Here is a 57,671-nt window from a genome sequence, read left to right as displayed (position 1 = left end):
TTGCAACCTATGGAACGGAAGGCGATACCCGCCCGCTGGCGGCACTGTGCCGCGCCCTGATGGACGCCGGCCACGAAACCCGGCTGCTCGCCGATGAAGCCACCCTGGGCACCGCCCGGTCCCTTGGCGTCCCGACAACCGCGCTGGCGGGAGACATCAAGGGAACCCTGCAGCCCGAGAACGCGATCGCCAGCGTCGTTGCCGGGAACAGCGGGCTCACCAGCACCGCGAGCGCGCTGGCGGGCATTGCCAATGCCAACGCCGAGGCCTGGCTGCGGGCGATCGTGGCGGCGGGCGAGGGCTGCGATGCCATCATCGTCTCGGCGCTGGCCGCCTTTGTCGGCTTGTCGGCGGCAGAACATCTCGGCGTAAAGGCCATCGGCACCGGGCTCATCCCGATCACGCCTACGGCGGCATTCGCTTCGCCCTTCCTGCCGCCGAACCGGGTGCCGGGCCTGCTCAACCGCGCGAGCCATCACTTCGTCAACGGGCTGCTGTGGCGCGCGTTCCGCAAGCAGACCAACGCGGCGCGCGCGGCCGTATGCGGGCTGCCGCCACGGCGGGAACTCTGGACCCGGCACCCGATGCTGTACGGGATATCGCCCAGCCTGCTGCCCCGCCCCGGCGACTGGCCCGGCAACACGCATGTCTGCGGGCAATGGATCCCGCCGTCGCCGGACTGGTCCGCGCCGCAGTCGTTACGCGACTTCCTCGCGGCCGGGGAGGCACCGATCTACATCGGCTTTGGCAGCATGGCGGGTTTTGACCGGCAGAAAACGCTGGAAGCGATGATCGCCGCCGCCGCGGGCCGCCGGGCGTTGTTCTATCCGGGCTGGAGTGGTGCGGACGCCACCGTGCTGCCGGCGAATTTTCATGTCATGGGCGACACACCCCATGACTGGCTGTTTCCCAGGACCTCGCTGGTCATCCATCATGGCGGCTCCGGCACAACCCATTCCGCGGCGCGGGCCGGCGTGCCATCGGTGGTGGTGCCGTTCGCGGGCGACCAGTTCTTCTGGGCCGACCGGCTCAGGCGCGCAGGCATTGCCGCCGGCGCCGTGAACGGAAAGCACCTGCAAGCCGCTGCGCTGGCGCGTGGCATCGCGTTTGCCGAGAGCACCGAAGCGCGTTCCCGTGCCCAGGCACTAGGTGCCAGCATGCGGGAGGAAAACGGCGTGGCCGGTGCGGTTTCCGCTATTGAGCACATCATGTCCCATTGAGCCGCGACCGCAGAATCAGAGCCCTCGGAAGCCCCAACATTCGATCTTCGAGGACCGCGAATAACAGCTGCCGCCCGAATGAGCTTCGGTGTAGCCGTGTGGAGCGCCCCCAAGGGCGGGCCACACCCCAGCGCGATGCGAAGCGAGCCGTACCCCGGTGTACCTTTTTTGCCTACTTTTTTGGCAAGACAAAAAAGTAGGTCGCCGCCCCGCAGGGGTGGTGAAACCGCCTTTGACTTTAAGCCTTTGAAGTTGACCTTGAAGTCAAACATCTCAGCATGCCGGCAGGCGCCGCGGATGTGAGAGTGCTCTCCATCAACTACAACCACGCGTGGTAGTGAGCCGACACCCTTTCTGTGAACACCAATAAGTTCATGGGCGAACTAGCAGGCATGCTCGACACATTCAGGCCTGATTTCAATATCGTGACGCCGTAATCCGCGCTGAATGACCAGGCCATGGCCAGGGCCCGGTCAGTTAGCCGGGCATGGCCTGCTCTTCCAGGGTGGCCGAAGTGGCACCGGGACGGTGGTGGCGCCACGCCGCCAGCTCGCCCGCCCCCAACGGCGCGGCGAACAGATAGCCTTGCGCCCAATGCACGCCGTGCTGTCGCAGGTAGGCGGCCTGCTCCTCGTTCTCGATCCCCTCGGCGGTCAGGTCCAGATGCAGCCGCTGGCCCAGGCTGATGATGGTGTCGAGCACCACGGCATTGACGGAGTCCGTCCCAATGCCCATGACGAACGAGCGATCGATCTTGAGGAAATCGGCGTGGAGCTGTTCAAGGTAGGACAGCGAACTCTGTCCCGTGCCGAAATCATCGAGCGCCCAGAGCACGCCCCGCGAACGCAGCCGCTCGATGTTGCGTTGCACCTGCTCGTCATTCGGCAGCGCTTCGCGTTCGGTGACTTCCAGGACCAGCAGCGGGCCGCCGGGGCCGAACTTGCCCAGGAGTCGCTGCACATCATCGACGAATCCGGGGGTCGCCAGGTGGGAAGCGCTGACGTTGACGCCGATGTGGTCGCGCGGTCCCAGTCCCAGGCGCGGCAAGTCGGCGGCCACCAGGTCGAAGATATGCCGCGTCAGGTCGCCGATGAGGCCATTGTCTTCCGCCAGCGGGATAAAGATGTCCGGCCGGATATGGCCCTGGCCCGGCCGGTGCCAGCGCACGAGGGCCTCGAGCCCGCTGCACTCTCCCGTGGCCAGCCGGATGACCGGCTGGTAGACCATGTGAAATTCGCGCTGTCGCATGCCGCGGTAGATCTCGTTGACCAGGGACAGCCGGCGCCGGCAGAACAGATGCGCCAGGTATCCTGAGAGCAGCGCCGCCAGTACCAGGAACGGTGCGTAGTGACGCCACAGCTCATGGCGGTAAGCGGTGATGAGCGCAGGGGCCACCGCGACGCGCACCTCGATGGGAAAGACGGCGGACCTGGCCAGTTTCATGCTGTTCCGGTAGCGCGGGCCGGTCGGCGTCGTCAACGGCGCGCCGGTCGGCAACTGGCGTAGCGAGTCGCTGAGCAGGATCTGGACCTGGAACTGGCCGCGGTACGAGGCGGCCGCCTGGATGTCCAGCAGGTACTGCCCGTCAATGACAGCCAGCACGCCCGAACCGTCGCCAATACCGTGCGAGACGATAACCGCGGGCCGGTCCGGGACCATGGAGGTGCCAGCGCTCGGGGTGATCCGCTGCCCTGGCGGCAAGCTGGTCATCGCGTCGAATGCCAGGGCGAGGGGGATGTCGTTGAGTTTGCCCAGGACCGGAGAGCAGTAGAGTTTCTCTTGATGGACCAGGATGAGCGAGCGGAAATACGGACTCAGGGTGCTCGTCCGCGTGAGTTCGCCGATCACCTCCTGGCATGGCTTGCCGAGCAGCGCCATGGATTTGTCGACATTGGCGGTGACCACCCTGAGGATGTTGTCCATCTGCTTCTGGATCGCCACCGCCGTGACCAACGCTTCGCCGTCGGCGCGTTGCCTTCCCTGCAAGAACACCAGCGGCACCATGACGAGCGCGGGAATCAGCATGGCTGCCAGCACGATTGCCAGGTGCCAGTATTGCTCACGCCGAGGCTTGATGATCTGCACGTCCGAGGCTCCTGCGCGTGACGTGCATCCGGGAGGCCAATTCCAGGGACCCCATGCCCGGTGACGTGTTCGCGCTACGGTGTTATTGATGTGTACTCGTCCAGGGCGGTTTCCTGATGTTTTTGCGCTTGCCGCGCGCGCTTTGCCCTTGCGGATTAGCGCAAAAGGAAGAAAGCCGAGTCATGTACTGCAGGCGTTCAACCCTCGCTGACCTTGCGCGAGCGCCAGTGCCCGTCGCTCTGCTTGCAGAACCAGCCGGTCCAGTTGTCTTCATGGTCGGCGCGTTTCAGCTGAACCCTCAACTGGCGGCAGGACTGGCCTTTGTCGGTCTTGGCGTTCATCGGAGTCAGATTACCCTCGATCGGCTTGCGCTTTCCCGACGCCGGGTAGGTCCATGGCACCGCCGCTCCGTCGGTGCCGTCGTTCAGCGTATTGCCAACAGCCTTGGATAGCGCGGCCGATTCCTTTTGGTTCATGCTCCCGATCACGGTGCCATTGATGAACGTGTCGAAATATGCAAGAGCCGGYGCGGCCGGAACAAGCGTGACCGCGCAGAGCAGCGTGCTTCGAAGAAAAAGACGGGGTGACATGAAAGCAATCCTTATGTGGGACGGTGGAAGAGCGGGGAGCATTGCGCTGCAAACGTCTGTCGACTGGAGCAAATCCCGCAACTGGCTATTTGCAGAACATGGAGAACGTTTCCATAGTAACGTAATAGCCACACATAATCGAGTGCACATCCCGGACGCTGATCTGCATCCCGGCACAATCAGTGCGAGCGCAAATAGCCGGTCTGGTACCGGGCATCGGGCATCGGGCTCCCACGTGGTGCAACAATCATCAAGCGACGGACCGTAGCCATCGCTCTATCACCCCATCAGGGAGCGCCACGTCCTCGGACTCCTCATCGCCCTTACGGGAGTCTAGCCCGTAGCCAGTCCCATCGGGTCGGCGGCAATGCTATGTGGCCCGAGCCATCGCTAGCGCCAACGTCATAGAYCACATCATCTTTTGACCGGAATACCCGCCGTGCTTCGGGGCTAAGGTATGTGCACTCCGCCAGCAATTCGCCGGTACGTGCATCATAGAGACGGAATAACGTTCCATAATCGCCCGTTAGAAGGCAGGTTTCACCAATATAGCCCCCTACGGAGTCACGCTCGCATTCGTGCGCTGCCGATCTGTTGATTGCATCGCAACTATACGGCACTGCAAATATCGCAACCAAAAAAATTAAAAATATTTTAATGAAAATTTTGACCCTTTTTATTATCGCTCCATGTAATATCATAAATCAAACTCCACAAAAATAGGCTTGACAAGCCTAACCTCGATTCTATCGGAATATAGAATCAAGTCACCGCCCTGCTTGTGGTTGATCTGCCAAGTGCGATAGTCAACGTTTCGCACCGGATAGTAAACATCATGCTCTGAAATCATTCCTCGCCGCGCAACCGGTCCCAGATGCCGACTACCGGTCGATACCTCTCCAATTGCCGTGGCACTTGGAACAATGATAAAACCATATTTATTCCAATGACCAAGATACTGAAAGCCGCGCCCTACCCCGAGACGCACCGGCGACTGGTCTCGCAGAGGCGGCGCCGGGCGCTCGGTAGAAATGTGGAACTCTTCTATATCCTCAACGGTGCAACCTTGCTGCTCACGCCTTAACGCCCACAACGGCTTGATAAATCTCGGTTCAAAAAACGGTATCCGCGTATCCAAATTTTCCACAAAATCTCTCCACCCATCAAAATATCGTTTTTAACAAATATACGGTGGCAGTGATATCGGACAAATCCGAATACGGGGCGGAGGCGGAAAATTCTTTAGCGAGATAGTCAGGGAAGCGCCACGTTCCCGTCCAGGATCGACGCCCTATCCACGGGCTGCAGCTCCCGTGGGAAGTACGCTCAAATAGCCTCTAACGATAGCGCCGTCCTGCGCCGCGATCCGGACTGCAGCCAACTTAAGCGGTATCGCATTCATAAGCGGCACTGGAATGCTCTGCTGCGGGTGCAACTCGCACAGGAGGCCGTCGAGATCAAGGCTGTATTGCACATGGCACACCAAGGCCAAGCTGAACAGCGCGCCCACCTCGACGAAGAACAGCAGCATTGGGCACGATCCCGAGATGCATTCAACGCGAAAGGGCAAGCAGTATGACTTCGGCATGAAGGCACGTGCTGGCATGGATGCGGATTCGGGGCAGGTGCGTACAGGGATCGGCGCAACCAAAGTGCGCTACCTAGGTGCGCTACCGAGCGGCGAGCGAGGAATCGGCGCTACTGAACACACCGGTTGCACTGAGCCATCTCTGGCTGGCTCGCAGAGCGCTGTTTGGGTACGGCGCGTGACGCCGGTTGAGGGGCGAATGGCCCCTCAACCGGCTAGAGAACGGGATTACTCAGCTGAGGTCCAAACCGTGCCAGCGGCGATGGTATTCCTGGGTCGCGAAACGGATTTTTCAGGCAAGACTCAAACATGGCCCCCTCTTTTCCGCTCTTTTCCCAGATCACGAAGCGCCCCATACGGCCTGGAACACCTTCACGGCTCGCTGCGCATGGCGGGGTGGTGTGGCCCGCCGAGGGCCACACACAAGAATCAACGGATTCAGCAGCCGTCATTGCAGGCGGCATTGGCCCACCGGCGGGCTCCGGCTGACGCCGGACAAACAACCCTTACGCAGCCGGTGCCAGCACGCTGGCAATAGCCCCCGCCACCTGCTTCACGTTGCCCTCGTTCAGGCCAGCCACGCACATCCGCCCCGAGCGCAGCAGGTACACGCCGTGCTCCGCGCGCAGGCGGTCCACCTGGTCGGCCGTCAGGCCGGTATAGGTGAACATGCCGCGCTGGGTCAGGTAGCGCGACAGCGCCTCGCCGCTGACATGGTCGCGCAGGCTGTCGTGGATCGCCGCGCGCATCCTGGCGATGCGATCGCACTTCTGCGCCAGCTCGCGCTCCCAGGTCACGCGCAGGGCCGGCGTGGTCAGTACCTTAGCCACCACCCGTGCGCCGTGGGTCGGCGGGTTGCTGTAGTTGGCGCGTACCGCGCCCGTCAGCTGGCCCAGGACCCGGCCGGTTTCTTCCGCGCTGTCGCAGACCACGCTCAGCCCGCCGCAGCGTTCGCCGTACAGCGAAAAATTCTTCGAGAACGAATTCGCCACCAGGCACGGCACGCCTTGCGCCACCAGCTCGCGCACCGCGAACGCATCGTCGTCCAGGCCGGCGCCGAAGCCCTGGTAGGCCATGTCGACGAAGGGCAGCAACTCGTTCGCCTTCAGCAGGGCAATGAGCTTGCGCCACTGGTCCTGGTTCAGGTCCACGCCGGTGGGGTTGTGGCAGCAGGCGTGCAGCAGCACGATGCTGCGCTTCGGGATCAGCCGCAGCGCGTCCATCATCGCATCGAACCTGAGGCCGCCGGTGGCGTCGTCGTAGTACGGATACGTGTTGACGGTGAAGCCGGTGCGCTCGAAGATCACGCGATGGTTTTCCCAGCTCGGGTCGCTGATCCAGACTTGCGCCTCCGGGAAATATCGCTTCAGGAAATCGGCGCCTACCCGCAGCGCGCCCGAACCGCCCAGGGTCTGCACGGTGGCGATGCGGCCTTCCGCGCGCGCCTTGCATTGCGCGCCGAAAACCAGCGCCTGCACGGCGTCACGGTAGGCCGCGAAGCCGGCCATGGGCAGGTAGGGACGCGGGCCCATGTCGGCCATCAGCGCGCCTTCGGCTTCCGCCACCGCCTGCATCACGGGCAGCTTGCCATCGCCGTCGAAGTAGATGCCGATGCTCAGGTTGACCTTGTCGGTCCTCGGATCTAGTTGAAAGCTTTCGTTGAGCGAAAGGATCGGGTCGCCGGGATAGGCATCGATATGTTCGAACATTGGATACTCTGGCTGGAATGGGTTGTGGCCGGCGGCCGGAGGGCCGCCAGGGTCATCATTATGCCGATACGCTCTGCTGCAGGGCCGGCGCCGCGTTCTTTTGCCGCAATCGGTAGCTCACGCCCAGCACGGCCATCCATGCCGGAATCAGGTACACCGAAATGCGCAGCCCCGGCGTGAGGTACATCACGTACAGGATACCCGCCAGGAAGACCAGGCACAGGTAGTTCGTGAACGGATAGCCCAGGCTCCTGAAGCGCGTCTCCTGCCCGGCGATGCGCTTGTCGCGGCGGAACTTGAGGTGAATGATGCTGATCATCGCCCAGTTGATGATGAGCGCCGAGACCACCAGGCCCATCAGCAGTTCGAAGGCTTCGCCCGGCATGAAGTAGTTGATCACAACGCAGGCGGCCGTGGCCAGTGCCGAAACTCCCAGCGCGGCCAGCGGAATCCCGCGCTTGTTGACCTTCAGCAGCGCTTGCGGCGCATTGCCCTGCTTGGCCAGGCCGTACAGCATGCGGCTGTTGCAGTACACGCCGCTGTTGTAGACGGACAGCGCGGCGGTCAGCACCACGGCATTCAGCACCGTGGCCACGATGTCACTGTTCATCGCATGGAAGATCAGCACGAACGGGCTGCCGCCGGTCACGACCTTTTCCCACGGGTAGAGCGAGAGCAGTACGCCCAGCGCGCCAACGTAGAAGATCAGGATGCGGTAGATCACCTGGTTGGTGGCCTTGGGGATGGTCTTTTCCGGCGCATCCGCCTCTGCCGCGGTAATGCCCACCAGTTCCAGGCCGCCGAACGAGAACATGATCACCGCCATGGCCATGACCAGGCCGCTGATGCCGTTCGGGAAGAAGCCGCCGTGCTGCCACAGGTTGGCCACGCTCGCTTGCGGGCCGGCCGTGCCGGACGCCAGCAGATAGCCGCCGAACACGATCATGCCGACGATGGCCAGGACCTTGACGATGGAGAACCAGAACTCCATCTCGCCGAAGGACTTGACGCTCGACAGGTTGATGGCGTTGATCAGCAGGAAGAACGCCAGCGCGGATACCCAGGTGGGAATGTGCGGCCACCAGTACTGGACATAGATGCCCACCGCCGACAGTTCCGCCATGCTGACCAGGATATAGAGCACCCAGTAGTTCCAGCCKGACATGAASCCGGCRAAGYKGCCGCARTACTTRTTGGCGAAGTGGCTGAAGGAGCCGGCGACGGGTTCGTCGACCACCATTTCGCCGAGTTGGCGCATGATGAAGAAGGCGATGATCCCGGCCACCGCGTAGCCGAGCAGGACCGAAGGGCCTGCCATCTTGATGGTCTGGGCAATGCCCAGGAACAGCCCGGTGCCGATGGCACCGCCCAGCGCGATCAGCTGGATATGCCGGTTTTTCAAGCCGCGCTGGAGTGTCTCTTCCGTGTTCTTGGAATTGGGAACCATATTGTGTCTCTACCCACTCTTTTGGAATGTGGGCCTGCGCCTCTCGCGTGTTGCGGGCGCTTTGGCCAGGCACCGCCGGCGCGCAGTCTTGCTGCGGGCGCCGGGCGGTGTTGTTGCAGTCCGCGGCTCGGTGCCCCGGTGTCTAGCTGCCTTATGGGCTTCAGACCTTGAGCGTGCCGCGYTCGATCTGGTCGCGCTCSAGCGATTCGAAGAGCGCCTTGAAGTTGCCTTCGCCGAAGCCTTCGTCGCCCTTGCGCTGGATGAACTCGAAGAACACCGGGCCGAGCGCGGTCTTGGAGAAGATCTGCAGCAGCAGGCGCGGCTTGCCGCCTTCGGTCGTGCCGTCCACCAGGATGCCGCGCGCCTTCAGCTGGTCCACCGGCAGGCCGTGGCCCGGCAGGCGCTTTTCCAGGCCTTCGTAGTAGTAATCGTTGGGCGCGGTCATCAGGGGCACGCCGGCCATCTGCAGGCTGTCGATGACTTCGATCAGGTTGTCCGTCAGGAAGGCGATGTGCTGGATGCCCTCGCCGTTGAAGGCCATCAGGAATTCCTCGATCTGGCCGGCACCCTTGGACGATTCCTCGTTCAGCGGGATGCGGATCTTGCCGTCGGGGGCGGTCATGGCCTTCGAGGTCAGGCCGGTGTATTCGCCCTGGATGTCGAAGTAGCGGATTTCACGGAAATTGAACAGCTTTTCATAGAAATTAGCCCAGTAAGCCATGCGGCCACGGTAGACGTTGTGCGTCAGGTGGTCGATCAGGCGCAGGCCATGGCCCACCGGGTGGCGGTCCACGCCTTCGATGAATTCGAAGTCGATGTCATAGATSGACTTGCCKTCCTCGAAGCGRTCGATCAGGTACAGCGGYGCGCCGCCGATGCCCTTGATCGCSGGCAGGCGCAGYTCCATCGGGCCGGTGGCGATTTCCACCGGCTGGGCGCCGAGTTCCAGGGCGCGCGCATAAGCCTTGTGCGAGTCCTTCACGCGGAATGCCATGCCGCAGGCGCTCGGGCCGTGCTCGGCCGCGAAGTACGCCGCCGGGCTGTTCGGCTCGCGGTTGACGATGAAGTTGACATCGCCCTGGCGGTACAGCACCACGTCCTTGGAGCGGTGGCGCGCGACCAGGCTGAAGCCCATCTGTTCGAACAGCGGCTCCAGGAGGTTGGGAGTGGGCGAGGCGAATTCCACGAATTCGAAGCCCATCAACTGCATCGGGTTTTCAAACAGATCGGCCATGGTGTGCTCAACAGGAAGTTGGGGGGACGAGAGAAATATTATTGCGGCAGCTGTGCGCCAACGCGTTGGTGCGCAGCGCCAGACACGTACGGCGTGGGCTCTCAACTCCCTGTCCGTACCGTCAATCTGGCAATGAGTTTATATTCCGCTCCGGTAAATAGGATTTCGTTATCCACGCAGGCAAACCCTAGATCATGAGATAAAATTTCATCATTGCAGGAACAAGGGAAACAAAAGTGCACAATCCTGAGCTTGATCGCATAGACCGCCGCTTGCTGGCGGCGCTGCAGGAAAATGGACGCGCCTCCAACCTCGAACTGGCCGAGGCTATCCGCCTGTCGCCGGCGCAGACACTGCGCCGGCACCGCCGGCTGGAAGAGGCCGGCATCATCAAGCGCTACGAAGCCCGGCTGGACTCCGCCAGCCTGGGCTTTGGCGTCGTCGCCTTTATCCATGTCACGATGGAGCGGGGCCACATCCGGGATCTGTCGAACTTCAAGGGACTTGTCGCCGAGCTGGCGCAGATCCAGGAATGCTTCTCCGTCACCGGGGATATCGACTACGTGCTGAAGGTGGTGGCGCGCGATCTCAAATCGCTTTCCGATTTCCTGCTCGACACGTTGATGCGCATCCCTGGCGTGAGCGGGGTCAAGTCCAGCGTTTGCCTGGATGAGATCAAGTGCACCAGCGCGATGCCGCTCGATGCCTGAACCCGGGCGCCGGATGGCGGCGGCGCGCTCGCTGACACTCACTAATATAGGAGAGACCCGCCACGGGCCGCCTATGCTTGGATGAGATCCCTGGCTCACCCTCCCCGTGCCCCCTGCCCCCGACGCCGGTTGCCCCGTCATCCTGTTTGGTGCCTTCGATCGCCATAACTTCGGCGATCTGCTGTTGCCCCATGTCCTCACCTGCCTGCTGAAAGACCAGCCGCTGCGCTATGCCGGGCTGGCGCGGCGCAACCTGCTGCCGCACGGCGGCCACCGGGTCGATTCCCTGCTGCATCTGGCGGCGCGGCCGGACCTGCAAGCGCCCGGCATCATCCACGTGGGTGGCGAGATTCTTTGCTGCGAAGCGTGGGAGGCGGCTGTGATGCTGCAGCCACCGGGCAAGGCAGACGTGCTGATCGCGCGGCTCGACGACCGGCAGCGGGAGCGCCAGGCATGGGCGCGCAGCGTGCTGGGCGTGGAGGACCGGGCGCCTTACGTGCTGCCGCAGGGCCTGTTTCCCCAGGCGCGGGCCGTGATCTACAACGCCGTGGGCGGCGTCGGCCTGGACCAGCGCGACCCTGCCATGCGGGCGGAAGTGCTGGGCAAGCTGAGGGCCGCGGCCCATGTCAGCGTGAGGGATGGCCGGACCAGGCAGATCCTGCGGGCCAACGGCATCGCGGCCAGCCTTGTCCCGGATCCCGCGGTGATGGTCGCGGCGCTGTTCGGCGAGCGCATCCGCCAGCGGGTCCGCCACGGTGAGCCGGCGCGCATGACCGACGCCTTCCCGCAGGGTTATCTTGCCGTGCAGTTCAGCGCGGACTTCGGCGACGACCAAACCCTCGGCGAGATCGCCAGCCAGCTCGACCGCGCCGCGCGGTCAACCGGATACGGCGTGGTGCTGTTCCGCGCCGGTGCCGCGCCCTGGCATGACGACCTGTCCTGCTACCGGCGGCTGGCGCAACGCATGGGCACGCCCGCGCCGGGCATCGTCCGGTCCCTCGATATCTGGGACATCTGCGCCGTGATCGCGCACAGCCGCGGCTTTGCCGGCAGCAGCCTCCACGGCCGCATCGTGGCCATGGCATTTGCCGTGCCGAGCGTGAACATCACACGGCCGGGGCTGGATCCGGGGACCAGCAAACAGGCCGCGTTCGCCGCCACCTGGGCGCCGCCGGAGGCCCCGTGCACTGTGGCGGTGCAAGCGCTTGCCGATGGCATTGGCCAGGCGCAGGCGCTTGAGCGCACACGGCGGGAACAGACGGCGCGCGAGCTGGTTGCGGCATGCCGCCAAGGCTTCGTGGCTGCCTGAAAAGCACAGGCCTGCGCCAACGCCATATGAAACACACCGCGATGCTGTATAACCGGCGGGGCCGGTTCGCAGGCGCAATAGGGCAAAATACGCACCTGAGAGGCCCGGCAGGGCCAAAAAACACAAGACGCTGACGCCCGGCTCGTGCCCAGGTGTCCGGAATCGCATGAGCCTCCGGGGCTTGTCCAGCGTCGCGAGGGGACAGCTCGTCCTTTAACAGAGCACACCAGGAGCATTTAATGACCGACTCGAACCTATCTTTCTTCGGCAGGGTCTCTCTTGCCGTCGGCACCTTCTTCACCATCCTGGGCGACCGCGATTTCGCCGCCGGCGTGCGCCGCCTGCGCAGCGGCGAAGGCGCTGCAGCCGCAGCCCCGGTGCCGCAAGCTGCCGCACCGGCGCCGCGGCCTGCCGCCCCCGCGCTGAAGGAAGCGAGCCCGGCCGCGGCACTCCAGTTGCTGGGACTGCTCCAGCGCGACGCGCGTTTCGTGGACTTTGTCGAGGAAGACATCGCGGCCTATTCCGACACGGAAATCGGTGCCGCCGCCCGCCTCGTGCACGATGGCTGCCGCGCGGTGCTGCGTGAACACTTCACCATCAAGCCGGTGCGCGAGGAAGCCGAGGGCAGCCGCGTGACGCTGGCCGACGGCTTCGACGCCACCGCCGTCCGGCTGACCGGCAACGTGGTAGGCAGCGCGCCGTTCAGCGGCAGCATCAGCCACCGCGGCTGGAAAGTCGCGGAAGTCCGCCTGCCCCGGCTGGCCGAACGCCATGACGCCACCGTGATCGCCCCGGCCGAGGTGGAACTATGAGCGCAGCACGCTATTCCATCGGCATCGACCTGGGCACCACGCATAGCGCCCTCTCCTACGTCGACCTTACCGCCAGCGACGGCGAGAAGACCAGCCAGGGTGTCCTGCCGGTCACGCAACTCACCGCGCCGGGTGCCATCGAAGACCTCGATCTGCTGCCCTCCTTCCTCTACCTGCCGCACCCGAGCGAACTCGCCCCGGGCGACCTGGGCTTGCCGTGGAACGCCACGCGCGACTTCGCGGTCGGCGAACTGGCGCGCACCCGCGGCGCAGCCACGCCGATCCGGCTGGTGTCGAGTGCGAAAAGCTGGCTGTGCCACCCCGGCGTGGATCGCCGGGCGGCGATCCTGCCGAACGACGCGCCGCCTGAAGTGACGCGCGTCTCGCCGCTCGAGACCTCCGTGCGCTATCTCACGCACCTGCGTGAGGCGTGGGATCACGCGCATCCCGAAGCCCCGTTCGGCGAGCAGGAAATCACCGTCACGATTCCCGCCTCGTTCGACCCCGCCGCGCGGGAGCTGACCGCCGAAGCGGCCGAAGCGGCCGGGTATGCACGCATGACCCTGCTGGAAGAGCCCCAGGCCGCGCTCTATAGCTGGATCCAGAAGAGCGACGGCCACTGGCGCAAGCAGGTAAGGGTCGGCGACATCATCCTCGTCGTGGACGTCGGCGGCGGCACCACCGACCTTTCGCTGATCGCCGTGGTCGAGCGCGATGGCAACCTGGAGCTGCACCGCGTTGCCGTGGGCGAGCACATCCTGCTCGGTGGCGACAATATGGATCTCGCGCTGGCCCATGTGGTGGCGCGCAAGCTGGCTGGCCAGGGCACGCAGGCCGATCCGTGGCAACTGCGCGCGCTCACCTATGCCTGCCGCTCGGCCAAGGAAACGCTGCTCACCGATCCGGCCACGGATGCCGTGCCGCTGGTCGTGCCGAGCCGGGGGTCCAAGCTGATCGGCGGCTCGATCCGCACGGAGCTGACCCGCGCCGAGCTCACCCAGACCATCCTGGAAGGCTTCTTCCCGCAAGTGGAGGGCTCGGCCCGCCCGGTAAGCCGGGCGCGCGGCGGGCTCACGCAACTCGGCCTGCCGTATGCGCAGGATGCGGCCATCACGCGGCATCTGGCCGCGTTCCTGGGCCGCCAGGTGGCGGCGCTCGCGGAACTCGAAGGCTTCCAGAGCGCGCAGCCGGAAGGCGCGACGTTCCTGCACCCCACCGCCGTCCTCTTCAATGGCGGCGTGTTCAAGTCGGGCTTGCTGGTGGAGCGCATCCTGCAGACGCTCAATGGCTGGCTTGCGGCGGAAGGCGCGGCGCCTGCGCGCCTGCTGGAAGGCGCCGACCTGGACCTGGCCGTGGCGCGCGGCGCTGCGTATTACGGCTACGTGCGGCGCGGCAAGGGCGTGCGCATCCGTGGCGGCACCGCGCGTGCCTACTATATCGCCGTGGAATCGTCGATGCCCGCCGTGCCTGGCTTCGAGCCGCCCATACAGGCGCTGTGCGTGGCGCCGTTCGGCATGGAAGAAGGGACCGAGGCCGCGTTGCCGCCGCAGGAATTCGGCCTGGTGGTGGGCGAGCCCGTCCACTTCCGCTTCTTCGGCTCGTCGGTGCGCCGCCAGGATCAGGTCGGCACCCTGCTCGACTCCTGGTCGCCCGAGGAACTGCAGGAACTCGATGAAATCCAGGCCACGCTGCCGCCCGAAGGGCGCACGCCCGGCGAAGTGGTCCCGGTGAAACTGCACGCGCGGGTCACCGAGGCCGGGACGCTGGAACTGGAAGCCGTGCCCCGCGGCGCCGGCGAGCGCTGGAAGGTCGAGTTCGACGTGCGCGGCAACCCCAATGCCTGACTGAGATGAAGCCGTACATCGTCGGCATTGACCTTGGCACCAGCAACACGGTCGTCGCCTATGCGGAGGCGGGGTCCGAGCAGATCCGCGTCTTCGATATCGATCAGCTGGTCAGCCTGGGAGAGGTCGCCGCGCGGCCTCTCCTGCCATCCGTGCGCTACCACGCGGCGCCCGGCGAACTCAACGGGGCCGACCTGCAGTTGCCGTGGCAACATGCCGCGAGCGCCGGAGCGCGCCGGACCGTGATCGGCCGCCTCGCGGCTACGCTGGGCGCGCAGGTGCCCGGCAGGCTCGTGGCCAGCGCGAAAAGCTGGCTGTCGCATGCCTCGGTCGACCGGACCGCGCCGATCCTGCCGTGGGGGGCGGACGAAGAGGTCGGCAAGATCTCGCCGGTGGCGGCCAGCGCCAGCTATCTGGCCTACGTGCGCGCGGCATGGAATCACCGTTTCCCGCAGGCTCCGCTCGAAGAACAGGACGTGGTGCTTACCGTGCCCGCCTCCTTCGACGAAGGCGCGCGCGCGCTGACGCTGGAAGCGGCGCGCATGGGCGGGCTGCCCGCCCTGCGCCTGCTCGAAGAGCCGCAGGCTGCGTTCTACGACTGGCTGTTCCATCATCGCCAGACACTGGAAGCGGACCTTGCGCAAACGCGCCTGGTGCTGATCTGCGACGTCGGCGGCGGCACCACCGACCTGACCCTCATCAAGGTGGAGATGCAGGACGGGCAGCCGCAACTGACCCGCATCGGCGTGGGCAATCACCTGATGCTCGGCGGCGACAATATGGACCTCGCCCTGGCGCATCTTGTCGAAGCGCGTCTCGCCACGGCGGAGACACGGCTGTCGGCGGCCAGCCTGTCGCAGCTCGTCGCGCGCTGCCGCGCCGCCAAGGAGCAGCTCCTCGGCGCGCAGCCGCCGGACTCGGTCACGGTGACGCTGCTGGGCGCGGGCTCCCGGCTGATCGGCGCGGCGCGCTCGGTGGAAGTGACGCGGCAGGAAATCCAACAGCTCATCGTCGATGGATTCTTCCCCGCAGTGTCGTCCAGTGAACGGCCCGGCCGCGCACGGGGCGCCATTGTCGAGTTTGGCCTGCCCTATGCGGCCGACCCGGCGGTCACGCGGCACGTTGCGGCCTTCCTGAGCCAGCACGCCGCGCAGTCGCAAACGGCACTGGGCGCGGCGCAGACGCTTGATGGTGCGCTGGCGATGCCCGATACCCTGCTGCTCAACGGCGGGGTGTTCCGCGCCGATGCGCTGGCGGGGCGCGTTGCCGGCACCCTGGGCACCTGGCGCGGTGCGCCCGTGCAGGTACTGCACAACGACAACCCCGACGTAGCCGTTGCCCGTGGCGCGGTAGCGTACGCGCGCGCCCGTACCGGCCAGGCGCCGCGCATCGGCGGGGGATCGCCGCGCAGCTACTTCCTCGTTCTCGACGATGGCGCGCAGGGGCAGCAAGGCATCTGCCTGTTGCCGCGAGGCACGGAAGAAGGCCACGAGATCCATCTGGAGGATCGCGCCTTCGCCCTGCGGCTCGGGCATCCGGTGCGCTTCCACCTGGTTTCCTCCGTCGCCGACACGGCCTATCGGCCGGGCGAGCTGACCGATCTGTCGAAGGGCGACTTCGTTCGCCTGCCGCCGATTGCCACCGTGGTGCAGCCGCGCGGCGCGAGCGGGCCCCGGGAAACGCCGGTGCAGCTCACCACGTCGCTGACCGAGGTCGGCACGCTGGAGGTGCACTGCATCGACATGGCGGATGCCTCGCAGCGATGGCTGCTCGAATTCCAGCTGCGCGCCAACGGCACGGCAGCGCCCACGCCCGCTGAAACGCCGGATATGCCAAACGCAGCCTTGCCGCAAGCGGTCGAAGCCATCGACCGTACCTTCGGCGCGCGCTCGCAAGACGTCGGCCCCAAGGAGGTCAAGCGGATGCGGGCGCAACTGGAACAACTCCTGGGCACGCGCGAGCGCTGGGACAGCGCCCTGCTTCGCGAACTGTTCGGCACGTTCTGGGAGCGCGTGCGGCGGCGGCGGCGCACGGCCGACCATGAACGCCTGTGGCTGAACCTGGCCGGCTACTGCGTGCGGCCGGGGTTCGGCTACCCGCTAGACGACTGGCGCGTCGAACAGCTCTGGTCGCTGTACGAGCAAGGGATCCAGTACGTCAACGAAAGCCAGATCTGGTCGGAGTGGTGGACACTCTGGCGGCGGGCGGCGGGCGGCCTGGACGAGAGCGCGCAACTGCGCTTGCTGGATGACATGGCCTTCTATCTGCAGCCGCCCGGCAGCACGCGATATAAACGGCCTGCCGGCCCCGCGAGGGCCGGCTACGCCGACATGGTGCGCCTTGCCGGGTCCCTTGAGCGCATCCCGGCCGAGCGCAAGATCGAACTCGCCGAATGGCTGCTGGCCCGGCTGCGCAAGCCCTCGGAAAACAGCCAGGGCTGGTGGGCCGTGGGCCGCATCGGGGCACGCCGGCCGTTCTATGGCAGCGCGCACAGCGTCGTGCCAGCCGAGGTCGCCGCGCAATGGCTGGAAGCGATTCTTGCGCTCGACTGGAAGAAGGTCGAGCCGGCCGCGTTCGCCGCCGTCCAGATCGCCCGCATGACGGGCGACCGCTCCAGGGACCTGTCCCCCGAGATCCGCGCGAGCGTGGTCCGGCGGCTGGAAGCCGCCCACGCACCGCAAAGCTGGATCGCCATGGTGCGCGAAACGGTGGAACTCGATGAGGCCGACGAGGGGCGCGTGTTTGGCGAGTCCCTGCCCGCCGGGTTGAAACTGATCGTGGGTTGATCCCCACCGGGAACGCCATGCCAGATCCGGGTGCCGCGTCTTGTCGACCACATCGCCGCCTGCCTGGCGAACGGGGGCGAGGGGCGCGGCGCGTTCCGTACGCGCGCCAGCCTGATATCCGCCCCGCTCTGACCCCGGTTATTCGGACTTCCCCGGCAGTTCGATGATGCCGCCGTCGTGGCCGTCCATCACCACCACCGCATCGCCTGCCCAGTGCACTTCCGCCACCGGCACGCCGGACGCAGGGGTCTCGCCGACCTGCATGCCATTGGCTGAATACACCCRGACATAGCCGTTCACATAGTAGAGCTTGTCCGATCCCTGCCCAGGGGTGGACATTGTCGGGATCAGGTTCATCCAACTGAACAGTTTGTACTTCTGATAGTAGAACGCCTGGTTCGGGCTATATACCCTGGCCCCATGAGGCACGCCGTAGTACAGGTAAAGATACGATGGATAAGCCAGGGCGGCGACCGCCACGGCGAAGCAAACAAGGCGAATCCGTTTTTTCATTGTTTTCCAGGCTCGCTTCGAACCGTGCCTCCGAAAGGATAGCCAGGGTCGGGTGAAATGCGTTTGCGCCGGCGCGCGGCTCAGCTTCTTTTCGGCGCCGGACTGAAGAGATACGGCACCACCGCCAGCGCTACCACCACCGCCGCGGTGAGGAAAATCGCGGCGTAGGTCTTCGAGACCGGCCAGCGCTGCAGGTCGCCCATCCGGGCAATCATGCCGAACCCCCACGAGGTCAGCGCCGAGCCGAGGAAGACGAACGTGTTGAGCACGCCGAGACCTCTCCCGCGCGAAGACGGCGGAACCAGGCCACGCCCCTGCGCCATGACCAGCGGATGCAGCATGCCGATGGTCGACAGCAACGCCATCAGGCCCACGCCGGAAACCATGCCGCTCGCAGGCCAGATGGTCAGCAAGATCGCACCCGTCATCGCGAAACAGGACCATGCCGCGATGGTCGTCTTGAGCGAGCTGCGCCGCACCAGCACAGGCAGGAAGAATGCGGTCAGGAACCCGCTGACGCTGAGCAAGGCCAGCGCGACGCCACGGGCGCCGGAGTCGAGGCCATACACATTGGCCAGATAGGGCCCGCTCCACGCATTGCGGAACGCCGTGCCCGCCGACATGGCGACGCACATCGGGATGAGGGTCCACAAGGGCGCGATGGCCAGCAGCTTCGCGCTCTGCGAGAGCATGGGCCACAGCGGAACATGGCGGGCCTCGGCGTGCCCTTCGTCCCRGACGAAACGCCAGACGCCGTAGCAGGCGACAACCATGCAAAGCGCCGCGAAGGACATGGCAACACGCCAGCCGAGCAGGTGCATGGCCCACCCGAGCGGCGCCGTTGCGCACAGTGCGCCAATCATGCCCGTGGCGTTGGACTGGCTGACAACCCTGGTGTAGTTCCTTTCGGAGAGCTGCTCGGAAGCGAAATGCAGCAGCCCCATGAAGACCGGTGCGCAGGCCAGTCCAAGCCCCGCCTGGGCAAGCATGGCGACCGTGCCGTTGGGCGCGGCCGTAAACAGCAAGGAAGACACCGCGCCGACGGCAAGAAGAAGGGCCGTGGGCTTGCCCACGCCATATCGGTCGAAGGCGATCCCGACGGGAATCTGCGCGACCGCGAATGCCAGGAAGAAGCAGGAGGACAAGCTGCCGAAACCCGCGGCGGTCAAGCCAAAGTCATGCTGGAGTTCGGGCGCCATCACGGCCAGGCAGCTGCGATAGAACTGGCTTAGCGCAAAGGCGAAGGTCAGCAGGACAATACCGCGCCGGGCACGCCGGGCCGCCGTACCGGCGCCATGCAATGCACTCTCCTCAGGCAACGCGGAGGAGAACCGGCGATTGCGCCAGTAACTGACCGGATTTTTCAACTTGAAATCTCTTGACGAAAACCATCAACCTTTGGCGGGGCCGACTCTTGAAAGTGCCTGCGCGCCCTGCGTGCCCGAAGCTTGCATGGCGGGCCGCCGTTCAGGTTGAAAGAGCGATATTCTACGCGGCCTCCCGATCATCTGCCGCCGGCATTGGTGTTGGCGGCTTGCAAAACAGGGCCGGACAGGCGTCCGGCGACGCGGGAACGGGCTGACAAGATAAGCGGCCCGCCCGTGGAGACTATGCGCCAGCGGTAAACAGCGCCATCGCGGCGATGCCGGCAATGATCAGGATAGGAACCGCCCAATACTGCATGGGGATCCAGAACAGCGTATGGCGCTTGCGAAGCTCGACGGGTTCCTGGGTCTTGGGATCGACCAGGATGCGCCCGGGGCGGGAGTTGAGGCGGCGCCCGAGATAGAAGACGGCCACGGCGGACAACATCAGTGCAACGACAATCGTCGCCACGTTGGAAAGATTCAGCACCGAGCCCAGCAGGCTCATGACAAGCATGACGGCAAGCGGAACGATGACAACGAGAAAACCTAAACCTTGCCAAATCAACAACATTAAATGCTCCAGCTCAATGGATATAAGAATGAAATGCCCCGGTCGGGCGGCATTGCCGGTGAATTATATCGATGAGACGGATTGAGCACAAACCAGGATTCCGATGAAATTGGAGAAGGTGGATCCTTTGTCCACCCCCTTCCATACCCTTGCTTGCAAGCTTCGAACGAGGCCCGGCACGCGTTGATCCGGACCACCTTCCGCTTCAGAAGCCGACGTTATTGCGCCCCTTCAGTTTCAGCAGCGACCGCGCTTCTTCCGGCGTGGCGACCTCGAGCGACAGCGCCTCGATCACACTGCGCGCCCGCAGTACCTGCGCGGCATTGCTGTGCGCGAGCCTGCCGGGGCCATCCCACAGGGAATCCTCCAGCCCGACGCGCACATTGCCGCCGACCGACGCGGAAATCGCCGCCAGCGGCATCTGATGCCGTCCGGCGCCCAGCACCGACCAGACGTAGTCACTGCCGAACAGCCGGTCCGCGGTACGGCGCATGTGCATCAGGTCCTCCACATGCGCACCGATGCCGCCCCGCAGCCCGAACACGGACTGAATCAGCAGCGGTGGCGTCAGGAGCGCGCGATCGAGGAAGTGGGCCGCCGTGTAGAGGTGCCCGATGTCGTAGCACTCGATCTCGAACCGCGTCTGGTTTTCACTGCAGGACTGGAGAATGTATGCGATGTCCTTGAACGTGTTCCTGAAGATGCCGTCGTAGCTTCGCTCCAGGTAGGGACGCTCCCACTCGTGCCTGAGGTCCTTGAAGCGGTCCAGCAATTCGTACAGGCCGAAGTTCATCGTGCCCATATTGAGGGACGCGAGTTCCGGCCGCAACTGCGGCGCGGGCTGCAGCCGCTCCTCGACGCTCATCGTCGGCGCGCCGCCCGTGGTCAGGTTGATCACCACATCCGAAGCCGCCTTGATGGCCGGTGCGAACCGGCGAAATAGCGCCGGGTCCTGCGAAGGACGTCCATCGCCGGGATCGCGCGCGTGGAGGTGAACGATGGCGGCGCCGGCCTGCGCGGCGCCAATCGCGCTCGCTGCAATGTCCTCAGGCGTGACAGGCAGATGGGGCGACATGGATGGCGTGTGGATGGACCCGGTAATGGCGCAGGTGATGATGACTTTGTTCAAGATGCTTCCTCGTCGGGAAATGGGTTCGAGCGGGCCTTGTCCCGCCTGGCGAAGCCGGACTGCGCCTGCCGTTCCCGGACATGCCCATACCCGCGCACGCTGGCGGGCCAGGCCAGCAGTTCCCGCAAGCGCTCGGCGGGCCATTGCACCGCCACCTGTTCAATCGCGTCGAGGTCTTCTTCGTAGGCATCGCGCACGCGGCGATTCAGTACCGCCTCCGCGCCGCGTGCGAACGGGTCGAGCCAGCTGCCACGCAGGAAGCGCACGCCGGCCAGCATGCGGAACATGGGACGTATCCAGCCGCCAACGCGTGTCTTGCCGACCTTTCCGGTAAGTTTGTCCAGCTTGCCGAAGGGGCCGCCCGCCAGATGGAAGCCAATCTTGAACTCGCCTTCGAACGCATCGCGCAGGGACTGCAGGAACTCGGGCCTGGCATACAAGCGCGCCACCTCGAACTCGTCCTTGACCGCAAGCACGCGAAAGTACTGCGTCGCCACCTGACGGACCAGGGCCTCGGCGTCGCTGCGGCCTGCCAGCGTGCGCTGGACCGCCGCGATCCGCTTGCGGTAGCGATCGGCAAGCGCCGTGTTCTGATAGCCGACAAGTCGCCGGGCCCGGTCCTCGATCAGCCCGGCCAGCGATCCGCCCGCCGTCATCTGCATCCGGACCACCTGCACGGGCGCCAGCAGCCGCAGTACCGCCGCGTTGTCATGCGCGAGCCACCGGCCTAGCGCGAACGCCTTCTGGTTGGTGGCGGCCGCCACCCCGTTGAGTTCGATGGCCTTCTCCATCGCGGGCCGCCGCACCGGGATCGCGCCCTTCTGCCAGGCGTAGCCAAGCAAAAGCATGTTCGAGAGAATGGCATCGCCAAGGAGTTGCCGCGCCAGCGCCGCCACGTCGATAAATTCGGTTCGCCCGCCCAGTGCCGCGGTCAGCCGCTGCCTGAGACCTGTCTCATTGGCCGACCAGTCCGGCTGGCTGGTGAAGTCACTGGTGGGAACGATCTCGGTATTGACGAAGGCGCGCGCCAGCCCCGGACGCAACCGCGACAGGGCGTCGGCGCCGGCCGCGACGATCAGGTCGCATCCCAGCAGGACATCGGCTTCGCCGCTGCCRATGCGCGCGGCGTGCAGCAGTTCCGCGCTGGGGGCAATCCGGATATGCGACCCGACCGCACCGTACTTCTGGGATAGTCCGGTGATGTCCAGTGAACTGCCGGCCTTGCCATCCAGGTGCGCCGCCATGGTCAGCACGGCGCCAATGGTCACGACGCCGGTGCCGCCGATGCCCGCCACCAGGATCGACGCCGGTTCGAAATCGCCCGGGATGGCGGGGTCCGGCAGCACGGGAATCTTCAGTTCGCCTGGCGTGCCGCCCTTGGCTTCAGGCCGGCGCGGCTTTGCCCCGTCGAGCGTCACGAAGCTCGGGCAAAAGCCGCGCACGCACGACATGTCCTTGTTGCACGACGACTGGTTGATCTGCCGCTTGCGGCCCAGCGCCGTCTCCAGCGGCTCGATGGCCAGGCATCCGGACTGGTCGCCGCAATCGCCGCAGCCCTCGCAGACTTCGGGGTCGATATAGGTCCGCACCGGCGGGTCGGGCAGCTTGCCGCGCTTGCGCAGCCGCCGCGCCTCCGTGGCGCAGGCCTGGTCGTAGATGAGCACCGACAGCCCGGCGTATTCGCGCAGCTCGCGCTGCACGGCCTCCAGCGCCGCGCGGTCGTATACCGGCACGTCCAGCGCTGCGCGGCGGCGCTRGTCGTAAGCCGTCACGTCATCCGTGACCACGACGAGCTTCCTGATCCCCTCCGCGCGCAACTGGGCGACAGCCTTGTCGACGCTCAGCTCACCGTCGACCGGCTGGCCGCCCGTCATGGAGACAAAGCCGTTGAACAACAGCTTATAGGTCATCCGCAGATTGGCTGCCAGCGCCTGGCGGATCGCCAGATAGCCGGAATGGAAGTAAGTCCCGTCGCCCATGTTGGCGAAGACATGGGGCTCGTTCGTGAACGGCGCCTGCCCCATCCACATCATCCCCTCGCCACCCATGTGCGAGACGGTGTGCGTCTTCTTCGGGTCGTTCAGCATGGCAATGGTGTGGCAGCCGATGCCTGCCAGCGCCCTGCTGCCGTCCGGCAGCCTACCCCGCAAGCCGAAGTCGATGATGTCCTGGACGTTCGCCGGGTACAGCACCGGAATGCCTGCCGCGATCAGCGAGAAGTCAGACTGGTGCGCGGTGGTCGACGACTTCGCGCTATGGTCGTCGCCCGCCAGGACCAGCACGCCGCCGGCGGCACTGGTGCCGGCCAGGTTGCCGTGCTTCAGCGGATCGCCGCTGCGATCGACGCCCGGCCCCTTGCCGTACCAGATGCCAAACACGCCTTCCACCGTGGCGCCGGGAAAAGTGCCGACGTATTGCGTGCCCCAGATGGCAGTGGCGGCCAGGTCCTCGTTGACGCCGGGCTGGAAGCGCACGTTCATTGCCTGCAGCAACGGCTGGATGCGCCACAGCTCCATGTCGAGCCGCCCCAGCGGCGATCCGCGGTAGCCGGAGATAAAGCCCCCGGTATTCTTGCCCAGGCGCGCATCGATGCGGCGCTGGTCCAGCGCGATGCGCAGGATCGCCTGGTTGCCGGTGAGGAAGACCTTGCCGGCGAGTTGCTCGAAGCGGTCGTCCAGCCGGGGCGACGGCAACGCCGTTGGCTCCGTGCGCGCGTTCATGGCTGACCGCCTGTGAGTACCCGGTTACCGCTGGCACGCGGAATAAGACAAGCCGTCATCGAAACGAACTCCGTGATGAATGATTAAGGTATCGATGGCAATCAGAAGCGCTGCGAGTACTGCACGCCGATGCTCTGCTGCCGCGTCGACAGGGTTTCCCGGCCGGCTACCGTGGGATTGCCTGAAAGTTGTGTGGCAACGGCCGAACCCAGTGCCGAGCTGCCGGTGGTGGTGTAGCCGGGAGACAAGGAGTAGAAGACCGACCATTTGCTGTTCGGCCCGGTCGCATAGCCAAGTCCGAGCGTGTAGTGCCGGCGGAACGTGGCAGGCGAGGTGACGTTGCTGGCCGTGTCCTCATCCGCGTAGGCCGCACTGTTTAGTGAAACGCCCCCCGACACGTGCAAGGCGGGGGTCACCTGGTAGCGCACACCGAGCTTGAAGACATTCATGTCCTTCCACCCATTGCCCGGGCCGCCGCCGCTGCCGCGCAAGGCGGTGCCGTCGAAGGGGCGATTGCCGAGCCCGGACGTTCCCGAATAGTTGATGCGCTGGTAGTCGAAGAGAAAGGACAGGTCGGGCGTGGGCGACCACTGCATGCCGGCCAGCATGTTCTCCGGAATATCCAGGCGGCCCTGGTCCGCCAGCAAGCCCTCATATTCCGTGAGCCGTCCCATCCGGATACGGGGCGAGTACGCCGCGCCGAAGCTGAGCGTATCGCTGGCACGCCAGTAGGAACCGATGCGCATCCCCACGCCGAACGAGGACGCCGTGCCCTGGTTGGTCAGGTGGTCCGGCGCCGCCGATTGCGGGGCCAGCGCCTGCAAACCCTCGGCACTGAACAACTGGGCCGCGATCAATAGCGAGAAGCCGACCGAGACCGTATCGGAAACCCGTGCGGATACCGTTGGCGCTATCGTCAACTGCTGGATGGTGGTGGTGGCCCTGCCGTTGCCGCATAGCACATTGCCACGGTAGGTGGCGCCGGGCGCCGCCGGCGGCGGTGCGAGGCAGGTTGTGGCGCTGCCCGTGAAGTAGGTGCCCGCGCCATTGCTATAGCCGACGAGGCTCAGCGACAGGTCGGGACCGATCATCTTGCTGACCGCCATGTCGGCAAGCGGCACCCAGCGGTTCGCGCTATCCGCGCGGGTGTCGAGCACGCCGGTCAATGGCGGCGGCAGGCCCGCCGAGCGGCTCATGCTGGTCCGGCCGTTGGTGGCGATCAGGTTGCCGTCGAAGCGGTTGCCGGCCCATACCGTGGTAGCGGGATTGCTGGCGCCACCAAACGCATCGCGCGTCGATGCGGCGGCGGCACCGGCCACGCCGCGCGCTTCGGCGCCGTAGCCAATCTGGAAGTAGCCGTTGTCGGCAAGCGCAAGCGCGGGGCACAGTGCTGCCGCGGACGTGACGATCCACTGTTTCGAATTCACTGCTGTCTCCATTGTCATTGTTATGGCCGCGGGAATGTCTCTGCCTCCTCGCGGGGGGGCTTGATGCGATCAGTGGCCGGTGATCAGATTGGTCAGGACGCCAAGTCCGGCGATTTCAACCTCGACCCGATCGCCGTCGTGCAGGAAGCGCCACTGCTCGATGCCRGCGCAGTTCGGCACGCATCCGGTGGCGAGCAGCTCGCCACCGTGCAGGGTCTCGTTGGACGATGCATAGCTGACGATGCGGTCGATGCGATGGGTCATCCCCGAGGTGCTGCCTTTGCCGCGCACCTCACCGTTGACGCGCACGATGACGTCGAGCGCATGCGGGTCGCCGATCTCATCCGCGGTGACGACCCAGGCGCCGAGACTGTTGCTGCCATCGAAGTCCTTGCCCTTGGCCGGGCCCGCGCTGGGCCGGGCGCGCATCTCCTTCATCAGCTGCGCGCGTTCGGAGAAGTCGTTGAAGATCACGTAGCCGAACACGTGCGACATCGCCGCCGCGCTGTCGATGTTCTTGCCCGGACGCCCGACGATGACCCCAAGCTCGGCCTCGTAGTCCAGCCTGGTGCCCGGCGCGGGCCGGCGCACCCTGTCCCCGTGACCGGAAAGATTGAGGCGCGCGCCTTTGTAGTACATGGGCGTCTCAAAGAAGGCCTTCGGGACTTTGCCCGCGCCCAGCATGCGCATCAGCAAACCTGTCAGCGGGCTGACGCCATGCGCCATGACCTGCCGGAATGCATTGCTGAGATGCTGCTCGTACACGCTGAAGCAACGGATCTGCGGGGGACGGTAAGGAACCTGGAGCCGGACCTCCCCCAGCGCATGGACCCCCGGCGCGCGGCCCGCCCCGGCGCCTTCCGCCGCCAGTTTCCGAATGGCCGGCAGCGTCTCATCCTGATGCTCGATCAGCGCCAGCAGGGAAGCGAAGCGCGCGTCCCCTGAAAAGGAAGCGGTCACGTCCAGCACGCGGCCGCCCGAAAGCGAGAGCCCCACATGGCTCGCCACGTCCGCCGAGGAAAACGTACACAGTCTCACGGCCTTGACTCCCTCAGCGCAACGTCAGGAACTGGCGGCTGGTCACCTCGCCGGGCCGCATCAGCAGGCTGTCGGGTTCGCCCGCCTTGTAGCGTTCGAGCAAATGCTCCGGATCGAACTCGACGCCGATCGAGTTTTCGGCGAAGGCGCCCGAGCGGAACCAGGCCTGCAGGTCTTCCGGCGCCGCGAAGTTGTCAACCTGGAGTTCAGCCTGTATGCCGTCGGGGTCGCGGTAGTACAGCGACGTGGTCGGCCCATGGTTGATGCACCATTCCGGCTTGAGGGCGTGCGCCTTCAGGCGTTCATAGGTGTGAAGCAGGTCGCCGAGCGAGCCGAAGGTGAATGCCACATGGTCCAGGCCCGTACTCTCGCGCCGCTTGGGCTCGAAATTCGCGGCGTTGATCAGCGCCAGGCGATGGTGCTCTTCGTCGTAGGACAGGAAGCAAAGCAAGGCATTGCGGAACATCACGCGCGCGCCCAGCACGATGCTCCACCAATGGATCGCCTCGTCAAAGCGCCGCGTGGTGAGCACGATATGGGCGAGCTTCGCCGGGGGACGCGCGTCCGGGTCCGGGCAGGGGATAGGAAACTGGTCCATGATGTCGCTCATTGCCTCTCCTTCGTGAGGTGTGCCGCGCTTGCGGCGCTGGTGGTGATGGTGGTGATGGTGGTGACGGACTGGGAAACCAGGCGGGTGACAACGTCCCGCAACGCCGCCCGGGGATCGGCGCACTGACGCCGGCTGCGCCAGGCCACGATGCCGTCGCCGCGCAGCAGCACGGCGCCGGACTCGTCGATCTCCAGCGCCGCGGCGAATGCCGACGGGTTGATGCGAAACTGCGCGGCGTCGCCGCTGCCGACAAGCGGACACGCCACCTCGATGCCCCAGTCGGAATGCAGTTGCGACAGGGCCGCCTGCCAGCGCACGCGCTCCTTTTCGTTGACCAGCAGCGTCATCGGTGCGCGCCGCGCCAGGTCCCGCGTCGAGAGTGACTCGCCATCGCGTTCGCTCCAGAGATGGGGAACCAGCGAGCCGGGACTTGTGCTCGGCCAGTATTCGGCGCCGGCATGGGGAGACTGAGGGTGCGGATGCGGCTCGCGGCAGACGAATCCGACCGAATGCGCGTAGCCGAGATCGGTGCCCAGCGTCACGAACACTTCGCGCTGCTTGTCGATCGCCCTTCGCACTTTTTCCCGGGCCTCGGCGCCGCCGGGCTCCGCGGCCGCCAGATGGCCCAGCGGCTTCAGGCCGGCGCCCGTCACGGTACGGAACAGCCCTCGTGCCGCGCGCCTGGGCAGCATGCGCACCCACGCGGACCGGGAAAGCGCGGACAACGTCTTGAAGCCCGCAGGCTCCACGCCAGCCGCACGCAACACCGCGTCGGACAGTTCGCTCAGTTGCAGCGTGCGGCGCGCATGGGCATCCGCGCTCGCGGTCCGCTCGGCGGCATAACTGGACAACAGCCCTTGCGCGAGGTCGCCGCGGACGAAGCCGCCCAGCAGGATCTGCAGCCGCCACGCCAGGCTCGCCGCATCCTCGATGCCATGGTTCATGCCAAAGCCCCCGATGGCGGAGAATCCGGCGGCAGCGTCGCCTAACAGCATTACCCGGCCCACCCGGCAGGTCTCGGCGCGCCGCAGCGCCATGGCCCATGGCCGGACCGACTGGACCTTGACGTCGATGCTGTCATCGCCGATCGCCGCCCGCACCAGCGCCCGCGCCCGCGCGGCCGGCATCTCGCCAGCCGGCTCGATCTCCGGCAGCACCGCCGTCGACAGGACCCAGTCCTCGTCGTCGGCGGTGTGGGCCGTAAGCGTGCCCACCACCCGGGGGTTGAGGATCCAGTACAGCGGGCTTGGCCGCGACGTGTTCAGCCTGTCCAGCCGCGCACGGAAATGGATCTGCGCGACCGCCTGCAACGGCGTCTCGGCCGACCGCACCCCGAGCAGGCGCCGCACGGTGCTCTGCGCGCCGTCCGCACCCGCGACGAAGCGCGCGGTGCGCCGCACGCGCCGGCCGCTGCGCAGTTCGCGCAGCGTCAACACGCATCCGTCATCGTCTTGCGACAGCGCCTCCAGCTCGTATCCCGCCAGGAACTCGATCCGCTCGCTGCCCGCAACGCGCTGCCGCAAGATCGGATCGGTCACGTTCTGGGACAGGTGCAGCGGGCGGCAAGGCCCGCTGCCCAGCAGGCGCGCGGTATGCACCGGGTCGTTGCCGATCGGCACGCAGCGCCCGAGATCCACCCCCGCCAGCGACGTGCACCACGTGATGTAGCGAAGCTTGAGCGGCGCCGAACTGATCTCGCGCAGCGCCTCGGCAAGTTCGGCATCGATGGAGCGGATCACCTCCATCGCGCGGGCAGACCAGACGTGTCCGCGCGGATGCGTATCCGCATTCGGCTGGCGCTCGATCAGCACGCTGCGGATGCCGCGGCTGGCGAGGAGCAGGGCCAGCACGGAGCCTGCCGTGCCGGCGCCGACGATTGCAACGGGGGTGGGATGCCCACCCTGGCCGAGCGGCGCGGCTTCGGGATCGTGTGTCACAGGTAAACCTTCGCGAGAGTGTTGATGAGTGCCTGCGCGGCGGGGCGCGGCGACAGCCGGGAGCCTTGGCCCGGACCGGACGCGCTTACGAGACAGGCGCGACAGGCCGTGCGCCGGATGGCAGCGGTTCGCGTGACGGGACGGGGACTTGAAGCACCCGGCAAAGGGCGCCGAGCACGTCCTCCAACCGCGCGTCCGTCGCCGCCGCATGCCGCCAGGCGATGTGCCCATCGGGGCGCACCAGGATGGCGGCGTCGGGCAGCCCAAGGTTCCATGCGGATAGTTGCGGCCTGTCGGCGTGATGCGTGACGGCGTCGAGGTCCACGCCGTGCACGGCTACGCCGCCAAGCTGCTGGCTCGCTGACTCGGCAAGTCCGGCGCACGCCTTGCCATGGCGCCCAAAGCCGGCGAGCAGGAAGTGCCCATGGCCAACCAGATCGTGCGAAGTGGCGGGCGACCCCGGCACGCCTTGCAGCCGGAAATGCGGCAGCCGCGCGCCCGGCGTGAGCGACTGCGCCACTTCGAGTACGGGATTTGACGCCATCGGGGCCGCCGCGCCGCCACCGCAGACCGCCGCGCTCCGGTACACGTAGCCCAGGTCCAGGCCGAGCGTGTTGAAATGCTCCATCTGCGCCTCGGCGGCCAATTGCACGTTTCGCCGGATGCCCGCGAACCCGGGCGTAGCCGCCCGTTGCACTTTCCGGGTCCGCGAGTCGATCGGTGCGACCAGCAGGCGCTTCACGGCGGAGCGCAGCGCGGCGGGCAGCGCGCGGGCCGGCGCGCTGGCGCGCAGCCGCGCCAGCGTCGGCAGCTTGTCCTCATCAAGGCCCAATGCCGCGGTGACCTGCCGCATCTTGCGGTGGTTTGCCACGCTGACGCGGCTGTTCGTCTCGGCGACAGGCTTGCGCTCGTCGCCATAGGTATCGAGCAGCCCCGGGCCCGCCCACCCCTTCATCACGCAGGCCAGCTTCCACGCCAGGTTGTGCGCGTCGGCGGCGCCCGTGTTCAGCCCGAGCCCGCCGGTGGGCGGGAAGCGGTGCGCGGCATCGCCCACAAGGAAGGTGCGCCCCTGGCTGTATGGCGCGGCAATGTGAGCCTGCATCGTCCAGTTCGACAGCGACGTGATGCGCAACGGCAAATGGCGGTCGCCGAGCGCTGCCCGGAGAATGCGCTCGCAGCGGTCCGGCGGAAAGTCGGCCGGCGATTCGTACTGCGGAAAGTACGGTGTCATGAAAACCGAGTAGCGCGCCGCATCGTGCACGATGAAGGTGCCGGGCGCCGCGGCCGACAGGACCCAGAAGAGGATCGACGGACTGTCCTTGACCAGATGCCGGATATCCGCCTCGAAATTGATGGTGATGAGATGCGCCAGGTTGGTCTCCCCGACCATGGGCAACCCCAGGCTGCGGCGTACCGGGCTGCCGGCACCGTCGGCCGCGATCAGCCAGTCGCTGCGCACCCGGTACGTCTCGCCGGTCGCGACATCCTTCACCGACGAAACGGCGCCGTGCCCGCTGTGCTCCGCGCCCTGCCAGGCATGGCCGAAGCGCGTCTGGCAGCGAACGCGGCGCGACACCTGGGCAAACAGCAGGCGCTCAAGATGATGCTGGGGAATATTCGCCGTGCGCTTGCTGCTGGCGGCCTCCATGCTGGCGAGGTAGCCGGCGCTGCCGATATCGATGCGGGCCAGGTCCCCTTCGGCAAGGTTTTGCCGCCATGTCACGAAGCGCGCTTCGGCGGCATGGGTCGTGATACCCGCCAGTGCCTCGTCGGTGACGCCGATACCGGCCAGGATCTCCTGCGTCCGGGTGTTGATGACATGCGCCTGCGGCGCGAGATGCAGGTCATCGCGCTGCTCGACCAGCAGCGACTCGATGCCCTGGTCCGCCAGCAGCGCCGCCATCAGCATGCCGACCGGGCCAGCACCTACGATCAATACCGGAACATCCAACTCGCGCATCCCTGCCTCCCAATGTTGCTGGCCGCCTCACGGCCGCCTTGGGACGTGAATTTATACAAGTATAAGTCAAGATCACACTGGTACTTATACTTATATCAGTGAGACTTCGATGAGGACGCGAAGGGAGAGCCCGGCGAAGCTGCCACCCAGGCAGATGCCAGGGGGCAAGCCCCAGGCATGTGGGAGAATGCCGGGATCGTTACCGTGAGCGAAACGCGTCCTGAGCCACCATGCCCCCTGTCGATAGCCGGCACACCAAGACTCCCGCCCGAAAGCGCGCCACCGAAGCATCCGCCGCCACGACACCCGCCTCCCCCGCGGTCGAGGTATCGGGGCGACAGCGTCTGATCGAAGCCGCCGAGAGCGAGTTCACGCAAAAAGGATTCGACGGCGCCTCGGTCCTGTCCATCGCCAACCGCGCGGGCGTGAAGCAACCGCTGCTGAACTACCACTTTGGCAGCAAGGAAGGGCTCTGGCGCGCGGTAGTGGAGAATGCGTACGCGGGATCCCTTGCCGCATCCAGGCAAGCGGCGGATGCGCTCGATCGCTCGGATCCGCTCGCCCGCTTGCAAGCCGCGCTAAGGGCCTTCGCGGTGAGCAATATCCTGCATCCGGCAGCGCACTCCCTTGTCCTCATGGAAGTCGCGCAGGACGGTCCACGACTGGACTGGCTGGTGGACAACTACATGAAGCCGTTTCATGAGAAGCTCGATGCGCTGATTGCGGAGTGCCATGCGGCGGAATTGCTGAAGCCCTACCCGGCTGAGCATGCCAGCGTCATGATGACCGCCATGCTGACGGCGGTGCAATCGGCTACCCATCTGCTGAAGCGGCTTTATGGCGTGGGGCCCATGACGCCCGCGCAGGCGGACCAGCATGCGGAACAGGTCATCGATGTGCTGATGAATGGCATGGCAGCACACCGGCCAGGCAGACGGCGTACGGCAAAGCCCGGCTAGTTCCGCGACCGCGCCGCGTCTACCGGACGGCAACGCTCCCGGCCACGCGCCGCGCCAGCTCGTCGGCCCGCTCGCCGGCAAAAGGCCTGGCGCGCGCCGTCATGCTCATATCGCAGTTGCCGGCCCTGGCAGCGCCATCCATCACCTGGCTAACCGCGCCCGCCAGCTCCGGACTGGCCTCGGCGCCACGGCCCAACCGCCACGACAACAAGTCCGCCACCGCCATGCCGCAGCGCCGCGGGTCGCGATACAGCGCGCCGTCGTGTGCAAGCAGCATCTTCACCTTGGCTTGCTGGCCCATCATCATCATGGTCACCAGCGGCAAGGCATCGGGCTGGTCCACCCCTGCGATACGCACGCCCGCATCGGTGCGGTCGGTCTGGTCGGCACCTGCCTTCAGCCATGCCAGGTACAGGTCGTCCGGCAGCCACGGCAAGCTCAGCGGCGCGATGCCGTTGTTCTTCATGCCTTGCGCGCTGTCCAGGTACTTCAGGCTGACGCCGGCGGCAACCATCCGCTCGCCCACGGCACGCGCGCTGGCCCGCAGTCCGTCCCAGGCAGGACTCTCCTTGCTGGCGGCCGCGCGCAACTCCAGTTCGCTCCACGTACGCAACAGCGCCGACATGGGCTCGCTGGTGAGCGGCGCCGCCGGCTTGCGCGAAGCCTGCGCCAGCCGGTCGACCAGCGCCGGCTGCAGGTAGCGCGCGGACAGGCTCAGCGCTTCGTCCATGCCGTTGCGCGCCACCCCGGTCTTGACGCCGTAGCCGCCCACCGAAGCATCCGCGCCATGATCGAGCGCAAAGGCCACGCGTTCCGGCACGGCAAGGGCCGCGCCCGGCTTCAACTCGGCGTACGACGCGCGCAGCGCCTCCAGCAAGGGCGTTTCCCACTGGGGGCTAGCGCCGTAATACATGCGGATGTACGCCGCGTTGATGTCGGCGCCCCTGGCCAGCAACTGTTCGGCGAACCAGCGGGTACGGTAGTTGGAGATGGCTGCGTGCAGCACGCTGCGACCCTGCTTGTCGCGCGCGTTCGGGTTGGCGCCGTGGGACAGCAGGTACTCCAGCGTGTCGCGATCGTCGCCGTAGTAGGACGTACGCGTGATCAGCAAGGGCGTGCCGTTGTGGTCGGGCGCCTCCACCGAGGCGCCCGCCGCCAGCAGCATGTCGGCGATGGCGTAGCGCTGCGCCGGGGGACGCGTATCGCGCCCGACCGGCATGGCGCCGGCCAGCATGGCCCGGCCCGTGCCCGGCCCGTCCGCCTTGGCGCCGGCTGCCAGCAAGGTGCGGACGATCTCCGCCTGCTTGTGGTACACCGCCGAGCCCAGCGCCGACACGCCATATTCGTTGACCCCGTCCGGATCCTGGCCACGCGCAAGCTGCGCGCGCACCGCTTCCAGGTCGCCCGCCTTGATCGCCGCGAAAATCTCCAGCCGCGGCCGGCACGTGGCCGGCGTCAACGCCGGCTCGCCCAGCGCGGCGCCGATGCGGGCTGCCACGTTAGACGGGATGGCCGTATTCGACGCCATCCGCAGGGTGCAGTACTGGCGGTAGTCCTCGCGCGCCAGCGCCAGGTAATAGTCGCGCCTTTGCGGCTCGCGTTCGCGTCCGCTTTGCTGCCAGCGGGCATCCGCGCGGTTCAGGTAGGCGGCGGTACGTGACGGGTCCCGGCGCAGCACCTCGCCCAGGATCAGGTCGGCCTGGGCCGCGTCGCCTGTCTCGGCCAGCCAGAATGCATAGTCGTTCAAGGCGAGCAGCGTGCCGGCGCTTTCGCCCCCGGGATCGATCTCGCGGTAGTCGTGCTCCATGACGAAGGTACGCAGCTGCGCCAGCGCGCGGCCGAATTCCGCCGTCTTCGCGCGGGGTATGGCACGCGCCGCCTGGTGCAGCGCGCGGAAGGCCGCCAGCGTATCGGCGGGCGCCTGCTGCACGAAGCGCACATCGGGCGGCACGGCCGCAAGCCGGCTCGGATAGCTCACCAGGGCGCCGCGCAAGGTCGCCATGGCCTGGGCCTGTCGTGCCGCGTCCCAGGGCCGCGTGCTCGTCACCGTGGCCGTGCCGGCATCGGCGCGCACCGTGGCGGCCTCGCCCGTGGCGTCGACAAGGTAGCCGTTCACCTGCTTGCCATCGGATTCGCTGTAGGCATAGGCCACCCAGTAGAAAACCTGTTCGCCCCTGGGCTGGGCCACCGTCACCCTCTCCTCGCGCGACGCACGCCATGCGTCCGGATCGATCACCAGCGCCGGCGAGCGGAACGCCAGCGCGTATGTCCCGCCTTCGCGCAGGTAGCGATAGAAAAACAAGCGGTTCTCGACCTGCCCGACCAGCAGCGCATCGCGCGCGTTCTCGGTGCCCCACACGCGCCGCTCCGGCGCGTTCAGGGGATACCGGCCCAGGCGCATGGCGTCGATGACTTCGCCGATATCGTAGGCCAGCGCGGCAGGCGGCATGCCGGCGGTGCAGGCGAACGCCAGTGCCACGGCGCCGAGCACGCGGGAAAGCCGGGCAACGCGGCGGCCTTGTCGGGAACAAATGATGGGGGGAGTACGGAACATCCTGACTGGACAAAGTGACGAGCGAGGCAGATGATACCCGGCCCGCGCGTCACCGCCAGGGCTATTTGCTCCGTGTGGCCGCGGTCTGGCCGGCCGGCCGGGCCGCGTCCTTTTGCATGAACACGCTGAGGGGGTCGTCGGCGTAGGTTCCGAACGGCCCGCACCGGACGTAACCCGCCCGGCCGTACAGGGCGAGTGCCTCGGGCTGGCTCACGCCGGTCTCCAGCACGAAGCGCGGGCAGTCCCTGGCGATAGCTTCGCCTTCGAGCCGGGTCAGCAGGGCCAGCGCAATGCCGCCGCCGCGATGTTCCGGGCGCACGTACATGCGCTTGATTTCCCCGAACTCCGGCTGCAAGACGATCGCGCCGCAACCGACGGCAACGCCCTGCCCGTCCCGCACCACGGCAAACAGCACGTTGGGTTGCGACAGCGCCTCGATATCGATGCCGTGATGGCTCTCCGGCGGATATAGGGGCTTCTGGTACGCGTCGAGTTCGTCGATAAGCCGGATCACCTCTGCTTGCGTCGGGCTTTCAAGCGCAATGTTCATGCTGGATTTCGAAAGTTGATATGGCTGTCAGCTACCCGGCGGCACCCGGCCGGTCAGCACCGGCGCCATGGCGGCGCATCAAATTCTATCCGAGGCGCACAGCCTGCATGACGGCGCCGGGGAATCCCGCGAAGGGGCGCGCGCCTTCATGGAGAAGCACAAACCCGACTTCCCTGGCCCGCGTTCGGCGTAGCCACGGCTTCCGCGCGCCCTGCCCGGCTACGGCGGGGTCGGGGAGTCGGCGGTAGACATATTCGTCAATCAAGCGTCATGTTCGATGCGCGAATGACTTCTCCCCACCTTTCCCGCTCGCCAGCCACAAAGGCGGAAAACGTTGCCGGTGACTGCCCGCCCGGAATCCCACCCATTTGCCGCAGCTGTGACAGGAGGTCGGGATCGCGCATGGCTGCCGCGAGGTGGTGTTCCAGCTGGCTGACGACGGCGGGAGGCGTTTTTGCAGCGACGAAGATGCCAATCCATGCCGTCGAGACGAAATTGGCAAATCCGGCCTGCTCCATGGTCGGCACATCGGGCAGGCTCGGCACGCGCTGCGCCGCGGCCACCGCTAGTGCGCGCAGCTTGCCGGAGCGGATATATGGCAGCGCCTGCGTCAGATTGTCGAACTGGAACGTCGTTTCCCCCGCAAGCAAGGCGGTCGTGGCAGGCGTGGAGCCTTTGTATGGCACGTGAATGGCATCCGTGCCGGTGCGTATCTTGAAGAGTTCGCCCACCAGGTGGCTGGTCTGGCCGATGCCCGCGGAGCCGAAGGACAGCTTGCCGGGGTGTTGCTTCATCTGGGCGACAAGATCAGCCACGCTCTTGACCGGCGACTGGGCATTGACCACCAGGACATTGGGAAAGGCAATGACATCGGTAATCGGCGTCAAATCCGATGGTTGGTACGTGAGGCGCTTGTAGGCGCTGTAGTTGATGGCTTGCGGGCCAACGTTGCCGGCCAGGAGGATATAGCCGTCGGCCGGCGCACGCAAGGCGGCTTGCGTACCGATGATGCCGCCACTGCCGGGTCGGTTGTCGACGACGATGGGCTGGCCCAGGCGTGCACCGAGCTTTGATGCCAGCAGGCGGATGGGAATGTCGATCGTACCGCCAGGCGCACCCGGTACGACGATCGTGACCGGTCGTGTCGGCCAGGCGGTCTCGGACTGCGCACCCGCGACAGCGGAAAACGCCAGCGCCACAAGGCCGCAGGCGAAGGACACTACCGGACGTCCCGATGGACAGAGTGCTCTCATACTGTTTGTCTCCTGGATGTACTGCTTCGGATTCTCCGACCGATCCATGTCAGGGCACGGGTGCCGCATCCGCGGCCTCGGCGAAGCGGCCAAGGTGCATGGCGGCATTGCCGAGCAGCAGCTCATTGCCGATGAGCCGTTTGCTGTAATGGCTGACCGGCGTCTCGTGTTGCAGTCCGACAGCGCCATGCAGCTGCAAGACATCAAACGCGATAGCGCGACCAGCCATGCCGGACAGGTACTTGGCCGCGCTGACCCGGCGCCTGCGTTCGCCGGGGAGCGCGGCATGCCAGCCGATCAATGCCCGCCGCACCAGATGACGTGCACCGCTCCAGGCGCGATAGTGATCGACCACGCGATGCTGCAAGACTTGCTGTTCCGCCAGGGTGCGTCCGAACTGCTTGCGTGTGCGCAGGTACTCGACGGTGATGCCCAGCACGCGCCGCATGGCACCGACGCTTTCAGCGCACAGGGCGATGGTGGCCAGTGCCATGGCATGCTCCATTGCCGCCAACGCGTCGTCCCCCCGGCCGATCAAGGCGCCGGCCGCCAGCGCAAGGCCGTCCAGCCGCACGTCAGCCGCGCCGCGCGCGTCGTGGAGCTGATAAGCGCGTACCACGACACCACCGGCTTCCGCCGGCACGTCGAATACCCCAAGACTGCCGTCTTCCAGCTTCGCGGCGACGATGAAGTGGTGCGCCTGGGCGCCACCCATTACCAGTGGATTGAGACCATCGAGCTGCCAGCCTCCACCAACCCGCCGCGCGGTGATCGTCGGGCGCAGCGCCCGCCCCGCGACGGGCTCATCGCCGCAGGCCACCGCGCAACGCGCATCGCCACTGGCCAGCGCCGCCAGCCGCGCATCGCGCGTGGTGCTGGCCGGCAGCGCGAGAAGGGCCTGGACCCCGAGTACCGCGCTCCACGGAAGAGGTTCCAGCACGAGCGCTTCCCCCAGTGCTTCCATTAGAGGCAACAGGTCTTCCATGGACCGGCCCAGGCCGCCAAACGCTTCCGGCATTGCCAGGTTGGTCAAGCCCAGACCGATGAGACCTGCCCAGGCCTCATTGTCGAAGCCGCCCTGCATGCCGATGATCTTCTGCCGGCGCTCGAAGCTGTAGTGGCCATCCAGCCAGCGGCGCACGGTATCGGCCATCATGGCCTGCTCTTCGCCGAGATGATCGTTGCGCGGCCGGTCGAGCTCGGTCTGCCCGGCAAATATTGCCTTTGCAACGATCTGGCGCTGGATCTCCGAGGAACCGCCCGCCAGCGAGCTGCCACGATAGCGCCACATATGCAGAGTCGTGTTGCCTGCGTGGGCCGAGGGCTCCTGCCCGGCTTGCGGCCGGCCTTCCAACGCTTCAGGATCGAACGGCATGGAGGCGGCACCATGCGCATCCATGCGGAACAGATGAAGATCCTGCAGCAACTGAATGCCTTCGAGTTTCAGCAGGGACGCTTCGAGGTCGGGACTGCCCCCGTCCGCTGCCTGCCGCACGGCCGGCCACCACGCCGCATCGAGCGCGCGCAGGCGAATGTCCAACGCGGCGTGGCGGCGCGCGACCAGGGCATGCTCAATGGCGTGCTCCATGTTCCCAGGCTGGCCTTCCTCATTGCGCCGCGCCCGGACCAGTTCCGCGGCGCGGGCCAACTCCGCCTTGCACTCAGCCACCCGAGCCACGAACAGGCGTTCGATCACCAGCAGTCCCTTGGCGATGGCCCATCCGCCGTCCGCTTTGCCGACCAGGTTGGCTTCAGGCACCCTCACATCGTCAAAGAACATCTGGACGTGGAACAACGCGCCGTTGATATAGCGGATCGGCCGTACCGTCACGCCGGGTGAGCGCAAGTCGATCAGCAGCACGGAGATGCCATCCTGCTTGCGCAACGCGGTCGGATCGGTGCGTACCAGCACCAGGGCCCAGTTGGCCCAATGCCCCAGGCTTTGCCAGATCTTGGAGCCATTCACGATCCATGCGTCGCCATCGCGGCGTGCCGTGGTGCGCAGCGCGGCCAGGTCCGAGCCGGCGTCGGGCTCCGAATAGCCCTGTGCCCAGAAATCGTCAAAGGAGAGCATCCCGGGCAGGAATCGGCGGCATTGCTCCTGTGTGCCGTGGCGGATCAAGGTTGGGCCGATGGTATCGATGCCGAGGTTTTCGATATATGGCGCATCGCTGGCCGCCAGCTCCTCCCGGAAGATGGCCTGTTGCACCAGCGACCATCCCGGCCCGCCGTGCCCGGCCGGCCAACCCGGCGCCGCCCAGCCGCGCGCATGCAGAATGCGATGCCATCGGGCCGCCTGCTCCCGGGTGACAAGGCAATGGGCGCGCGTCGCAGCGCGGATATCGGGCGGCACCGCGTCCCGCAGGAAGGCGCGGATTTCCTTGCGGAATGCCTCGTCAGTGCGTTGAACCGATCCGGTGTCTGACAGGTGCGACATCTTCTGTTCCTTCATGGAGGTTCGATTCGGGCAACAGGGTCCGCGTGGCGCTTATCGGCGATTGCCGAATGCCGATTGCCGATTGCCGGATATCAGGTTTGCCAGCGGGGCTTGCGCTTTTCCACGAACGCCGCGAGGCCCTCTCTTGCATCTTCGGTCGCGATGACGTTGCCAAACGACTCGACAGCGGTAGCCACGCCGCGACGGTAGTCGGAGTCGTTCGCACGCATGAATGCCAGCCGCCCCATCCGCATGATCTCCGGCGACTTCCGGCACAGGACCTGCGCCAGTGCGCGCGCCTCTTCCATGACGTCCTGCTCGGGAACCACGCGGCTGACCAGCCCCAATGACATGGCTTCCTCTGCGTCAAAGGTGCGCCCCGTGAACAGCAGGTCAAAGGCGCGGTGCCGGCCAACGATGCGAGGCAGATGTGTGTAGTGAATGGCCGGCGTCAGCCCGACATCGATTTCCGGATAGCCGAAGGAAGCCGTATCGGCGGCGACAATCATGTCGCAGTGAATGGCCAATGTCATGCCACCGCCGCGCGCGGTGCCGCCAACCGCTGCAATGGACGGCTTGCCAAGGCGGAATTGCGCATCGCACAAGCCGTTGTACAGCTTGTCGACCAGCGCGTAGCTGCGTGCTGGCGAAGCGCCAACCAATTCGCCCAGCTGCAGCCCGGCGCAGAATCGCCGTGGCACCGCGCTGCCAAGGATCACCGCGCGTACCGCGCTGTCTTCGGCCGCGCGGTACAGCGCCTGCAGCAAGGCGTCAATCATCTCTTCATTCAGCGCGTTGACGGGTGGGCTGTCGAGCAGGATTTCCGCGACGCGGTCGCGAACCTCATAGGAAACGGAAGACATGGCAGTCACTGGTCCGTAAGTGGCAAAGCTGTGGGCCCGAGGCTGGCTTCGGGGGCGTTGGCGGCAGCGACCACGCCGCTGGCCTTGAGTTCGGCAATGGTGCCGGGTCCATAGCCAGCCTGGCGCAACACCTCATCGGTGTGCTCGCCGAGCAGGGGGGGCGGACGGTTTGCCTTGCGGTCTTCACCGCGAAAGCGGACTGGCAGGCCGATGTTGCGGATCTTGCCGAGCACCGGGTGCTCGGACTCGACAATCAGGCCGCGCGCATCCAGCTGCGGATGCGCCAGCGCCTCACCCAGCGTATGAATCGGGGCACAAGCCACGCCGGCTTTGCGCAGCGCATCCAGCCAGTACGCAACCGGCTGCGTGACGATTCGCGCCTGCACCATGGCCACGGTTTCGTCGAAGTGCGCGACGCGTGCCGCGTTGGTGGCAAACCGGGGTGCGTCGACGGCGTCATGCAGCCCGGCAACCGCGCAGAAACGCCGCCACTGGGCATCGTTGCCGACGCCGATCATGACCGGCCCGTCGGCGGCCTCGAACACCTGATAGGGCGCCATGGCTGGATGCGCTGTTCCCATGGGCCGTGGCAGCTTCCCGCTGCACCAGTAGTTCTGCGCCAGATAGCCCATGAACCCCATGGCCGTGTCCAGCAACGACACCTCCAGCAGCATGCCCTTGCCGGTCTTCTGGCGCTCGAGCAGCGCGGCCAGGATGCCGCTCAGAGCGTGCATGCCGGTACCCAGGTCCACTGGCGAGAAGCTCGCGCGCGCGAGCTTGCCGCCGGATTCGCCCATGGTGCTGACCATTCCGCTGAACGCTTGCAGCATCACATCGTAGCCAGGCTCCTTGCCTAACGGCCCCGCACGCCCGTAGCCTGAGATTTCGCAGTAGATCAGCGCCGGGTTCCGCGCCGACAGCGTCTCGTAGWCCACGCCCAGCCGGGCGGCGGCTCCGCTGCCGAAGCCCTGCAGCACGATGTCGGCGCGGGCCGCCAGCGTTTGCACGATCTGCCTGCCCTCCCCGGTCTTCAGGTCAACCGCCAGGCTGCGCTTGTTGTGGTTGACGGCCAGGAAGGTGGCAGACTCGCCGCGGTCCTGTGGCAACCACGCGCGCGTGTCATCACCGCGGCCCACCGGCTCGACCTTGATGACTTCGGCACCCAGCTCTCCCAGGTATTGGCCGCACAGCGGGCCGGCGAGCACCTTGCTCAGGTCCAGTACGCGAATTCCCTGTAGTCCAGTCATGTGTATCCATCCGGAGCGGTTCGATGCCGGCACCGTACCGCGCGCGGCATGGTGCCAACGTACGGGGCCGGATCGCGGCCCCGCGGGCTACCCTATTCGGGCTTGATGTCGATGGAACGCGCCAGCGCCGTCCAGCGTGCGGAATCGCGGTTGACAAAGTCCTGGACGTCCGCCGGCGCCAGTTGGAACGGTTCGGCGCCGCGCGCAACCAGGGCCTTGCCGAAGGCGGCATCCTGGGTGCATTCGGCAACGGCCTCGCGCAGCGCCCTCACGACAGTGCCCGGTGTCCTGGCCGAGACTTGCAGCGAAAGCCAGAACTTGAGGTCCAGCGCCGGGTAGCCAGCTTCCTGCAGAGTCGGCACATCCGGCAGCAGGGGGGAACGGGCGGCCGAGGTGATTGCCAACGCCTTGAGCTTGCCGCCCTTGATCTGGCCGATGCATGTGGTCATGCTGTCAAAGAGAAAGTCCACATTGCCCGCCATGACATCGCTGCTGGCTGGCGCGCTGCCCTTGTAGGGCACCGGCACGGCGCTGAATCCGGCCTCCTTCAACAGCAGGGCGCCATAGATGTGCGGGGAGCTGCCGGCGCCATAGGTAGCGTAGCTGAGGCGGTCCGGCCGCTGCCGGCCAAGCCGGACCAGGTCGCCCAGGCCGCTGACATCGAGCTTGGTGGGGTGTACCACCAGCACGTTCGGCACGGTGGCGATCACGCCGACGGCCGTCAGGTCGCGCCGTGGCTGGAAGCGCAGGTCGGGAAACATCAGCGGGTTGACGGCATGCATGCCTACGGTGTTGAGGAGGATCGTATAGCCATCGGCGCTCGCATCCAGGACGCTTTGCGTACCCAGGTTGCCGCCGGCTCCGGGCTTGTTCTCCACCACGACCGGCTGGCCAAGCCTCTGTGCCAGCGGCAAGGCGATCTGCCGCGCCACGAAATCACCGGGCCCGCCGGCCGCAAATGGCACGACCAGCCGGATTGGCCGCGAGGGCCACTGGCTCGCCAGGAGCGGGCGCGACAACAGCGCGACACCTGTGCCTGCCAAAAAAGTACGGCGAGTGATTCTCATCACATCTCCCATCAATGTCGGCGCCGATCCGCGTACGCCGCGCGGCGGGCCCAGGACCGCACTATTGCTTTCCGCGGGATATATGTCCAAGATATATTCTTTATGCCGGCTATCATTTCGCGATATACCCTCGGAACCGGGGGGTTGCGAGACTGGACTGGCGCAGTCGCACGCGCCGGCATAGCACCGGCAGCGATGATGGGAGACAGCATTGGGAATGCCGGTAGATCTGCGTGGGTTGCAGTGCTTCCTTGCCGTGGCGACGGCAGGCTCGATCTCTCGTGCGGCGGAAGTCCTGCACATCGCGCAACCCGCCCTGAGTATCCAGATCAGGCATCTGGAAGAAGCGCTGGGCGTGGCGTTGTTCACGCGCAGTCACAAGGGCGTGGTGCCGACCGCGGCTGGCCAGCGCCTGGCGATTCACGCCCGCGACATCCTGAGGCGACTCGACATTGCCTGCGAGCACGTGCGTGACGTGATGAACGATCCCGAGGGCCGGGTGGCGATCGGCCTGCCGCAATCGATGGCCAAGATCCTGACGGTTCCGCTGGTCCGGGAGACCATCCGGCGCTGGCCCAAGGTGCGGCTGCAAGTCATTGAACTCAGCACGGGCTACATCCCCAGCCACCTGCTGACCGGACATATCGACATCGGCCTGACGTTCCAGAACAAGACCGATTCCGGCCTGCTGTGCAGCCATCTGGTAGACGAGGATCTTGTCCTTGTGGCGCCAGCGGGGCAGTTCGCCAGCGGCGGCAAAAGCGCCATGCCGCTGACCAGGACTGTCCGCTTCCGGGACCTGAGCAAGTATCCAATGATCCTGCCTGCCGGTGAGCACGGACTTCGCGCCCTCCTCGACGGCTATCTGCGGGCACACGAAGTCGACCTGCGCATCCTGGCCGAAGTCAATACCATCCCGGAGCTGATTGCACTGGCGTCGGCGGGTATCGGCTACACGGTGCTCTCCTACGCGTCGGTCTCCTCCGAAGTGCTCCAAGGTCTGCTGTCGGCAGCACGCATCGGTCAGCCAGCCGTTTCACGCCCGGTCTACCTGTGCCGCTCGGCCACCATGCCGCTGTCGATTGCGGCGTCCGCGGTGCAGGAACTGCTGGTGGAAACCGTGCATGCCCTGATTGCGGATGGCAGCTGGCCAGCGGTCATGCATGCCAGACAACAAACAGCGACATAGCGCGGCCTGCCGCCTCAACAAGTCACAAGACCAGACAAGTCGCCCAGATCAAATCCGTATCCGGGATCAGCCATTTGGTCCAGGCAGCGGCCGCGCATTGCTCGCATGCTCCCCTCAATCCGCCTGCCCGACCGGCATCCATCCGTTCGCAGAGATCGCGGCCGCCACCTGTTTCGCAATCGAATCGCCCAACCGCGCGGCATCCGCGGAAATGCTGTCGCGCTTCGCCTCGGACATGCCATGCAGGCCCGAGTCCGCCGCGGCGGACTCCGCGAGATGGCCCGCGGCCGCGCCGACGCCGGCAGTCTCGGCCACGCCCGGCATGTGGCCGCTGTCCGCATCGGCGGAGAAGCTTCGCAGCAGCACCGGCGAACCGTTCGCGGGCTTGTACATGATCTGGACCGATGCGCGAACCTCGCTCTTGCCGGCGCCAAGACCGACCAGCAAGCGACGCCGGCGCGTACCCTCATCGATCTTCTGGAAGCCTCCCTCGACGATCAGCGCATTGCTGTCCGCGGGCACGGGGCCGTCCGCGCGTACCACGTGCAGCCCCATCGACTGCAGTTTGCGCACGATTTCGTCAGACACCTGCTCACGCGCTTCGCGCGCCTTCTGGGACTGCTCGCTGGCGGCCGAACCGCCAGCGGCCATCGTCTTCAGCTTCTGGCCCATGCCGCTGTCCAGTTTCACCTGATCCGGGCTCGCATCGAACGAATACACATAGATGACGTCCGCGCGCACCTGCGCCTGGACGCTGGCCTGGCTCACGCCTTGATTCACGCCTTGATTCACACCTGTATCGCCCCAGGCACAGCCCGCCGTCAAGAGCGATGCCGTCGCGAAAGCTGCAACCGCCACGCGCGTGGCGCGGTCTGCGAGGGATTTGAATGAAGTCTGCATGTCGATCCGTCCTCGGCACCATCGTGCCGTCAATTGCCGTAAAGCCGTAAAGCCGTAAGAATGTCGCCGACAATCATTCGATCCGCAGGATCACAAGCCATCGGAGATCACGCCTGCCAGGGTGCGGCTCATTGGCTATCGGAGTCAGCCGCAACCCGCTGAAGCCAGTATGGGAGAAACCGGCTACGCCCGCCATGCGGCAATTATGTCGCCCGATGTCACCCTTGCCTTGCGCTCGGGCATATGGGACGCATGGCTGCGTCGATGCGTGGATGCGTGAGCTCGGCCTTACGCGAAATGCCGGTCAAGCGGCAATGCCACGACCGCTTCGAGACCGCCACCGTCGCGTGCACGGAACTGCAGTGAGCCGCCGTGCAGGCGCGCGATGCGTTCGACGATCGCGAGCCCGAGGCCGGTGCCGCCCGAATGGCCGCGCGCGTTCCTGCCGCGGCTGAAGGGTGCCTTGAGCTGCTCAAGCTCCTCCGCGCCGAGGCCGCTGCCCCGGTCGCATACGGCCACATACGCCGACTTGCCTTCGGCCCAGGTATGGATGAAAAGGCCGGTTCGGCCGTAGACGACCGCGTTCTGCATCAGGTTCATCAGCAGGCGCATCAGGCTCACCGGCCTGAACGAAATCGCCGGTATGTCGCCGAGCGACAGCTCGAATTCATGCCCGAGCCCCGCAAAATCCGCCGCCAGCTGACTGACGAGCGCATTGAGATCGCCAGGCTCCGGCACCTCGCGTTCGCCGCTGCCCGCGTAGTCCATGAACTGCTGAAGGATCGTGTCGATCTGATCGAGATAGCCTTCCACCGATGCCACGAAGGGTTCGTCGGCGCCGCGCGGAATCGCCATCGCCATCGCGAGACGCAGCTTGGTCAGCGGCGTGCGGATGTCGTGCGACACGCCGGCCAGCATCAGCGTGCGCGTCGCATCGGCCTGCTGCAATGCCTGCGTCATCTGGTTGAACGCGCTGCTTACCTGGGCGATTTCCGTCGGTCCGTCGGTGGGCAGCGGCACCGGGGCTTCGCCGGCGCTGAGGTGACGCGCGGCCCGCGCCAGGTCCTGCAGCGGACGGTTGATATGCAGCTGGATCAGATAGCCCGTCAGCGCCGCGAGCAACGCGAAGGCCACTGAAAGCACGAGCGCGGCGGTGATGCCGCTCGCCTGTGCGTCTTCGGCCACCGGCAAGGCGATCCAGCTGGGCGTGCCGGCGACGTGCACGCGAATCCATAGCCGCTCCCCGTCGCCCGTCTGCCATCGCACCGGCATGTCCGGGGGCAGATAGCGTTGCAATGCATCGACGAAGACGTCGCGCTGATACGTACGAAAAATACGGATCGGACTGGGGTGCGGATCCTGTACCACATGCTCCGGCGGCTGCGCCTGCCCACCGAGCCGCGCGGCTGCCGCGCGGCCCTCATCGGGCGGCATGGCGGCAAACACGCCGTCGAGCAGCTTCACGTAATCGGAAAAGATGTTCGCCGCGCGTTCGATGTGCGGGCGCTGCACGAAATGCAGCAAGACAATGAGCGAACAGACCTGCGTGAGCATGACCAGCCCCACCAGCAAGGCGATGTTGCGCGCGAGCAGCGAACGGGGCAGCGCGAGCCGCATTACGACTCGATGCCGGCCACCAGCATGTAGCCGACACCCCACACGGTCTTGATGAAGCGCGGCTTGGAAGGATCGTCTTCGACGATCTGGCGCAGCCGCAGGATCTGTACGTCGATGCTGCGGTCGAGCGCGTCGTGATCGCGGCCGCGGGCCCGCGCAAGCAGGTTATCGCGGCTCACCGCCCGGTTCGGCGACGAGCCCAGCGCATGCAGCAGCAGCATCTGCGCGGAATGCACCTCGACCGGTTCGCCGCGGCGCAGCAGCGCCTGCTTGCCGACATCGAACTCGAATTCGCCGAAGCGCAGGGTCTGCGAGGTCACGGTCGGATCGCCCGCCGCCATTTTCTGGCGGCGCAGCAGTGCGCGGATCCGTGCCACCAGTTCGTCCGGCACGAACGGCTTGGCGAGATAGTCGTCGGCGCCGGTCTCGAGCCCGGCCACCCTGTCGACCGGATCGCCCTTCGCGGTCAGCATCAGGATCGGCAGCGTCTGTCCCGTGGCGCGCAGCCGGCGGCAGATGGTCAGGCCGTCTTCCGGCTCCATCATCAGGTCCAGCACCAGCAGGTCGTATGGCTCGCGTTGCAGATAGCGGTCGAGCTGCTTGCCGTCGGCGATCACGCGCACCTGGAAACCGTGCCCGGTCAGGAACCGCTGCAGCATGTTGCGCAACTCGGCTTCATCATCGAGCACGATAATCCTGTTCACCTGCTCCATGGCGCGTCTCCGGCGATGGCCGGGAATCAGCGGGCCATCATTTTCTGACTCAGGTATTGCTCGATCTGCGGCAACGTGACGTAGCCGGCCCGCTGCGTGTCGATTTCGTCGAAGCGGCTGGCGACCATCGGCATGCCGGCCGCTGCCTGGTCTCGGGTCAGCTTGCCGTCGTGCGTCGTGTTGGCAGTGGCGAAGCGCGTCTGCAATTGCTGCATCGCACGCTCAACCCTTGCGCTGTTTCCTGCGGGCGGCGCGACGCTCTGGGCGGACGCACCTGCTGAAACAATACACAAAATAAGCATCGCGATCATCTTCTTCATGGCTTTCTCCGTGGTTTAGCCGACCCTCGCCGGCGGCGTGGGTGATCGATCCGATACTGCGGTCACGCCCAGTGCGCGGGCACCCAGACGCGGCCGACCCAGTGTCCCGGCACCATTACCGCAGGAGCTGGCGCCCGCGTCACGTAGACGGGACGCGGCGCGTACACAACCTTCGGCGGCAGCGGCGGCGCGACGTACACCACCCTGGGCGGCGGCGGGGCGACGTAGACCGTCTTCGGCGGCGGGGGCGGCGGCACATAGACCACCGGCGGGGGCGGCACATACGCTACCGGCGGAGGCGGCACATAAGCCACCGGCGCAGGCGCGATGACCACCGGCGCGGCACCGACCGCAACCGTGGCACCTACGGTCGTCACCGTGCCACCAGTCGTCACGGTCCCGCCATGCACGACCGTCGTGCCGCCCGCGGTCGTCACGACACCCGGCGCAACGCGGGTCGCGGAGCCCGAGTGCGTGACGGTTTCGCCGTAAGCACCGGTCGCGGTCCCCGAGCGGTCGCACGTAGCGCCGGCGCAGCTGGTCGATGCCGCGTGGCTGACGGTGTTGCCGTTCGAACCGGTGATCGTGCCGGATGACGAGTACTGCCCCGGCGCATCGCGTGTCACGCTGCCCGCCGTGGAAGCGGTCTGTCCGTTGGCCCCGGTGAGGTTGCCCGTATGCGAGCACGTACCGCCCGAGCAACTGGTGTCGCCAGCGTGCTGAACCGATCGGCCGTTCGGTCCGGTTGCCGTGCCGGAGTTCGAAAACTGCCCCGGCGCCGTACGGGACACCGTGCCGGTGTTTGTCGCGAGCCCGCCGTAGGGACCGACGACGCCGCCGGCATGCGAGCAGCTTCCGCCTCCGCATGATCCATAGTGCGCGCCGTTATAGACGCCGTGCGGCGTATAGGCCGTGCCGTGGCCGGACCAGCCCGCGAAGGCCGGGGTGCTGGCGAGGAAGATCAGCGAGGCGGTCGCTGTGAGGAGGTAACGGGGTTTCATCGGATGTCCTTCTGGTTCGGTTCGGGTCAGGTCACGCACCGCGGCGTGGCAACGGGACGAACTATAGGACGACATCGCCAGTTAATCGCCTTGGAAAAAATGTCGCGGTGTTACACCGGACCGCAGAGACGGTGCGCGCCGATTGCCATCCGCCGCGCCCGCAAGCCTCCCCCGCTGGCGGACCGATTCGGTGACATCGGGCGAAATACTTTCCGCCTGTTCCTGGCCGCGCCCGCCCACTAGAGTTGGCTCATCCGGCGCGACGGCGGTCATTCCCGCAGACGGCGCGCCTTCCCCCCGACCTTACCTGTGCTCATCATGCTTACTACCGGAAAAATCACGCTCTATGTCACGTTGTTCATCGTCGCCGTCTCGCTGGTCGAGGCCTGCGTGCTCACGCGAAAGCACCGCAACAGCGGCACGCCGTTCGACTGGAGTGAAACATGGCTGTCGCTGGCCGATCTCGCCGGCCGCAAGTTGTTCGCGCTGCTGCCGCTTTCGCTGGCGACGCCGATCTTCTCTTTCGTCTGGGAACATCGCCTCTTCACGGTCTCGATCAACAGCGCGCTGATGGTACTGCTGCTGTTTGTCGGCCAGGAGTTCTGCTACTACTGGTACCACCGCGCCTCGCATCGCATCCGGTTCTTCTGGGCGACACATGCGGTCCATCATTCGCCGAACCAGTTGACGCTGTCGTCTGCTTACCGGCTCGGCTGGACCGGCAAGCTGACCGGCACGGCGATGTTCTTCGCCCCGCTCGTCTGGCTCGGCGTGCGCCCGGAGGTCGTGCTCGCGACGCTGATGTTCAACCTCCTGTACCAGTTCTGGCTGCACAACACGTGGATGCCCAAGCTCGGCTGGCTCGAATACGTATTCAACACGCCGTCCGCGCATCGGGTGCACCATGCGTCGAACGTCGACTACCTCGACGCGAACTACGGTGGCGTGCTGATCGTGTTCGACCGCCTGTTCGGCACCTATATCGAAGAACGCGCCGACGAACCTTGCCGCTACGGCCTCGTGACGCCGACGCACTCGCGCAATCCGCTCGTCAACCAGTTCGAACACTGGGTCAGCCTCGCCCGGGATATCGCGTCGGCGGGCAATGTGTGGACCGCGATCAACTACGTGATGATGCCGCCGGGCTGGCGTGCGGACGGCACTGGCGAAACCACGGAGAATCTGCGCCGGCAGCACTGCGACGCACGCCACACGGTCTCCGTGAGCAGCAACTGAAAGGGAGCGGCGCGGTCGTGGCGAGTTACCAGCCTCCGCGCCCCAAGGCTGCCAGCGCCCGGCTATGCCCCCGCCGCCGCAAACCTGTCGGTAGCGGCAACCAGCTGATCAAGGATGCCGGGCTCGGTCCATGCGTGCCCGGCGCCTTCGATCAGATGCAGATCGGCATCCGGCCACGCCTGGTGCAGCGCATAGGCATAGCGAGCCGGGCACGGCATGTCGTAGCGGCCGTGCACGATGACACCCGGAATGCCGGCAAGGCGAGGCGCGTCGCGCAACAACTGCCCGTCTTCCAGCCAGCAGCGATGCGTGAAGTAGTGGTTCTCCAACCGCGCGAACGCCAGCGCGAAATGACTGTCGGCATGCTTCGCGCTGTTGGCCGGATCGGGCAGCAACGTGATCGTCTCCCCCTCCCATACACTCCACGCGCGGGCCGCCTCCAGCCGCTTCTCCATATCGCTGCCGGTCAGCAGCTTGCGATAGGCGGCCATCATGTTGCCGCGTTCGGCTTCCGGAACGGGAGCCTGGAATCGGGCCCATTTCTCGGGAAACACCTCCGAGACGCCGTATTGGTAATACCAATCCAGCTCCGCCTGGGAGACGGTATATACCCCGCGCAGCACCAGTTCGCTGGTCCGCTCCGGATACTTCTGCGCATAGGCCAGCGCGAGCGTCGAACCCCACGAGCCGCCAAAGACCAGCCAGCGGTCGGCGTTGGCCAGCTTGCGCAGGCGCTCGATGTCATCCACCAGATGCCACGTGGTATTGGCTTCCAGCTCCGCATGCGGCGTGGACCGGCCGCAGCCGCGCTGGTCGAACAGCATGACGTCGTAGCGCGCCGGATCGAACAGGCGGCGGTGATCGGCCGATATGCCGCCACCAGGACCACCATGCAGGAATACCGCCGGCTTGGCGCCGGGCGTTCCAACGCGTTCGTAGTAGACCACGTGGCCGTCACCGACATCCACCGTGCCGGTTTCATAGGGTTCGATAGCGGGATAGAGCGAGAGAAGTTTTGGCATGGATCAGGTCCGGTCAAGGCGTCCGAAATGCCAGAGTGTATCGCCTGCCGCAACATGCAAGACACAGGGAAAACACCCCATCGGCCGGACTACCGAACGCGGCCCCGTACGATTACGCGGCACGGTTGCAGGAGCGGCCTCGAATGGCCGCTCCCGGCCGCCTGGTGCGGAACCTGCCAGACAGCCTCCCGAAGAGATTTGGCCAGCGAATCCTGCCTGTCGGATTTCATCGCCGCATCCGTGGGTCAGTAGGCCTGATCGGCAACAACACGGGCCACCGTTTCCAGGGACTGCTTTAACGTGGACAGGTCGACGGAGCCGAGTGCCAACCGGATGGCATGAGGCACATGCGCTGCCGTCGCGAACGGATGGGCCGTCGACACGGAAATATGCTCGCGCATCAACGCCATCGCGATCGCGTCTGCCCGAACTTCCTGTGGCAGAGGAAGCCAGACGAAGTACGACGCGGGATGGCTGATCCTTTTCAGCCCGCCCAGGACTTCAGTGGCAAGGCCCTGCCGCAGCGTGGCATCCCGCCGTTTTTCGGCTTCGAGCCTGGCCACGGTGCCGTCCTCGATCCAGCCGCAGGCGATAGCCGTCATGGTTGCCGGGGTGTTCCAGGTCGTGGCCCGGATGGCCCGTTCCAGCCTGGGAACCCATTCGCGCGGGGCACAGACGAAGCCGACGCGCAGCCCGGTGGCGACACTCTTCGAGAAGCTGGACACATAGACCGTCGTCTCCGGGGCCAGCGATGCCAAAGGCGGTGGGGCGCCTTCCGCCAGGAACGCGTAGGCCGCGTCCTCGATGAGCATCAGTCCATGCYGMCGAGCSATGGCGACCAGTTCSCGRCGYCGCCTTGCGCTCATCACCCAGCCGAGCGGGTTATGGAGCGTCGGCATCGCGTACACGGCGCGTACGCGCCGTCGCCTGCACAGCGCCGCCAATGCGTCCAGATCCGGGCCATGTCCTGCGGCGGGAATTGGGGCGAGTTCCAGCCGATTGACTTCGGCGGCGAGCTTGAATCCCGGGTACGTCAGCGCGTCCACGGCCACCACGTCGCCGGGCTCGAGCAAGGCCATGGCGGTTGTCGTCAGCCCGTGCTGCGCGCCGCTCACGAGCAATACGGTTTCGGCCGATGCCGCCAGCCCCCGGCTAGCCAGGTGGCGCKCCACGGTCGCCCGCTCGTGCTCGCGCCCGCCGTGGGGCTGGTATCGAAGCAGGGCCTCCAGATCGCCTGCGGCAGCGAGCTGGCGCAGCGCTGCACGGAGAAGGTCTGCCTGATCCGGCAACGAGGGATAGTTGAAGCTCAGGTCCACCGTGTCAGCGCTCCAGGCATGCAAGTCAATGCCTTGTCCGCGAGGGAGCGCCTCCTTGACGAACGTGCCGCGACCGGTCTCCCCGCTCACCAACCCCATCGCTTGCAGCTCCGCGTAGACGCGCGTGGCCGTGACCAGCGCCAGTCCTTCGCGAGCCGCGAGCTCGCGGTGCGTTGGCAGTTGCGTCCCGGGACGCAGCCGCCGCGCACGGATATCGGCCGCGAGACGGTCGACCAGTTGCTTGTAGCGGGGCTGAGGCATGCCTGAACGTATCCATGACAATTATTTGAATGTATTGATTATCGGTTCCACGACGGCGCAATACAACGTCTCCACTCGCACGAGGCCTCCCATGCACATCGCCATCCTGACCTTTGAAGGTTTCAACGCGCCAGTGGGGGAAAAGGAGACCTACGTGACGCGCGCGATGGCGAACATTTTGCCGTTCCTCTAATGCGCACGGCGTCTCGACTTGGGAGGACCCGCCCTGGCCGTCAGCGTGACGCTGCCCATCCTGCGATTCGGCGATACACCCAATAAAAAGCGGGATGGCACCACCGCCCATCCCGCTTCGCTTACCACCAGGCTCCCCGGCTTACCCGCGGAAGCCCGCGTTCAAACCACCCCCTGCGCCAGCATCGCGTCCGCCACCTTCACAAACCCGGCGACGTTGGCCCCTTCCACGTAATTGATATACCCGTCCGCCTTCTGCCCGTAGTGGATGCAGTTGCCGTGGATGTCTTTCATGATGGCGTGCAGTTTCTCGTCGACCTCCGCATGGTGCCACGACAGGCGCATGGCGTTCTGCGACATTTCCAGGCCCGAGGTGGCGACGCCGCCGGCGTTGCTGGCCTTGCCCGGCGCGTAGAGGATGCGCGCGGCGAGGAAGCGGTCGACGGCGTCCAGCGTGGAGGGCATGTTGGCGCCTTCGGCCACGCAGAACACGCCGTTGGCGAGCAGGCGTTCGGCATCGTTGCCGTCCAGCTCGTTTTGCGTGGCGCAGGGCAGCGCCACGTCAGCCGGTACGTGCCAGGGTGTACGGCCGGCTTCGAAGTGCAGGTCTTGCTGCGCGGCAAAATCGGCCAGGCGCCCGCGCGATTCGTTCTTGAAGGCCATCAGCGCGGCGAGTTGCTCGCTGTTCATGCCCTTGGGGTAGTGCAGCACGCCGCCGGAGTCCGATACCGTGAGTACCTTGGCACCGAGTTCGATGGCTTTCTCGGCGGCGTACTGGGCCACGTTGCCCGAGCCGGAGAGCAGAACGCGCAGGCCGCTGAAGCCGCGCCCCCGGCGATGGAGCATTTCCTGCGCGAAATACACCGTGCCGTAGCCGGTGGCTTCGGGCCGCATCAGGCTGCCGCCGAAGGCCATGCCCTTGCCCGTGAAGACGCTGGCGGAGCTGTTGGACAGTTTCTTCATCATGCCGGCCATGAAGCCCACCTCGCGCGCGCCCACGCCGATATCGCCGGCGGGCACGTCGGTATCCGGGCCAAGGTGGCGGTACAGCTCGGTCATCAGGGCCTGGCAGAAGCGCATGACTTCGCCGTCGGACTTGCCCTTGGGGTCGAAGTCGGAGCCGCCCTTGCCGCCGCCCATGGGTAGCGTGGTCAGCGCGTTCTTGAAGGTCTGCTCGAAGCCGAGGAACTTGAGCACCGAGAGGTTCACGGTGGGGTGCAGGCGCATGCCGCCCTTGTAGGGGCCGATGGCGGAGCTGTGCTGCACGCGGAAGCCGCGGTTGACCTGGACCTGGCCGCGGTCGTCGGTCCATGYCACGCGGAACTGGATCACGCGCTCGGGTTCCACCAGCCGCTCCAGCAGCGCTTGCTCGCCGTAGCGCGGATGCTGCTCGACGAAGGGCCACAGCGTCATCATGACTTCCTTCACGGCCTGGAGGAATTCGGGCTGATCGGGGTCGCGCCGGGCAACGCCGGCCAGGAATGTTTCAAGGGAAGCGGATGTCACAAGTGTCTCTTCGATTCGATGTGCTGGTGCTTGGCAGGAGACGGCCGCCACGGATACCTGTCCGGCGGGCGTGCCGAGGGATGCCACGGTGCGCCCGGAACGGCTCGGGCGCGCAAACGCGGCAAAGTCCGGCGGCAGCCGCCGCCGGAGCATGTCAATACATTCAGGATTGGGACTGGATGTATCGCCAGGGGCGAAGCTTAGCATTGGCGCGGCCACGCACGACAGTCAAAACACCTTTGATGAGGAGACATATAAAGGCCGCTTGCATGTATTTTTGTGCGATCAACGGCCACATGGAGCGGATCGCAGCGGGAAGCCGCGCGCCGTACAATCGGCGGATTGCTCCCGGACGAGGCTCAAGCGCGTGGAAATTCCCATCGATCAGGCGGTCAGTCTTATCCACGAGGCGGCCTACGGCACCCTGGCCACCAACGCTGCCGCCCTGCCCGGCTACCCCTATGCCACGGTCGTGCCCTTCGTGGCCGACCACGCCAACGCACCCGTTATCTGCGTCAGCGCGCTGGCCGAGCACACCCGGAATCTGCTGGCCGATCCGCGAGTGAGCCTGTCCGTGCTGCAACCGGGCGCCACGGACGTGCAGAACGCGCGCCGGCTGACGCTGGCAGGCGATGCGGCCCGCTTCGAGCCGGGGCCAGCCGAGTTGGCGCGATACCTGCGCTATGAACCGGCTGCCGAGCCTCTGCTGGCCCTGGATTTCCACTTCTTCCGCATCAGCCCGAAAACCATCCGGTTTATCGGCGGCGTCGCGCGCATGGGCTGGATCGGGGACGATGCATGGCGGGCATTGCCGCAGGTGCCGCCGGACACCGAGGCTGGACTCGTGCAAGCGATGTCCCTGGCCGCCCCGGCCGGCGTTCGCGTGCTGGGCGTGGATTGCCACGGCATCGACTATGAAATTGCCGGGCTGCGCAAGCGCCGGGGCTTTCCCGCCGCGCCCATGCCGCTTGAGGCAATGGAAGAGGCAGCCCTCGGGCTTGTGGCCGGCCTCACCTAGGCGCGCCCGTTCAGGCGATCCGCAGCACCGGCCCGCGTTCCTTCAGCGCCGCCGCCAGTTCAGGTTCCGGCGCCATATCGGAGATCAGGTAGGCGGCCTTGTCGAAATGCTTGACCAGCACGCCGGCGTTGCGGCCGAACTTGGTGTGATCGGCCACCACGCAGGCCACGCTGGCGGCCAGCAGCATGCGGCTGCGCAACTCGGCGGCCGAGCGCGAGAAATCGCTCATCTGGCCATCGGCGGTGATGCCGCCGGTGCCGATAAAGGCGAAGTCGGCGTGGTAGCGCGACAGCTGTTCGATGGTGTCCCAGCCGTGGGTAGCGTCCTCGTTATCCTGCAGTTCCCCGCCAAGCACCACTACACGATTGCCGTTGCGCCGTCCGAGCAGCATGGCGATGGTGATGTCGTTGGTGTAGACCAGCAGGTTATGGTGGCCATGCAGGGCCTGGGCCACGGTGTGGGTGGTGGTGCCGTAGTCGAGGATCAGCGAGGCGCCGTCGGGCACCAGCTCCGCCGCGCGCATGCCGATGGCGCGCTTGCCTTCGGCATTGACCGCGGCGCGGGTCTGGGTGTCGGGCTCGGCCCGCTCGGGTGTGAGCGCGCCGCCGTGGGTGAGGATCAGCAGGCCGCGCGCCGCCAGCGCATTGAGGTCGCGGCGGACGGTCTCGCGCGAGACATCGAGTTCGCTCACCAGTTCGCTGATCGCCAGCGCGCCGCTGGCGGCGAGCTGGTCGAGAATGAATTTTTGCCGCTGCTCAGCCAGCACGTGGACTCCGCTGCATAGGAAAAACAAAGGTGGATTCTAACCCCGTCATACCGGGGCCAGCCCGATCAGCCGGCTGATATTGGCCGCGGCCTGCTGCAACGCGGGCACGATCTCGGCGGGGATGCGCTCTGGCGTGGCTTCGCCCGCCGAGGTGGAAATGCCCAGCGACAATGTCCGCGAGCCAGCTGCCGGCAGAGGCACCGCAACCGATACCTGATTGCTCTCCGGGTAGGCCAGCACGCTCCACTCGCCGGGCGGCAAGGGCAAGGCCGTCGCCAGCGCGCTGCCCGCCGGCAGCACGCTGCCCACCCGCAGGTTCATGACCACCAGCCGGCGCCGCTCGGCCGGCGCCATCGCCCGGCCGATGATGATCACGCCCTCCGGATTGGCCTCGCCAAGGTTGGCCGTGCCGGAGTAGGCGTCGGCCAGTTTCTGCAGCCCCTCCTGCACGGCATCGGTGACGCCCAGGCTTTCCAGCGCGGCAAAGCCGATCTCGAAGATACGCGTGGTGAGACGCCAGCGATTGCCTTCCCGCGCCACATACGCATCCTCTTCCAAGGTCAGCAGGAACCGCAGCACGGTGGGGTGCGGCAGGTCCACCGCGCGCGATAGCTCCGCCAGCGTTGGCCGGCCGTTGTGGCGGAACGCTTGCAGGATCGCTAGACACCGCTGGATCGATCTATTATTCTTCATCCGCTATTTCGTTCACCTAGAGCACGCTTCGTTCATTAGGTGAACATACTAAAGCAGAAAGAAGGCGGCGGCAAGCACCGCGCCTCACCGCTCACACAGGAGACAAGATGAAGACCATCGCCCCCGCACTTGCGTCCATCCTCGCCCTCGCGCTGCTGGCCCCGGCCGCACAGGCCGCCGATGCCTGGCCAGCCAAGCCGATCAAATGGGTCGTGCCATATCCGCCCGGCGGCTCGACCGACATGCTCGCGCGCATCGTCGGCCAGAAGCTGGGAGAGCGGCTCGGCCAGCCGGTGGTGGTGGAAAACAAGGCGGGTGCCGGCGGCAACGTGGGCACGGACTACGTGGCCAAGCAACCGGCCGATGGCTACACCATCGTAATGGGCAATATCGGCCCCATCGCCATCAACCCTTCGCTGTATCCGGACCTGCCCTACAACCCGCTCAAGGACCTGGCCCCGGTGACCATGCTGATGGCGGTGCCTAACCTGCTGGTGGTCAATCCAGCGCTGCCGGTGCATTCGGTGCGCGACCTGATCGACTACGGCAGGCGGCAGCCAGCCCCGCTGGGCTACGCGACGCCGGGCGCCGGCACCTCGCTGCACCTGGCGGGTGAGCTCTTCGCCACCACCTCGGGCGTGAAGATGACCCACATCCCCTACAAGGGCAGCGCGCCGGGACTGAACGACACCATGGCCGGGCATGTGCCGGTGATGTTCGACAACATGCCCTCCGCGCTGCCGCTGGTGAAGGCGGGCAAGCTGCGCGCGCTGGCCATCACCAGCGCCCAACGCTCCGCGCAGCTGCCCGATGTGCCCACCATGGCGGAAGCCGGCCTGCGGGGTTACGAGATCGCCGGATGGTTTGGCGTACTGGTGCCGGCGGCCACGCCCAAGGCCATCGTCGCCCGGCTCGACACCGAACTGGAGGCCGTGCTGAAGATGCCCGACGTGCGCAAGAAGCTCGACGAGATGGGCGGCATCGTCTCCGGCGCCGGGCCGCAGGCTTTCGGCCGCTATATCGAAGCGGAATCGCGCAAGTGGAGCACGCTGGTGCGCAGCGCGAATATCACGGTCCAGTAAAGCCACAACCCATCCACCACCAAGGAGACAAGCCATGTCGCAATACCGCCTTATCGATATCCACCCCATTGCCGGCGCGCTCGGCGCGGAAATCCGCGGCGTCGACCTTGCCCGGCCGCTGTCCGACGAGACCTTCGCCGAGATCCGCTCGGCGCTGCACGACAACCTGGTGATCTTCTTTCGCGACCAGGAACTGACGCCCGAGCAGCACAAGGCATTCAGCGCGCGCTTTGGCGATATGCTGGAAGTGCCGTTCATCCGCGCGCTGCAAGGGCATCCCGAGATCCTGCCGGTGATGAAGGGCAGGACCGAGCAGACCAAACGCAATTTTGGCGGGCTGTGGCACACCGACATGAGCTATGCGGAAATCCCGCCGCTGGGGTCCGCGCTGTACGCCCGCGTGATTCCGCCCTATGGGGGCGACACCATGTGGACCAATATGTATCGCGCCTACGATGCGCTGTCGGACGGCATGAAGCAGGTTCTGGACAAGCTGCGTGCCGTGCATAGCCCGGTGCGTTCATACGGCGCCGGCGGCGCGGTCGTCAACAATGGCGATCCCGCGCACAAGATGGATGTACGCACCGACGAGCGCGCCAGTAGCGAGGTCATGCATCCGGTGGTGCGCATCCACCCCGCCACCGGGAAGAAGGCGCTCTATGTCAATAGCACCTATACGCTGCGTTTCGAMGGCATGACCGAGGAGGAGAGTGCGCCGTTGCTGCAGTTCCTTTACTGCCATGCGGTGCGGCCGGAGTTTACTTGCCGGTTCCGGTGGACGCGGGGGGCGTTGGCGGTGTGGGATAACCGGTGTACGCAGCATCTGGCGATGAATGACTATGATGGGTTTGATCGGGAGTTGCATCGGACTACGATTGCTGGGGATCGGGTTTTGGCGGTGGGGGGGTGAAGGTTGGTTGGCTGTTGGGGGCTTTTTTTTGGGGTTGTCGCTACTTTTTTGGGCGGTGTTGGTTTTTGCACCCAAAGGAATACGACATCCCCCCTGCGGGGGGACGCCGGTCACTTTTCTTTGCGTTCGGCGGCAAAGAAAACTAACGAAAAGGTTGGTTGGCTGTTGGGGGCTTTTATTGGGGGTTTTCGCTACTTTTTTGAGCGGTGTTTGTTTTTGCACCCAAAGGAATACGACATCCCCCCTGCGGGGGGACGCCGGTCACTTTTCTTTGCGTTCGGCAAAGAAAACTAACGAAAAGAAAGCCGACCCTGCCGGGGGCAGAGCCATCAGGCTATTCGGCGACATTGATTCCGTCGTACGGGCGGTGGCTTCGGCTGGCATGTCCTACCG

General features: G+C 66.0%; 47 protein-coding genes and 1 pseudogene (1 of these 48 running past the window's edge). 14 read left to right on the top strand and 34 right to left on the bottom strand.

Features of this window, described 5'->3' with window-relative positions; translation table 11 throughout:
* Positions 1-1,220 carry the 3' portion of a glycosyltransferase gene (locus AC1DKD_RS02565; RefSeq protein ID WP_441628382.1) on the top strand. The gene continues 13 nt to the left of window position 1, outside the view, so 1,220 of the gene's 1,233 nt are visible here — the last part of the coding sequence; its start codon lies off the left edge, out of view; the stop codon is at positions 1,218-1,220.
* Between the two features lie 477 nt (positions 1,221-1,697).
* Here AC1DKD_RS02565 and AC1DKD_RS02560 read toward each other — a convergent pair whose 3' ends face one another.
* The 4 genes from AC1DKD_RS02560 to AC1DKD_RS02545 form a co-directional block, all read right to left on the bottom strand.
* The gene (locus AC1DKD_RS02560; protein ID WP_441628380.1) at positions 1,698-3,305 is read right to left on the bottom strand and encodes an EAL domain-containing protein; all 1,608 of its coding nucleotides are present in this window, start codon (positions 3,303-3,305) and stop codon (positions 1,698-1,700) included.
* A gap of 197 nt (positions 3,306-3,502) precedes the next feature.
* A complete protein-coding gene (locus AC1DKD_RS02555) occupies positions 3,503-3,895 on the bottom strand; it encodes an RT0821/Lpp0805 family surface protein (protein WP_441628378.1) in 393 nt (130 codons plus the stop codon).
* 697 nt (positions 3,896-4,592) lie between these two features.
* Complete coding sequence (locus tag AC1DKD_RS02550; RefSeq protein WP_441628376.1) at positions 4,593-5,042, bottom strand: DUF6402 family protein; 450 nt, start codon at positions 5,040-5,042, stop codon at positions 4,593-4,595.
* A 144-nt stretch (positions 5,043-5,186) separates the two neighbouring features.
* The gene (locus AC1DKD_RS02545; protein WP_441628430.1) at positions 5,187-5,426 is read right to left on the bottom strand and encodes a hypothetical protein; all 240 of its coding nucleotides are present in this window, start codon (positions 5,424-5,426) and stop codon (positions 5,187-5,189) included.
* Between AC1DKD_RS02545 and AC1DKD_RS02540 the strand changes: the two are divergent.
* A pseudogene (locus AC1DKD_RS02540) lies at positions 5,383-5,538 on the top strand (IS5/IS1182 family transposase); the annotation flags it as partial. The gene AC1DKD_RS02545 and the pseudogene AC1DKD_RS02540 sit on opposite strands and share 44 nt — an antisense overlap.
* 451 nt (positions 5,539-5,989) lie before the next feature.
* Here the strand turns inward: AC1DKD_RS02540 and AC1DKD_RS02535 are convergent.
* From AC1DKD_RS02535 to hppD, 3 genes are all read right to left on the bottom strand, one after another.
* Positions 5,990-7,192 (bottom strand): amino acid aminotransferase, encoded by a 1,203-nt coding sequence (locus AC1DKD_RS02535; protein ID WP_441628374.1) that lies wholly within the window; start codon positions 7,190-7,192, stop codon positions 5,990-5,992.
* A 58-nt stretch (positions 7,193-7,250) separates the two neighbouring features.
* Positions 7,251-8,639 carry an amino acid permease gene (locus AC1DKD_RS02530; RefSeq protein WP_477142893.1) on the bottom strand — a complete coding sequence of 463 codons (1,389 nt, stop codon included), beginning with the start codon at positions 8,637-8,639 and terminating at the stop codon, positions 7,251-7,253.
* A gap of 160 nt (positions 8,640-8,799) precedes the next feature.
* Entirely contained in the window at positions 8,800-9,873 is a 1,074-nt protein-coding gene (hppD, locus tag AC1DKD_RS02525; RefSeq protein WP_477142892.1) for a 4-hydroxyphenylpyruvate dioxygenase, read from the bottom strand.
* Positions 9,874-10,109: 236 nt separating this feature from the next.
* Here hppD and AC1DKD_RS02520 point away from each other — a divergent pair, with 236 nt between their 5' ends.
* The 5 genes from AC1DKD_RS02520 (at position 10,110) to AC1DKD_RS02500 (ending at position 17,334) form a co-directional block, all read left to right on the top strand.
* Positions 10,110-10,583 carry an Lrp/AsnC family transcriptional regulator gene (locus tag AC1DKD_RS02520; RefSeq protein ID WP_045240890.1) on the top strand — a complete coding sequence of 158 codons (474 nt, stop codon included), beginning with the start codon at positions 10,110-10,112 and terminating at the stop codon, positions 10,581-10,583.
* A gap of 106 nt (positions 10,584-10,689) precedes the next feature.
* Positions 10,690-11,892 carry a polysaccharide pyruvyl transferase family protein gene (locus tag AC1DKD_RS02515; RefSeq protein ID WP_441628368.1) on the top strand — a complete coding sequence of 401 codons (1,203 nt, stop codon included), beginning with the start codon at positions 10,690-10,692 and terminating at the stop codon, positions 11,890-11,892.
* A gap of 239 nt (positions 11,893-12,131) precedes the next feature.
* The gene (locus AC1DKD_RS02510; RefSeq protein ID WP_441628366.1) at positions 12,132-12,704 is read left to right on the top strand and encodes a DUF2760 domain-containing protein; all 573 of its coding nucleotides are present in this window, start codon (positions 12,132-12,134) and stop codon (positions 12,702-12,704) included.
* On the top strand, positions 12,701-14,548 hold the full coding sequence (locus tag AC1DKD_RS02505) for an Hsp70 family protein (protein ID WP_276288285.1): 1,848 nt from the start codon (positions 12,701-12,703) through the stop codon (positions 14,546-14,548). The genes AC1DKD_RS02510 and AC1DKD_RS02505 overlap by 4 nt, the downstream gene beginning before the upstream one ends.
* Positions 14,549-14,553: 5 nt before the next feature.
* Complete coding sequence (locus tag AC1DKD_RS02500) at positions 14,554-17,334, top strand: Hsp70 family protein (protein WP_441628364.1); 2,781 nt, start codon at positions 14,554-14,556, stop codon at positions 17,332-17,334.
* Between the two features lie 138 nt (positions 17,335-17,472).
* Here the strand turns inward: AC1DKD_RS02500 and AC1DKD_RS02495 are convergent, their stop codons facing one another.
* The 10 genes from AC1DKD_RS02495 to AC1DKD_RS02450 all read right to left on the bottom strand — a co-directional run bounded on the left by AC1DKD_RS02495 (position 17,473) and on the right by AC1DKD_RS02450 (position 30,606).
* Positions 17,473-17,847: a hypothetical protein gene (locus AC1DKD_RS02495; protein WP_477142891.1), complete on the bottom strand. Its 375-nt coding sequence runs from the start codon at positions 17,845-17,847 to the stop codon at positions 17,473-17,475.
* Between the two features lie 80 nt (positions 17,848-17,927).
* On the bottom strand, positions 17,928-19,166 hold the full coding sequence (locus AC1DKD_RS02490; protein WP_477142898.1) for an MFS transporter: 1,239 nt from the start codon (positions 19,164-19,166) through the stop codon (positions 17,928-17,930).
* Positions 19,167-19,455: 289 nt separating this feature from the next.
* Positions 19,456-19,785, bottom strand: a complete 330-nt coding sequence (locus AC1DKD_RS02485) for a hypothetical protein (RefSeq protein ID WP_441628360.1) — start codon at positions 19,783-19,785, stop codon at positions 19,456-19,458.
* Positions 19,786-19,990: 205 nt separating this feature from the next.
* Positions 19,991-20,914 (bottom strand): 3,5-dioxohexanoate:acetyl-CoA acetone transferase, encoded by a 924-nt coding sequence (kce, locus tag AC1DKD_RS02480; protein WP_441628358.1) that lies wholly within the window; start codon positions 20,912-20,914, stop codon positions 19,991-19,993.
* The gene (locus AC1DKD_RS02475; RefSeq protein ID WP_477142890.1) at positions 20,911-23,634 is read right to left on the bottom strand and encodes an indolepyruvate ferredoxin oxidoreductase family protein; all 2,724 of its coding nucleotides are present in this window, start codon (positions 23,632-23,634) and stop codon (positions 20,911-20,913) included. Before AC1DKD_RS02475 ends, kce begins: the two co-directional genes overlap by 4 nt.
* A gap of 101 nt (positions 23,635-23,735) precedes the next feature.
* The gene (locus AC1DKD_RS02470) at positions 23,736-25,061 is read right to left on the bottom strand and encodes an OmpP1/FadL family transporter (protein WP_441628354.1); all 1,326 of its coding nucleotides are present in this window, start codon (positions 25,059-25,061) and stop codon (positions 23,736-23,738) included.
* A 69-nt stretch (positions 25,062-25,130) separates the two neighbouring features.
* On the bottom strand, positions 25,131-26,099 hold the full coding sequence (locus tag AC1DKD_RS02465) for a fumarylacetoacetate hydrolase family protein (protein WP_441628352.1): 969 nt from the start codon (positions 26,097-26,099) through the stop codon (positions 25,131-25,133).
* A 13-nt stretch (positions 26,100-26,112) separates the two neighbouring features.
* Positions 26,113-26,709 (bottom strand): VOC family protein, encoded by a 597-nt coding sequence (locus AC1DKD_RS02460; protein WP_045240902.1) that lies wholly within the window; start codon positions 26,707-26,709, stop codon positions 26,113-26,115.
* On the bottom strand, positions 26,706-28,646 hold the full coding sequence (locus tag AC1DKD_RS02455) for an FAD-dependent monooxygenase (RefSeq protein WP_441628350.1): 1,941 nt from the start codon (positions 28,644-28,646) through the stop codon (positions 26,706-26,708). Before AC1DKD_RS02455 ends, AC1DKD_RS02460 begins: the two co-directional genes overlap by 4 nt.
* An 85-nt stretch (positions 28,647-28,731) precedes the next feature.
* Complete coding sequence (locus tag AC1DKD_RS02450; RefSeq protein WP_441628348.1) at positions 28,732-30,606, bottom strand: FAD-dependent monooxygenase; 1,875 nt, start codon at positions 30,604-30,606, stop codon at positions 28,732-28,734.
* A 230-nt stretch (positions 30,607-30,836) separates the two neighbouring features.
* On the opposite strand from AC1DKD_RS02450, the gene AC1DKD_RS02445 reads away from it, so the two are divergent.
* Complete coding sequence (locus tag AC1DKD_RS02445) at positions 30,837-31,565, top strand: TetR/AcrR family transcriptional regulator (protein WP_441628346.1); 729 nt, start codon at positions 30,837-30,839, stop codon at positions 31,563-31,565.
* Positions 31,566-31,584: 19 nt separating this feature from the next.
* On the opposite strand, the gene AC1DKD_RS02440 is transcribed toward AC1DKD_RS02445, so the two are convergent.
* From AC1DKD_RS02440 to AC1DKD_RS02410, 7 genes are all read right to left on the bottom strand, one after another.
* Complete coding sequence (locus AC1DKD_RS02440) at positions 31,585-34,119, bottom strand: ankyrin repeat domain-containing protein (RefSeq protein WP_441628344.1); 2,535 nt, start codon at positions 34,117-34,119, stop codon at positions 31,585-31,587.
* Between the two features lie 61 nt (positions 34,120-34,180).
* On the bottom strand, positions 34,181-34,669 hold the full coding sequence (locus AC1DKD_RS02435) for a GNAT family N-acetyltransferase (protein ID WP_441628342.1): 489 nt from the start codon (positions 34,667-34,669) through the stop codon (positions 34,181-34,183).
* Between the two features lie 257 nt (positions 34,670-34,926).
* Positions 34,927-35,922, bottom strand: a complete 996-nt coding sequence (locus tag AC1DKD_RS02430; RefSeq protein ID WP_441628340.1) for a Bug family tripartite tricarboxylate transporter substrate binding protein — start codon at positions 35,920-35,922, stop codon at positions 34,927-34,929.
* 49 nt (positions 35,923-35,971) lie between these two features.
* The gene (locus tag AC1DKD_RS02425; RefSeq protein ID WP_441628338.1) at positions 35,972-38,359 is read right to left on the bottom strand and encodes an acyl-CoA dehydrogenase family protein; all 2,388 of its coding nucleotides are present in this window, start codon (positions 38,357-38,359) and stop codon (positions 35,972-35,974) included.
* Positions 38,360-38,451: 92 nt separating this feature from the next.
* The gene (locus AC1DKD_RS02420) at positions 38,452-39,222 is read right to left on the bottom strand and encodes an enoyl-CoA hydratase/isomerase family protein (RefSeq protein ID WP_441628336.1); all 771 of its coding nucleotides are present in this window, start codon (positions 39,220-39,222) and stop codon (positions 38,452-38,454) included.
* Positions 39,223-39,227: 5 nt separating this feature from the next.
* Entirely contained in the window at positions 39,228-40,469 is a 1,242-nt protein-coding gene (locus AC1DKD_RS02415) for a CaiB/BaiF CoA transferase family protein (RefSeq protein WP_477142889.1), read from the bottom strand.
* Positions 40,470-40,561: 92 nt separating this feature from the next.
* Entirely contained in the window at positions 40,562-41,536 is a 975-nt protein-coding gene (locus AC1DKD_RS02410; protein WP_441628332.1) for a Bug family tripartite tricarboxylate transporter substrate binding protein, read from the bottom strand.
* Positions 41,537-41,753: 217 nt separating this feature from the next.
* Between AC1DKD_RS02410 and AC1DKD_RS02405 the strand changes: the two genes are divergently transcribed.
* Entirely contained in the window at positions 41,754-42,725 is a 972-nt protein-coding gene (locus tag AC1DKD_RS02405; protein ID WP_441628330.1) for a LysR family transcriptional regulator, read from the top strand.
* A 114-nt stretch (positions 42,726-42,839) separates the two neighbouring features.
* Here AC1DKD_RS02405 and AC1DKD_RS02400 read toward each other — a convergent pair whose 3' ends face one another.
* From AC1DKD_RS02400 to AC1DKD_RS02380, 5 genes are all read right to left on the bottom strand, one after another.
* Entirely contained in the window at positions 42,840-43,625 is a 786-nt protein-coding gene (locus AC1DKD_RS02400; RefSeq protein WP_441628328.1) for a DUF4410 domain-containing protein, read from the bottom strand.
* 288 nt (positions 43,626-43,913) lie between these two features.
* Positions 43,914-45,242 carry an ATP-binding protein gene (locus AC1DKD_RS02395; protein WP_441628326.1) on the bottom strand — a complete coding sequence of 443 codons (1,329 nt, stop codon included), beginning with the start codon at positions 45,240-45,242 and terminating at the stop codon, positions 43,914-43,916.
* Positions 45,242-45,955, bottom strand: a complete 714-nt coding sequence (locus tag AC1DKD_RS02390; protein ID WP_441628324.1) for a response regulator — start codon at positions 45,953-45,955, stop codon at positions 45,242-45,244. Before AC1DKD_RS02390 ends, AC1DKD_RS02395 begins: the two co-directional genes overlap by 1 nt.
* Positions 45,956-45,981: 26 nt before the next feature.
* On the bottom strand, positions 45,982-46,275 hold the full coding sequence (locus AC1DKD_RS02385) for an EF-hand domain-containing protein (RefSeq protein ID WP_441628322.1): 294 nt from the start codon (positions 46,273-46,275) through the stop codon (positions 45,982-45,984).
* A gap of 62 nt (positions 46,276-46,337) precedes the next feature.
* A complete protein-coding gene (locus AC1DKD_RS02380) occupies positions 46,338-47,276 on the bottom strand; it encodes a hypothetical protein (protein ID WP_441628320.1) in 939 nt (312 codons plus the stop codon).
* Between the two features lie 318 nt (positions 47,277-47,594).
* Here AC1DKD_RS02380 and AC1DKD_RS02375 point away from each other — a divergent pair, with 318 nt between their 5' ends.
* Positions 47,595-48,512, top strand: a complete 918-nt coding sequence (locus AC1DKD_RS02375) for a sterol desaturase family protein (protein WP_441628318.1) — start codon at positions 47,595-47,597, stop codon at positions 48,510-48,512.
* Between the two features lie 62 nt (positions 48,513-48,574).
* On the opposite strand, the gene pip is transcribed toward AC1DKD_RS02375, so the two are convergent.
* Positions 48,575-49,534 carry a prolyl aminopeptidase gene (pip, locus tag AC1DKD_RS02370; RefSeq protein WP_441628316.1) on the bottom strand — a complete coding sequence of 320 codons (960 nt, stop codon included), beginning with the start codon at positions 49,532-49,534 and terminating at the stop codon, positions 48,575-48,577.
* Positions 49,535-49,779: 245 nt separating this feature from the next.
* The gene (locus AC1DKD_RS02365) at positions 49,780-51,111 is read right to left on the bottom strand and encodes an aminotransferase-like domain-containing protein (protein WP_477142888.1); all 1,332 of its coding nucleotides are present in this window, start codon (positions 51,109-51,111) and stop codon (positions 49,780-49,782) included.
* On the opposite strand from AC1DKD_RS02365, the gene AC1DKD_RS02360 reads away from it, so the two are divergent.
* On the top strand, positions 51,110-51,304 hold the full coding sequence (locus AC1DKD_RS02360) for a hypothetical protein (protein ID WP_441628312.1): 195 nt from the start codon (positions 51,110-51,112) through the stop codon (positions 51,302-51,304). The genes AC1DKD_RS02365 and AC1DKD_RS02360 overlap by 2 nt on opposite strands.
* Before the next feature lie 161 nt (positions 51,305-51,465).
* On the opposite strand, the gene gdhA is transcribed toward AC1DKD_RS02360, so the two are convergent.
* Positions 51,466-52,809, bottom strand: coding sequence for an NADP-specific glutamate dehydrogenase (gdhA, locus tag AC1DKD_RS02355; protein WP_477142887.1), 1,344 nt, complete (start codon positions 52,807-52,809; stop codon positions 51,466-51,468).
* 367 nt (positions 52,810-53,176) lie between these two features.
* Here gdhA and AC1DKD_RS02350 point away from each other — a divergent pair, with 367 nt between their 5' ends.
* On the top strand, positions 53,177-53,827 hold the full coding sequence (locus AC1DKD_RS02350; protein ID WP_441628308.1) for a HugZ family pyridoxamine 5'-phosphate oxidase: 651 nt from the start codon (positions 53,177-53,179) through the stop codon (positions 53,825-53,827).
* Positions 53,828-53,837: 10 nt separating this feature from the next.
* On the opposite strand, the gene AC1DKD_RS02345 is transcribed toward AC1DKD_RS02350, so the two are convergent.
* Together AC1DKD_RS02345 and AC1DKD_RS02340 are read right to left on the bottom strand one after the other, a co-directional pair.
* The gene (locus AC1DKD_RS02345; RefSeq protein ID WP_441628306.1) at positions 53,838-54,593 is read right to left on the bottom strand and encodes a DeoR/GlpR family DNA-binding transcription regulator; all 756 of its coding nucleotides are present in this window, start codon (positions 54,591-54,593) and stop codon (positions 53,838-53,840) included.
* A gap of 45 nt (positions 54,594-54,638) precedes the next feature.
* Positions 54,639-55,286, bottom strand: coding sequence for an IclR family transcriptional regulator (locus AC1DKD_RS02340; protein WP_441628304.1), 648 nt, complete (start codon positions 55,284-55,286; stop codon positions 54,639-54,641).
* Between the two features lie 107 nt (positions 55,287-55,393).
* Here AC1DKD_RS02340 and AC1DKD_RS02335 point away from each other — a divergent pair, with 107 nt between their 5' ends.
* Both AC1DKD_RS02335 and AC1DKD_RS02330 read left to right on the top strand, forming a co-directional pair.
* The gene (locus AC1DKD_RS02335; protein ID WP_441628302.1) at positions 55,394-56,368 is read left to right on the top strand and encodes a Bug family tripartite tricarboxylate transporter substrate binding protein; all 975 of its coding nucleotides are present in this window, start codon (positions 55,394-55,396) and stop codon (positions 56,366-56,368) included.
* A gap of 34 nt (positions 56,369-56,402) precedes the next feature.
* A complete protein-coding gene (locus AC1DKD_RS02330) occupies positions 56,403-57,278 on the top strand; it encodes a TauD/TfdA dioxygenase family protein (RefSeq protein WP_477142886.1) in 876 nt (291 codons plus the stop codon).
* The last annotated feature ends 393 nt before the right edge of the window (positions 57,279-57,671 follow it).

The organism is Cupriavidus sp. 05T313 (assembly GCF_056396665.1).
The sequence above is the reverse complement of the archived record's forward strand: the minus strand, read 5'-3'. Positions and strand labels throughout refer to the sequence as shown.

What these genes read in the sequence shown, in the direction of transcription:
- AC1DKD_RS02545 (WP_441628430.1), bottom strand. Translation starts at nt 5,426, where the DNA reads ATGCTGCTGTTCTTCGTCGAGGTGGGCGCGCTGTTCAGCTTGGCCTTG.
- AC1DKD_RS02535 (WP_441628374.1), bottom strand. Translation starts at nt 7,192, where the DNA reads ATGTTCGAACATATCGATGCCTATCCCGGCGACCCGATCCTTTCGCTC.
- AC1DKD_RS02510 (WP_441628366.1), top strand. Translation starts at nt 12,132, where the DNA reads ATGACCGACTCGAACCTATCTTTCTTCGGCAGGGTCTCTCTTGCCGTC.
- AC1DKD_RS02505 (WP_276288285.1), top strand. Translation starts at nt 12,701, where the DNA reads ATGAGCGCAGCACGCTATTCCATCGGCATCGACCTGGGCACCACGCAT.
- AC1DKD_RS02500 (WP_441628364.1), top strand. Translation starts at nt 14,554, where the DNA reads ATGAAGCCGTACATCGTCGGCATTGACCTTGGCACCAGCAACACGGTC.
- AC1DKD_RS02485 (WP_441628360.1), bottom strand. Translation starts at nt 19,785, where the DNA reads ATGTTGTTGATTTGGCAAGGTTTAGGTTTTCTCGTTGTCATCGTTCCG.
- AC1DKD_RS02460 (WP_045240902.1), bottom strand. Translation starts at nt 26,709, where the DNA reads ATGAGCGACATCATGGACCAGTTTCCTATCCCCTGCCCGGACCCGGAC.
- AC1DKD_RS02450 (WP_441628348.1), bottom strand. Translation starts at nt 30,606, where the DNA reads ATGCGCGAGTTGGATGTTCCGGTATTGATCGTAGGTGCTGGCCCGGTC.
- AC1DKD_RS02445 (WP_441628346.1), top strand. Translation starts at nt 30,837, where the DNA reads ATGCCCCCTGTCGATAGCCGGCACACCAAGACTCCCGCCCGAAAGCGC.
- AC1DKD_RS02440 (WP_441628344.1), bottom strand. Translation starts at nt 34,119, where the DNA reads ATGTTCCGTACTCCCCCCATCATTTGTTCCCGACAAGGCCGCCGCGTT.
- AC1DKD_RS02435 (WP_441628342.1), bottom strand. Translation starts at nt 34,669, where the DNA reads ATGAACATTGCGCTTGAAAGCCCGACGCAAGCAGAGGTGATCCGGCTT.
- AC1DKD_RS02430 (WP_441628340.1), bottom strand. Translation starts at nt 35,922, where the DNA reads ATGAGAGCACTCTGTCCATCGGGACGTCCGGTAGTGTCCTTCGCCTGC.
- AC1DKD_RS02425 (WP_441628338.1), bottom strand. Translation starts at nt 38,359, where the DNA reads ATGTCGCACCTGTCAGACACCGGATCGGTTCAACGCACTGACGAGGCA.
- AC1DKD_RS02420 (WP_441628336.1), bottom strand. Translation starts at nt 39,222, where the DNA reads ATGTCTTCCGTTTCCTATGAGGTTCGCGACCGCGTCGCGGAAATCCTG.
- AC1DKD_RS02410 (WP_441628332.1), bottom strand. Translation starts at nt 41,536, where the DNA reads ATGAGAATCACTCGCCGTACTTTTTTGGCAGGCACAGGTGTCGCGCTG.
- AC1DKD_RS02405 (WP_441628330.1), top strand. Translation starts at nt 41,754, where the DNA reads ATGCCGGTAGATCTGCGTGGGTTGCAGTGCTTCCTTGCCGTGGCGACG.
- AC1DKD_RS02400 (WP_441628328.1), bottom strand. Translation starts at nt 43,625, where the DNA reads ATGCAGACTTCATTCAAATCCCTCGCAGACCGCGCCACGCGCGTGGCG.
- AC1DKD_RS02395 (WP_441628326.1), bottom strand. Translation starts at nt 45,242, where the DNA reads ATGCGGCTCGCGCTGCCCCGTTCGCTGCTCGCGCGCAACATCGCCTTG.
- AC1DKD_RS02390 (WP_441628324.1), bottom strand. Translation starts at nt 45,955, where the DNA reads ATGGAGCAGGTGAACAGGATTATCGTGCTCGATGATGAAGCCGAGTTG.
- AC1DKD_RS02385 (WP_441628322.1), bottom strand. Translation starts at nt 46,275, where the DNA reads ATGAAGAAGATGATCGCGATGCTTATTTTGTGTATTGTTTCAGCAGGT.
- AC1DKD_RS02380 (WP_441628320.1), bottom strand. Translation starts at nt 47,276, where the DNA reads ATGAAACCCCGTTACCTCCTCACAGCGACCGCCTCGCTGATCTTCCTC.
- AC1DKD_RS02375 (WP_441628318.1), top strand. Translation starts at nt 47,595, where the DNA reads ATGCTTACTACCGGAAAAATCACGCTCTATGTCACGTTGTTCATCGTC.
- pip (WP_441628316.1), bottom strand. Translation starts at nt 49,534, where the DNA reads ATGCCAAAACTTCTCTCGCTCTATCCCGCTATCGAACCCTATGAAACC.
- AC1DKD_RS02360 (WP_441628312.1), top strand. Translation starts at nt 51,110, where the DNA reads ATGCCTGAACGTATCCATGACAATTATTTGAATGTATTGATTATCGGT.
- AC1DKD_RS02340 (WP_441628304.1), bottom strand. Translation starts at nt 55,286, where the DNA reads ATGAAGAATAATAGATCGATCCAGCGGTGTCTAGCGATCCTGCAAGCG.
- AC1DKD_RS02335 (WP_441628302.1), top strand. Translation starts at nt 55,394, where the DNA reads ATGAAGACCATCGCCCCCGCACTTGCGTCCATCCTCGCCCTCGCGCTG.